The organism is Marinobacter sp. B-12 (genome assembly GCF_056857915.1).
The window spans coordinates 56405-113827 of sequence record NZ_JBSXOB010000048.1; the positions used below are offsets into that span (position 1 = coordinate 56405).

Annotated in this window: 46 protein-coding genes and 1 riboswitch (1 of these 47 running past the window's edge); of the genes, 27 read left to right on the plus strand and 19 right to left on the minus strand. The window is 57.9% G+C overall.

The window, feature by feature from the left end:
- Both AC13D2_RS08805 and AC13D2_RS08810 read right to left on the minus strand, forming a co-directional pair.
- On the minus strand, positions 1–1112 hold the 5' end (the start) of the coding sequence (locus AC13D2_RS08805; RefSeq protein ID WP_300499091.1) for an insulinase family protein. 1741 nt of this gene lie to the left of the window's left edge; only the first 1112 of its 2853 coding nucleotides appear in the window; the start codon lies at positions 1110–1112; the stop codon falls past the left edge of the window.
- A 24-nt stretch (positions 1113–1136) separates the two neighbouring features.
- Entirely contained in the window at positions 1137–1436 is a 300-nt protein-coding gene (locus AC13D2_RS08810) for a hypothetical protein (RefSeq protein WP_300499094.1), read from the minus strand.
- 409 nt (positions 1437–1845) lie between these two features.
- On the opposite strand from AC13D2_RS08810, the gene AC13D2_RS08815 reads away from it, so the two are divergent.
- Positions 1846–3831, plus strand: coding sequence for an SDR family oxidoreductase (locus tag AC13D2_RS08815; RefSeq protein WP_007151677.1), 1986 nt, complete (start codon positions 1846–1848; stop codon positions 3829–3831).
- A 58-nt stretch (positions 3832–3889) separates the two neighbouring features.
- On the opposite strand, the gene rnt is transcribed toward AC13D2_RS08815, so the two are convergent.
- Complete coding sequence (gene rnt / locus AC13D2_RS08820; protein ID WP_007151676.1) at positions 3890–4525, minus strand: ribonuclease T; 636 nt, start codon at positions 4523–4525, stop codon at positions 3890–3892.
- A 124-nt stretch (positions 4526–4649) separates the two neighbouring features.
- Entirely contained in the window at positions 4650–5681 is a 1032-nt protein-coding gene (gene pyrC, locus AC13D2_RS08825) for a dihydroorotase (protein ID WP_300499102.1), read from the minus strand.
- Positions 5682–5847: 166 nt separating this feature from the next.
- Between pyrC and AC13D2_RS08830 the strand changes: the two genes are divergently transcribed.
- On the plus strand, positions 5848–6771 hold the full coding sequence (locus AC13D2_RS08830; protein ID WP_482938497.1) for a flagellar protein MotY: 924 nt from the start codon (positions 5848–5850) through the stop codon (positions 6769–6771).
- A 17-nt stretch (positions 6772–6788) separates the two neighbouring features.
- Here AC13D2_RS08830 and AC13D2_RS08835 read toward each other — a convergent pair whose 3' ends face one another.
- Positions 6789–7715: a histone deacetylase family protein gene (locus tag AC13D2_RS08835; RefSeq protein WP_300499108.1), complete on the minus strand. Its 927-nt coding sequence runs from the start codon at positions 7713–7715 to the stop codon at positions 6789–6791.
- A gap of 172 nt (positions 7716–7887) precedes the next feature.
- On the opposite strand from AC13D2_RS08835, the gene AC13D2_RS08840 reads away from it, so the two are divergent.
- Complete coding sequence (locus tag AC13D2_RS08840) at positions 7888–10632, plus strand: bifunctional acetate--CoA ligase family protein/GNAT family N-acetyltransferase (protein ID WP_482938498.1); 2745 nt, start codon at positions 7888–7890, stop codon at positions 10630–10632.
- Between the two features lie 10 nt (positions 10633–10642).
- Here the strand turns inward: AC13D2_RS08840 and rdgC are convergent, their stop codons facing one another.
- From rdgC to AC13D2_RS08880, 8 genes are all read right to left on the minus strand, one after another.
- The gene (gene rdgC, locus AC13D2_RS08845; RefSeq protein WP_292046362.1) at positions 10643–11572 is read right to left on the minus strand and encodes a recombination-associated protein RdgC; all 930 of its coding nucleotides are present in this window, start codon (positions 11570–11572) and stop codon (positions 10643–10645) included.
- A 115-nt stretch (positions 11573–11687) separates the two neighbouring features.
- A complete protein-coding gene (locus AC13D2_RS08850; RefSeq protein ID WP_007151670.1) occupies positions 11688–11888 on the minus strand; it encodes a DUF2788 domain-containing protein in 201 nt (66 codons plus the stop codon).
- A 26-nt stretch (positions 11889–11914) separates the two neighbouring features.
- Positions 11915–12685 (minus strand): peroxide stress protein YaaA, encoded by a 771-nt coding sequence (gene yaaA, locus AC13D2_RS08855; RefSeq protein ID WP_292046361.1) that lies wholly within the window; start codon positions 12683–12685, stop codon positions 11915–11917.
- A gap of 12 nt (positions 12686–12697) precedes the next feature.
- Positions 12698–12931, minus strand: coding sequence for a glutaredoxin family protein (locus AC13D2_RS08860; RefSeq protein WP_292046360.1), 234 nt, complete (start codon positions 12929–12931; stop codon positions 12698–12700).
- The gene (locus tag AC13D2_RS08865; protein WP_292046358.1) at positions 12931–13680 is read right to left on the minus strand and encodes a YciK family oxidoreductase; all 750 of its coding nucleotides are present in this window, start codon (positions 13678–13680) and stop codon (positions 12931–12933) included. Before AC13D2_RS08865 ends, AC13D2_RS08860 begins: the two co-directional genes overlap by 1 nt.
- A 46-nt stretch (positions 13681–13726) precedes the next feature.
- On the minus strand, positions 13727–14413 hold the full coding sequence (locus tag AC13D2_RS08870) for an HAD family hydrolase (protein WP_420390926.1): 687 nt from the start codon (positions 14411–14413) through the stop codon (positions 13727–13729).
- Positions 14410–15138, minus strand: a complete 729-nt coding sequence (gene ubiG, locus AC13D2_RS08875) for a bifunctional 2-polyprenyl-6-hydroxyphenol methylase/3-demethylubiquinol 3-O-methyltransferase UbiG (protein ID WP_420390927.1) — start codon at positions 15136–15138, stop codon at positions 14410–14412. Before ubiG ends, AC13D2_RS08870 begins: the two co-directional genes overlap by 4 nt.
- 34 nt (positions 15139–15172) lie before the next feature.
- Positions 15173–16513 carry a TRZ/ATZ family hydrolase gene (locus AC13D2_RS08880; protein ID WP_300499128.1) on the minus strand — a complete coding sequence of 447 codons (1341 nt, stop codon included), beginning with the start codon at positions 16511–16513 and terminating at the stop codon, positions 15173–15175.
- A 159-nt stretch (positions 16514–16672) separates the two neighbouring features.
- Here AC13D2_RS08880 and mtnA point away from each other — a divergent pair, with 159 nt between their 5' ends.
- Positions 16673–17737, plus strand: a complete 1065-nt coding sequence (gene mtnA / locus AC13D2_RS08885; RefSeq protein ID WP_292046353.1) for an S-methyl-5-thioribose-1-phosphate isomerase — start codon at positions 16673–16675, stop codon at positions 17735–17737.
- Between the two features lie 6 nt (positions 17738–17743).
- On the opposite strand, the gene AC13D2_RS08890 is transcribed toward mtnA, so the two are convergent.
- The 3 genes from AC13D2_RS08890 to AC13D2_RS08900 all read right to left on the minus strand — a co-directional run bounded on the left by AC13D2_RS08890 (position 17744) and on the right by AC13D2_RS08900 (position 23610).
- Positions 17744–19936 carry a carboxy terminal-processing peptidase gene (locus tag AC13D2_RS08890; RefSeq protein WP_482938499.1) on the minus strand — a complete coding sequence of 731 codons (2193 nt, stop codon included), beginning with the start codon at positions 19934–19936 and terminating at the stop codon, positions 17744–17746.
- A 282-nt stretch (positions 19937–20218) separates the two neighbouring features.
- The gene (locus AC13D2_RS08895) at positions 20219–22369 is read right to left on the minus strand and encodes a 3-hydroxyacyl-CoA dehydrogenase NAD-binding domain-containing protein (RefSeq protein WP_292046352.1); all 2151 of its coding nucleotides are present in this window, start codon (positions 22367–22369) and stop codon (positions 20219–20221) included.
- Positions 22370–22401: 32 nt separating this feature from the next.
- Complete coding sequence (locus AC13D2_RS08900; RefSeq protein ID WP_292046351.1) at positions 22402–23610, minus strand: acetyl-CoA C-acetyltransferase; 1209 nt, start codon at positions 23608–23610, stop codon at positions 22402–22404.
- Between the two features lie 188 nt (positions 23611–23798).
- Between AC13D2_RS08900 and AC13D2_RS08905 the strand changes: the two genes are divergently transcribed.
- Positions 23799–24062, plus strand: coding sequence for a late competence development ComFB family protein (locus AC13D2_RS08905; RefSeq protein WP_292046350.1), 264 nt, complete (start codon positions 23799–23801; stop codon positions 24060–24062).
- A 79-nt stretch (positions 24063–24141) separates the two neighbouring features.
- Here AC13D2_RS08905 and AC13D2_RS08910 read toward each other — a convergent pair whose 3' ends face one another.
- Positions 24142–26607 carry a DUF349 domain-containing protein gene (locus AC13D2_RS08910; protein WP_482938500.1) on the minus strand — a complete coding sequence of 822 codons (2466 nt, stop codon included), beginning with the start codon at positions 26605–26607 and terminating at the stop codon, positions 24142–24144.
- A 185-nt stretch (positions 26608–26792) separates the two neighbouring features.
- Here AC13D2_RS08910 and AC13D2_RS08915 point away from each other — a divergent pair, with 185 nt between their 5' ends.
- A complete protein-coding gene (locus AC13D2_RS08915; protein ID WP_292046348.1) occupies positions 26793–27260 on the plus strand; it encodes a regulatory protein RecX in 468 nt (155 codons plus the stop codon).
- On the opposite strand, the gene mltF is transcribed toward AC13D2_RS08915, so the two are convergent.
- Complete coding sequence (gene mltF, locus AC13D2_RS08920) at positions 27255–28649, minus strand: membrane-bound lytic murein transglycosylase MltF (protein WP_482938501.1); 1395 nt, start codon at positions 28647–28649, stop codon at positions 27255–27257. The two genes, AC13D2_RS08915 and mltF, sit on opposite strands and share 6 nt — an antisense overlap.
- A 536-nt stretch (positions 28650–29185) precedes the next feature.
- Between mltF and purL the strand changes: the two genes are divergently transcribed.
- Positions 29186–33091, plus strand: coding sequence for a phosphoribosylformylglycinamidine synthase (gene purL, locus AC13D2_RS08925; RefSeq protein ID WP_292046347.1), 3906 nt, complete (start codon positions 29186–29188; stop codon positions 33089–33091).
- A gap of 466 nt (positions 33092–33557) precedes the next feature.
- On the plus strand, positions 33558–33869 hold the full coding sequence (locus AC13D2_RS08930) for a YqfO family protein (protein WP_292046346.1): 312 nt from the start codon (positions 33558–33560) through the stop codon (positions 33867–33869).
- A gap of 20 nt (positions 33870–33889) precedes the next feature.
- On the opposite strand, the gene AC13D2_RS08935 is transcribed toward AC13D2_RS08930, so the two are convergent.
- Entirely contained in the window at positions 33890–34438 is a 549-nt protein-coding gene (locus AC13D2_RS08935) for an NUDIX hydrolase (RefSeq protein WP_036206490.1), read from the minus strand.
- Positions 34439–34540: 102 nt separating this feature from the next.
- Here AC13D2_RS08935 and AC13D2_RS08940 point away from each other — a divergent pair, with 102 nt between their 5' ends.
- From AC13D2_RS08940 to purT, 19 genes are all read left to right on the plus strand, one after another.
- A complete protein-coding gene (locus tag AC13D2_RS08940) occupies positions 34541–35128 on the plus strand; it encodes an NUDIX hydrolase (protein WP_007151652.1) in 588 nt (195 codons plus the stop codon).
- A gap of 211 nt (positions 35129–35339) precedes the next feature.
- Entirely contained in the window at positions 35340–36032 is a 693-nt protein-coding gene (locus AC13D2_RS08945) for a GntR family transcriptional regulator (protein WP_292046344.1), read from the plus strand.
- 15 nt (positions 36033–36047) lie between these two features.
- Complete coding sequence (locus AC13D2_RS08950) at positions 36048–36473, plus strand: cobalamin B12-binding domain-containing protein (RefSeq protein ID WP_292046343.1); 426 nt, start codon at positions 36048–36050, stop codon at positions 36471–36473.
- Between the two features lie 60 nt (positions 36474–36533).
- The gene (locus AC13D2_RS08955) at positions 36534–37955 is read left to right on the plus strand and encodes a phenylacetate--CoA ligase family protein (RefSeq protein WP_292046342.1); all 1422 of its coding nucleotides are present in this window, start codon (positions 36534–36536) and stop codon (positions 37953–37955) included.
- The gene (gene meaB / locus AC13D2_RS08960) at positions 37956–38936 is read left to right on the plus strand and encodes a methylmalonyl Co-A mutase-associated GTPase MeaB (RefSeq protein WP_292046341.1); all 981 of its coding nucleotides are present in this window, start codon (positions 37956–37958) and stop codon (positions 38934–38936) included.
- Complete coding sequence (locus AC13D2_RS08965) at positions 38923–40620, plus strand: methylmalonyl-CoA mutase family protein (RefSeq protein ID WP_482938502.1); 1698 nt, start codon at positions 38923–38925, stop codon at positions 40618–40620. Before meaB ends, AC13D2_RS08965 begins: the two co-directional genes overlap by 14 nt.
- A gap of 42 nt (positions 40621–40662) precedes the next feature.
- Complete coding sequence (locus AC13D2_RS08970) at positions 40663–41220, plus strand: cob(I)yrinic acid a,c-diamide adenosyltransferase (RefSeq protein ID WP_420390937.1); 558 nt, start codon at positions 40663–40665, stop codon at positions 41218–41220.
- Between the two features lie 28 nt (positions 41221–41248).
- Positions 41249–42268, plus strand: coding sequence for a threonine-phosphate decarboxylase CobD (cobD, locus tag AC13D2_RS08975; RefSeq protein WP_482938503.1), 1020 nt, complete (start codon positions 41249–41251; stop codon positions 42266–42268).
- A 47-nt stretch (positions 42269–42315) separates the two neighbouring features.
- Positions 42316–42517: riboswitch (cobalamin riboswitch) on the plus strand.
- 155 nt (positions 42518–42672) lie between these two features.
- Complete coding sequence (locus AC13D2_RS08980; protein WP_482938504.1) at positions 42673–44484, plus strand: TonB-dependent receptor plug domain-containing protein; 1812 nt, start codon at positions 42673–42675, stop codon at positions 44482–44484.
- Positions 44485–44508: 24 nt separating this feature from the next.
- The gene (locus AC13D2_RS08985; RefSeq protein WP_482938505.1) at positions 44509–48720 is read left to right on the plus strand and encodes a cobaltochelatase subunit CobN; all 4212 of its coding nucleotides are present in this window, start codon (positions 44509–44511) and stop codon (positions 48718–48720) included.
- Positions 48714–49610, plus strand: coding sequence for a cobalamin-binding protein (locus tag AC13D2_RS08990; protein WP_292046334.1), 897 nt, complete (start codon positions 48714–48716; stop codon positions 49608–49610). The genes AC13D2_RS08985 and AC13D2_RS08990 overlap by 7 nt, the downstream gene beginning before the upstream one ends.
- 33 nt (positions 49611–49643) lie before the next feature.
- Positions 49644–50597, plus strand: a complete 954-nt coding sequence (locus AC13D2_RS08995; protein ID WP_420391206.1) for a FecCD family ABC transporter permease — start codon at positions 49644–49646, stop codon at positions 50595–50597.
- Positions 50597–51370, plus strand: a complete 774-nt coding sequence (locus AC13D2_RS09000; RefSeq protein ID WP_482938506.1) for an ABC transporter ATP-binding protein — start codon at positions 50597–50599, stop codon at positions 51368–51370. Before AC13D2_RS08995 ends, AC13D2_RS09000 begins: the two co-directional genes overlap by 1 nt.
- Before the next feature lie 150 nt (positions 51371–51520).
- Positions 51521–52849, plus strand: coding sequence for a cobyrinic acid a,c-diamide synthase CobB (locus AC13D2_RS09005; protein ID WP_482938507.1), 1329 nt, complete (start codon positions 51521–51523; stop codon positions 52847–52849).
- On the plus strand, positions 52842–53453 hold the full coding sequence (cobO, locus tag AC13D2_RS09010) for a cob(I)yrinic acid a,c-diamide adenosyltransferase (protein WP_292046330.1): 612 nt from the start codon (positions 52842–52844) through the stop codon (positions 53451–53453). Before AC13D2_RS09005 ends, cobO begins: the two co-directional genes overlap by 8 nt.
- A gap of 15 nt (positions 53454–53468) precedes the next feature.
- Positions 53469–54935 (plus strand): cobyric acid synthase, encoded by a 1467-nt coding sequence (locus AC13D2_RS09015; protein WP_482938508.1) that lies wholly within the window; start codon positions 53469–53471, stop codon positions 54933–54935.
- A 9-nt stretch (positions 54936–54944) separates the two neighbouring features.
- Positions 54945–55667, plus strand: a complete 723-nt coding sequence (gene bluB / locus AC13D2_RS09020; RefSeq protein WP_482938509.1) for a 5,6-dimethylbenzimidazole synthase — start codon at positions 54945–54947, stop codon at positions 55665–55667.
- Between the two features lie 33 nt (positions 55668–55700).
- Positions 55701–55883, plus strand: a complete 183-nt coding sequence (locus AC13D2_RS09025; RefSeq protein WP_292046325.1) for a DUF1289 domain-containing protein — start codon at positions 55701–55703, stop codon at positions 55881–55883.
- A gap of 38 nt (positions 55884–55921) precedes the next feature.
- Positions 55922–57112 carry a formate-dependent phosphoribosylglycinamide formyltransferase gene (purT, locus tag AC13D2_RS09030; RefSeq protein ID WP_482938510.1) on the plus strand — a complete coding sequence of 397 codons (1191 nt, stop codon included), beginning with the start codon at positions 55922–55924 and terminating at the stop codon, positions 57110–57112.
- Positions 57113–57423: the final 311 nt, after the last annotated feature.

The following is a 57423-nucleotide window of genomic DNA, read 5'->3' on the forward strand; positions in this document are numbered from 1 at the left end:
AGAATGGTTTCCTGCTTTTCGAGGCCCTCCGGAGTCAGCGCCATGTTCAGTTCCAGGGTGGCTTCCTGGCCGGTATCCATGCCGCTACCTGCGGACAGGCTTTCCACCAGGCCAGCCTTTTTCAGCACGTCAAACAGGCTGCCCGGGCCTTCGTGGCCGAGCAGGCTGGCGACGTAGTTGGCCGGCTTGTCGCGGTAGTGGTCTTCCTGAGACGGGATGGGGAAGGTGAGCGTCAGGTTGCGGATATCCTTCAGCGCATCGGCGTGCACGCGGGCGGGCAGGGTGTCCGGACTAAACAGCGGCTCATCGTGAACCTTTGCGTTCAGGTTGCGGTTTTCGATGCGGTCGAAGCGGCTTCGTACCATGGCTTCGAGCTGATCCAGCGATTGCGGGCCGTAGACGGCAAGCGTCATCAGATTGGAGGAGTAGTGGGTCTTCCAGAAGTCGATCAGGTCCGGGCGCAGGGGGCGCTTGTCGGTGTTCTCCAGAGTGGTCAGGTTACCGACGGCAAACTGGTGGAACGCGTGGTCGGGATTGCTGACGGCCTTCTTGACGGAGTAGAAGCGGCGGCTATCGTCCTTTTGTTTGGCGCTGAACTCCGAATGTACGGCGCGGCGTTCGCGATCCACCAGTTCCGGAGTGAACAGGGGTGCTGAAAACTGCTCCGCGAAGCGATCGAGAGCATCGTCAAGGTGCTCCGCCTGTACGTCGAAGAAGTAGTTGGTGTCCTGGAAGGCGGTAAATGCGTTGTGGCTGCCGCCATGGCTTTTTATGAACTGCTGGTATTCGCCGGGGTCGGGGTATTTTTCCGTGCCCAGGAACAGCATATGTTCGAGGAAGTGAGAGAGGCCTTCTCGGTTGGCAGGGTCGTCGCCACTGCCGACGGCGACGTTCATGGATGCTGCGGCTTTATCGGAGCCCGGCGCGGAAATCAGTAGCACCCGAAGCTGGTTGTCCAACTGCACATAACGGTACAGGTTGTCGTCATTCGGGCTTTTGAGGGGCGACTGGCTCGCCAGGGTAACCGAACTGAAGGCCAATACCAGCGCCAGTAGAAATCCTTGCTTCAGGCCAAGGAAACCTTGGGCAAATCCATGGATGCCAGGGTGCATACAGTCTCTCTTTGCGTTGAAACGTTAATGAATCAGGGCGTTACGGGTACTTTCCGGTTGTTGGTCCAGGGTTTTCTTCGCCAGGCTGACGGCTGCGTCCGCATCGAGTTGGCCGGAGGCAATGCGCTCAAGAACCGTCCCCATCACCGCAACGGACTGGCGATAATCCGCGAATTCGGCCTGGAAGGCGTGGTCAATGGCCTGATACACCGCCTGGATTTTCTGTTCCCGGGTGCCGGCGTCGGCGGCGGTGTCGTTGATGGCCTTCAGGCAGGCACGTGCAATGGCAATGTAGCGTTCAGCGTTGGGATCGTCTTTGTGCATGTTCCAGGTTCCGAAATGCGGGAAATGTAGAGAGTATAGAGACAGAAACTGCCGTTGAAGGTTCCGATTATGTCACTGCAACCGTCAGGTTTCATTTCCTTCCGGTAATGCAAGTTTGCCAGACGGGACACTAGGATTTGCGGGCAGCCGGCCCACCTTGTGCTAGTCTCAATTTCAGCATGTCGGTTAACCGAACAGGTTCCGGCGTGTATTGCATGCATGAGCTAGAGTAAATGCTCTAATTAAATCAGGGGCTTACAGAGTAAATGCTCTAAAAAAGTTCGATACATGAGTGTTGCATTTAAGTACAATGCCGGCGTGCATCGGCGGTATAAGACTTTGGTCTAATATTGTCGATGGTAACAAAGGAAAAAGACAACAACTGAGCAACAAGCAGGGTGGACTATCAATGAATTACTTTCTGACGGGTGGCACCGGATTTATCGGCCGTTTTCTCGTTGAAAAACTGCTGGCTCGCGGTGGCACAGTACATGTACTGGTGCGCGAGCAATCACAGGAAAAGCTGGACAAGTTGAGGGAGCGCTGGGGCGCGGATGAGTCCAGGGTGAAAGCAGTGATCGGCGACCTTACCAGCCCGAACCTGGGCATCGATGCCAAGACGATGAAATCGCTCAAGGGTAACATTGACCATTTCTTCCACCTTGCCGCTGTTTACGACATGGGGGCGGACGAAAAGTCCCAGCAGGCGACCAACATCGAGGGCACCCACAGTGCCGTCAATGCGGCAGCAGCCATGGAAGCCGGGTGCTTCCACCACGTGTCCTCCATTGCGGCGGCCGGCCTGTTCAAGGGCACCTTCCGCGAGGACATGTTCGAGGAGGCGGAAAAGCTCGACCATCCCTACCTGCTGACCAAGCACGAATCCGAAAAGGTGGTTCGCGAGAGCTGCAAGGTTCCGTTCCGGATCTACCGTCCGGGTATGGTGGTTGGCCATTCCAAGACGGGTGAAATGGACAAGGTCGACGGGCCTTATTACTTCTTCAAGATGATCCAGAAAATTCGCCACGCACTGCCACAGTGGGTGCCGACGATCGGCATCGAGGGCGGGCGACTGAACATTGTGCCGGTGGATTTCGTGGTGAATGCGATGGATCACATCGCGCACCTGAAAGGCGAGGACGGGAACTGCTTCCACCTGGTGGATTCCGACCCCTACAAAGTGGGTGAGATTCTCAATATTTTCTCCGAAGCCGGTCATGCTCCCCGTATGGCGATGCGTATCGACTCGCGCATGTTCGGGTTTGTGCCGCCGTTCATCCGCCAGAGCCTGAAGAATCTGCCGCCCGTTAAGCGTCTGACCACCGCATTGCTGGACGATATGGGCATTCCGCCTTCGGTGTTGTCGTTCATCAACTATCCCACACGGTTTGACGCCCGAGAGACAGAGCGAGTCCTTAAGGATACCGGTATCGTCGTGCCGCGCCTGGAAAGCTATGCAGCTGTTCTGTGGGACTTCTGGGAGCGTAACCTGGACCCTGACCTGTTCAAGGACCGCACCCTGCGAGGCACGGTGGAAGGAAAGGTCTGTGTGATCACCGGCGGTACTTCTGGTATTGGCCTGGCGACGGCGCAGAAACTGGCGGATGCTGGTGCCATTCTGGTGATTGGCGCTCGCAAGAAAGAACGCCTGATGGAAGTGGCTGCGGAACTGGAAGCTCGTGGAGGCAACGTTCATGCCTACCAGTGCGACTTTGCCGACATGGATGACTGCGATCGGTTCGTAAAAACGGTGCTGGACAATCACGGCCATGTGGACGTGTTGGTCAATAACGCTGGCCGTTCCATTCGTCGCTCATTGGCGCTGTCGTTCGACCGTTTCCACGATTTTGAGCGTACCATGCAGCTGAACTACTTCGGCTCTGTTCGCCTGATCATGGGTTTTGCACCGGCTATGTTGGAGCGTCGTCGCGGCCACGTGGTCAATATTTCGTCCATCGGTGTGTTGACCAACGCGCCCCGTTTCTCGGCGTACGTCGCGTCCAAGTCAGCGCTGGATACCTTTAGCCGTTGTGCGGCGGCGGAATGGTCGGATCGCAACGTGACCTTCACTACCATCAATATGCCGCTGGTGAAAACGCCGATGATCGCGCCCACCAAAATCTACGACTCGGTGCCCACACTGACTCCGGACGAAGCGGCGGAAATGGTGGCAGACGCCATCGTGTACCGTCCCAAGCGCATCGCCACGCGTCTGGGCATTTTTGCCCAGGTCATGCAGGCGCTGGCGCCGAAGATGGGCGAGATCGTGATGAACACCGGTTACCGCATGTTCCCGGACTCTCCGGCCGCTGCCGGCAGCCGTTCCGGTGCAAAGCCGAAGGTGTCCTCCGAGCAGGTGGCCTTTGCGGCGATCATGCGGGGTATTTACTGGTAGTATTGCCCCCTGAAGACCAGAAAACCCCGCTTCGTGCGGGGTTTTTTGTGGCTGTCTATCAAGGCGCCTCTTCTGTGTCGTCGGGTACCGGCGGCGGTGGAAAGCCACCGATTTCGCGCCAGCGATTGACGATGCCACAGAACAGGTCGGCCGTTTTCTCAGCGTCATAGGCGGCCGAGTGCGCGTCCTTGTTGCTGAACGGAATGCCCGCCAGCTTGCAGGCCTGGGCCAATACGGTATGGCCATAGGCCAGGCCGGCTAGCGTTGCCGTGTCGAATGTGGAGAACGGATGAAACGGGTTGCGGCGGATGTCTGAACGCAGGGCGGCGGCGAACACAAAGTTGTGATCGAAGGTGGCGTTGTGGCCAACGAGCACGGCCCGTTTGCAATCGTGGGCTTTGACCGCCTTGCGGATGGGCCCGAAAATCTCGCTCATACCTTCCCGCTCCGGAACCGCTTCCCGCTCCGGGTTCCACGGGTCGATACCGGTGAAGTCCAGCGCAGATTGCTCCAGGTTGGCGCCCTCGAACGGGTCGATCTGCTGCACGTGGGTTTCAGCCCGCTTCAACCAGCCGTCGTCGTCCATTGTCAGTATGACCGCAGCAATTTCCAGCAGGGCATCCTTCTCAGGATTGAAACCACCGGTTTCCACATCCACCACAACCGGCAGGAAACCACGGAAGCGGCGGGACATGGGATGCGGTTCTTTATGTTCTTCAGTCACTTAAACTCCTGGAGTCTCTGGCCAGGGTTGCAGGCCTGGTAAAGGAATGGTTGGTAAGGAACGATTAACCGGGAACGGTTGGTCTGGATGATGTTCAGACAAGACGCCATTTCAGGCTTTCGCCTGCCTTCAAAGGCACGATGGTACCCTTAGCCAGAGGCAGCTCGTCCGGCATGTCCCAGGATTCTTTCACCAGCGTGATGGTATCGCTGTTTCTGGGCAGGCCATAGAAGTCAGCGCCATTGAAGCTGGCAAAGGCTTCCAGTTTGTCCAGGACGCCCAGGTCTTCGAAAATCTCCGCATACAGGGGCATGGCACTGAACGCCGAGTAGCAGCCGGCGCAGCCACAGGCAGTTTCCTTTTTGTCTTTCGAGTGCGGCGCAGAATCCGTTCCCAGGAAGAAACGACGGTCCCCGCTGACCACTGCATCCCGCAACGCCTGTTGGTGCCGATTGCGTTTGAGGATCGGCAGGCAGTACAGATGAGGACGAATGCCGCCGACCAGCATGTGGTTGCGGTTGTACATCAGGTGTTGCGGCGTGATGGTGGCACCCAGGTTGTCACCGTCATGGTCACGCACGAATTCGGCCGAATCGGCGGTGGTGATGTGCTCCAGAACCACCCGCAAATCCGGAAACGCCTCCATGGTCGGCGCCAGTACGCGCTTGAGGAAGATCTTTTCCCGGTCGAAGATGTCGATGTCTACGTCGGTGACTTCGCCGTGGACCAGCAACAGCATTCCGCAGTCACTCATGGCCTCCAGCACCGGATAGATGTTGCGAATGTCGGTCACGCCGGACGCAGAGTTGGTGGTGGCGCCGGCCGGATACAGTTTGGCGGCAACCACGCCTGCAGCCTTGGCATCCCTGATTTGCGCGGGCGTAGTGGTTTCTGTGAGGTACAGCGTCATCAGCGGATCAAACCCGGTGTCACCAGCTGCAGCCAGTATCCGGCTACGGTAGGCCATGGCCTGTTCGGCCTCAGTCACCGGCGGCGCCAGGTTCGGCATGATGATGGCGCGGCCAAAGCAGCGGGCGGTGGCAGGTACTACGTCCTTGAGAATGTCGCCATCCCGCACGTGAAGGTGCCAGTCGTCAGGACGGGTGATGATCAGTTGTTCGGTCATTTACGGTTCCGGGATGTGCTGGGGCCCGTCAAACATGAACCCCTGAAAGAAAAATTCTGGCGAAATTATATCAGAAGCCGACAGTGATTGTTTTGGCGGGTGTCCTAAAGAAAGACTGGCTTTGGCCGTTACAAGGGTTGTGATTCTTTTCTGACGGATGGATGGTATGGCACGAATTTCCGCCTTCCTGCGTGGTGCAGTGTTTTCCGGTGTGTGTTGCACACTGATATCAGGTCCTGCTTTGACGCAAGCCGCCACCTTTGGTGCTGGTATTGAGAACAGCCAGTGGTACCTGTCGGAGTCCGTGTTCGAGTGTGCTCTGGTGCATCAGGTTCCGGGCTACGGCCGCGCCGTATTCCGCCACAAGGCGGGCGAGTCGCTGTCCTTCTTTTTGGAGTCGGAAACGCCGCTCATGCGTCCAGGACAGGCTCAGTTGGTGATGGAAGCGCCGTCCTGGCGCCCGGGGACTGCCCCCCGTCCCCTTGGTCGGGTTAACGTAGACGACAGTCCTCGGCCGTTGATGCTTGAGTCACGCCTGGCCATGGTGCTTGTCCAGAGCCTGCTGGAGGGGATGGACCCAACGGTTACGCGTGAGTCCTGGTACGACGGCAGCCCGGTACGGGTGAAAGTATCCAACATTAACTTTGCGGGTCAGTTCTCTGGTTATCGAAGCTGCACGGCCGGCCTGTTGCCGGTCAACTACGATCAGATCAAGCGGTCCCGCATTTCCTTTGCGTCAGGCAGCACCAGTCTGTCCGAAGCTGACCGTCGGTTTCTCGACAATATTGTGATGTATATACAGGCGGATTCCACGGTGGAACGGGTGTTCGTGGATGGGCACACCGACAGCAGTGGTAGCCGTATCGACAATCGCGCGCTGTCCGAAGAGCGGGCCAATGCCGTGGCGGATTACCTGATCGGGCAGGGCATCGAGGCTGATCTGGTGACCACCAGGGCCCATGCGGACCAATACCCGGTATCTCGCCGCCCGGCAGACAACCGGCGCACCACAATTCGCCTCCAGCGGGAAGGCGAACGGCCTGAGCTTCAACAAGCCAATGGCTACGAGGCCGCGACGCCAAATACCTGACATTGCACTCGGCAATCTCAGTGGATGGCGTCGAGCACCTCGAGGTGAGCGTTGACACTCTCGGCCAGTGCCCTCAAATGATAGCCACCCTCCAGGGTCGAGATGACACGGTCGTTGGCGTGGTCGCTGGCCACGCTGGTGATCATTTCCGTCAACCAGCGGTAATCCTCTACTTCCAGGTTCAACTCCGCCATCGGGTCCAGCCGGTGCCCGTCAAAGCCGGCGGAGACTAGCACCAGTTGCGGGCGGAAGTCCTGTAGCCGTTTCAGCCACGCCGCTTCCACGATCTTTCGGTACTCGGCCGCCGGTGTGCCCGCCTGAATGGGCGTATTGATGATGTTTTCCGCCTGGCGATGCACGTGGGAATGTGGATAGAACGGATGCTGGAAACTGGAACACATCAGGATGCGTTCATCACCGCCCACAATGTCGACCGTGCCGTTGCCCTGGTGAACGTCGAAATCAATAATCGCTACCCGCTCCAACTGGTGAAAGTTCAGGGCCCGCATGGCGGCCAGCGCGATGTTGTTGTAGAAGCAGAAACCCATGGATTTACTGCGTTCGGCATGGTGCCCGGGTGGCCTGGCGCAGACAAACGCGTTGGTAAGCTGGCTACTGAGCACCATATCGACCGCTTCAATGCTGGCGCCAGCGGCAAGGCGGGCGGCTCTCAGGGTGTCCGGCATCATGGCTGTGTCGGGGTCGGTATACACGCGTCCCCGGGTGGGCTGCATCAGATCAAGTTGGTTCAGGTAGCGTTCGGGGTGCACGGTCTGCAACTGGTCCCGAGTGGCTTCGTCGGGCCGCACCCAGTCGAGGTGTTGTCCCAGGCCGGTGTCGGCCAGATAACTGGTGATGGCTGCCAGTCGCTCCGGGCACTCAGGGTGCTCCGCCCCCATATTGTGTTTCATGCAGTCGTCGTGAGAGAAGAATCCCGTTGTCATACTGGTCCCGAACGCGTTGGCTGTGCTTGTATTTTGTCCAATATTATCAGGGATAGGGCCGGCTTTCTGCGTTTCTTTGGTCTTATGGCGGTGATAGCCGTTTTACATCGCCAGGCAAGCGCCTAAGATAAGATGTACACACGGCCTGTCGACCCGAATCAAGGAGTGAAACTTGAGCACCCGTTATCTGGAAAGCCTCTTCAACCCGTCGTCTATTGTGGTGATCGGCGCCTCGGAACGGGCAGATAACCTGGGTGGCATGGTTCTGCGGAACCTGCTTGGGGGTGGTTATCCCGGCCAGTTGATGGTGGTGAACCAGAACGATTACGACAACGTTCATGGTGTACCCTGCGTCAAGAAGGTGTCCCGCATGGGGTTCAGCCCCGATCTGGCGATTATCTGTACGCCTCCGGATACCGTACCCAAGATGATCAAGCGACTGGGCGAGGCGGGTGTACGCACGGCTATTGTGATGACCGGCGGCATGTCCCGGAGCCACAGCAAAACCGGCCAGCCCCTGATGTATTCGGTTCGCGATGCCGCCCGGGAAACCGGCATTCGGGTGCTTGGTCCCAATACCATTGGTTTGATGGTGCCCGCTCGTAGCTTGAACGCCACCTATGCGCATATGGGGGCTATTCCCGGAAAGGTGGCGTTTGTGGGCCAATCCGGCACCATCGCCAGTTCAGTCATTGATTGGGCGTTCGCCCGGGGTGTGGGGTTTTCCTACTTTCTGACGCTGGGCGATGGGATGGATATTGATCATGACGATCTGATCGACTATCTGGCCCAGGACAGCCAGACCCGCGCAATATTGCTGCACATCGAGAATATTCCCAATCCCCGCCGCTTTATGTCCGCCGTACGCGTGGCCTCTCGCACCAAACCAGTCATTGCGGTGAAAAGCGGCCGTGTACCGGAGTCCGAGTGGTTCCCTCACGAGCTGCCTGCAGGGCTGACACAGAGTGATCCTATATACGATGCCATGCTCCAGCGTGCCGGTGTGTTGCGTGTGGATGGATTGGGGCAGATGTTCGATGCGCTGGAAACTCTGACGCGAATGAGACCCCTGAGGCGGGAAACCCTGGCTATTATGGCCAACGGCGTTGGCCCTGGCGTACTGGCGGTAGACCGGTTGGCGTATCTGGGGGGTGAACTGGCAAAGCTGTCGGGCAAGTCGATTGATTCACTGGCGGAACTCCTGCCACCGTACTGGACCCGAAAGAACCCTATTGACCTCGGTTATGCCGCCTCGCCGGAGCTCTACGCTCAGGCCATCAAAATTCTTGCCAAAGACCCGGAAGTGGCCAACGTTCTGGTGATGTATGCTCCCAGTTTGACTGAGGACAGCCTGCGGATTGCCGATGCCGTGGTACAGGCGGCCAAGGGTACGCGTCTTAATGTGTTCACCTGCTGGCTGGGGCAAAGTACGGTGCTGGATGCCCGCGATGAGTTTTATCGGGCGGGCGTACCCTCGTTCTTCAACCCCGAGAAGGCCGTTATGGCGTTCATGCAGCATGTGCGACACCAGCGTGTGCAACGGCTGCTGACGGAAACACCGGAGTCTTTTACCGACCATCTGGCCGACCACACCCAGACACGGCGTATCGTAGTGAATGCCATTCGCTCCGGTCGGGCGCATTTGTCCAATCAGGAAGCCCGCGACGTGATCCGCAATTACGGCATTAACGCCGTGGAGACCATGTATTGCGACGATATGGAGGAAGTGCTGGAAGTCTTCGCCGTGGAGCGTCGGCCGGTGGACATCACGCTGATTCATGAGCAAGCCTGTCATCCGCTCGTTGAGCTCAGCCCTGGACAACGCCGTTACAAGGGCACGATTCAGAAACTGAACAGTGAGGGGGCGATTATGGATTCCTGTCGCTTCCTGATGGACGAATACCAGAAACATTACCCTGACAGCGGTTTTCTGGGTTTTGCGGTGCAACGTTCCTACCAGCACGTCGGTGGCATCGAGTTCAGTGTGGGGATCACCCGGGACAAGTTGTTTGGGCCGCTGGTGGTCTGCGGTGCCTCTGGCGCGCATATCAACGTTATGACGGATCGCCAGATTGCCTTGCCACCGTTGAATATGGTGCTGGCCCGGGAGCTATTGCGGCGCACCTACATGTACAAGTTGCTGAAAGAACACAGCCTGAAGCCCGAGGAGGACATACGCGCGGTCTCGGAAACCCTGGTGACACTGTCCCAGATTGTGATCGATATTCCGGAGATTCGCGGGCTGGAGATCTCACCGCTGTTGTTCAATGACCAGGGCACGGTTGCGGTGAACGTGGCGATTGACCTGGCTGATAAACCGGGGCGGCCGATTATCCAACCGTACCCCAGGGAGCTGGAGGAGTGGATCGTGCTGCCGAAGTCCGGGCGCCGTGTCATCATTCGCCCGGTACTGGCGGAAGACGAACCGGCGCACCGTGCCTTCCATGAGCTTCAGTCCCCGGAGTCCATCCGCTACCGTTTTTTCCAGTACCGCAAGCACTTCTCCCGTGAAGACGTGGCCCAGATGGTGCAGATCGATTACGACCGGGAAATGGTCTTTATAGCCAACGCGCCAAGGGAAGACGGCGAGGGCGAGGAAACCCTGGGAACGGTGCGAACCTGGACAGACGCCGACAACCTGCGCTGTGAGTTTGCGGTGATGGTGCACGACAGGATGAAAGGCGAGGGTCTGGGCGTGGCCCTGATGCAGAAGATGATCGACTATTGCCGTGCCAAGGGCACGGTGGAGATGGTGGGTGATGTGTTACCGGACAATCGTCCCATGCTGCAACTGGCGGAGCATTTGGGCTTCGAGATCCACTACAACACGGAAGAGGAAGTGATGGATCTGACGCTGGTACTGAACGAGCCGGAAAAGGACTGGCAGCGGGAACGTCTGGAACAGACGTCCCACTGAATCGTTAAGTTCAGCCTTCTTCCACGATGGCGGACCGGTCCTCGCCACCCAGGGCTTCCAACAGGCCCGGAATCAGCCTGGCCAATTCCAGGGTCATCAGTGAAAATGCGGCATCGAAGCGTGCTGTTGCGTCATCCGCATCCACATCGTCCAGCTTTTCTTGCAGGGTGTCGCCGAATTTCAGGCGACGGATGCCCAGTTCTTCGTCCAGCACGAACGACAGGTTGTCGTCCCAGGTGACAGACAGCTTGGTCACCTGCATGCCGGCGTCCAGATGACTGCGGATTTCATCGCCCTGAAGGTCCAGGCCTTTGCAACGCACCACACCACCGTCTTCGGACGTGTCTTTCAGTTCGCACTCAGTGCCCAGCTCGATGCTTGCGGGTAGATCGATGGACTCGTTCAGCCAGCCGGTGAAGGTGAAGGCTGGCGCCTGCTCCACGGCTGGCGGGCGAACGGGAAGTGAACCCAGACTCTTGCGAAGCGTGGAGGCCAGGTCTTCCGCCTGTTTGGAGGAGCCTGCGTCAACAATCAGTACGCCGTCTGCCGGTGCCAGATACGCGTAGCAGCGACGGTTCTTGGAAAATGCCCGGGGCAGCATTTCCAGCGTCACTTCTTCTTTCAGTTCGTCCTTTTCCTTGCGCCGCACCTTTCGATGCTGTTCCGCTTCAATCATTTCAGCCTTCTCGTCCACCAGTTCCTTGATAACGGAGGCGGGCAGCAGCTTCTCTTCCTTGCGCAAGGCGATCAGGTGATAGCCGCCGGCGCTATGAACCAGCAGGTCGCTGTGCTTACCCATGGGCGGTACCCAGCCCTGGCGTGAGGTTTCCTGGGGACCACAGGGCTTGAAGGCGTCTTCCTGGAGTTTTTCTTCCAGGGCTTCGGCGGTTATTTCGAATGGCTTGGTAAAACGGAATACGCGGGCATTACGAAACCACATGGTCCGGGTCCTTGTTGGTTATTCAGTGATGGTGAGAGTCTGAAAAGGGTGGGGATGATACGGCCACGGGTCCGTGGCCGTAAAGTGACAATGCTGAAAACCTCATTCTGGGAAGCTAGAGCTGCATAATCTCCACCATCACGGTCTTGATGATGAACCCCACCACGCCGGCACCGAGTATGGTGAATAAAATGATGGTGCCAAACCGGCCGGCCTGGGATTTCTTGGCCAGGTCCCACACGATGAATCCCATCCAGACGATCAGGCCAGTGAGAAACACCAGCATGGCGAGCTGGGAGAAAACGGCTTCACTCATTCATGTCTCCGGATTCAGTGAAAAGGTTACTGTTTATCCCGCAGGAAAACCCAGTTGTCAGCATCTGACTGCTCTTCGCTGAAGCGGTAACCTTCCAGATCAAAGCCTTTCAGATCGCTGGCCTGGGTGATGTTGTTCTGGATGGCGTAACGACACATCAGGCCCCGCGCCTTTTTGGCGTAAAAACTGATCATCTTGTACTGGCCGTTTTTCCAGTCCTTGAACTGAGGGGTAACCAGGCGGCCTTCGAGATCCTTTTTGCGAACGCTCTTGAAGTATTCGTTGGAGGCCAGATTTACCAGCACACCATCACCAGCCTTCAGCAAGCGGTTCAGCTCATCGGTTACCTTACTGCCCCAGAAAGCGTACAGATCCTTGCCCCGGCGGTTCTCAAATTTAGTGCCCATTTCCAGACGATAGGGTTGCATCAGGTCCAGCGGCTTGAGTACGCCGTAGAGGCCGGACAGAATTCTCAATCGCTTCTGGGCGATCTCGAACTCTTTCTCGCTGAAGCTTTCCGCATCCAGGCCGGTGTAAACATCGCCTTTGAAGGCAAGCACCGCCTGGCGGGCGTTATCCGGTGTGAAGGGGGTGTGCCAGGTGCGAAAGCGTTCAGCATTGAGCTGGCCGAGCTTGTCGCTGATCCCCATCAGGTTACTGATGTCGTGGGGCTCAAGGTCTTTAAGCTGGTCCACCAGTTCGCAGGCATCGTCGAGAAAGTCCGGCTGGGTTGTCTTTTGGGTCGCCAGCGGGCTTTCGTAGTCCAGTGTCTTGGCGGGGGATATCACCATCAACATGTCAGGCTGTCCTCATCGGAGAAAATTCATTAACTGGTCGCTGGTGAACGGCCAGTCCAGTTCCTCACCGGTATCGTTACGGCGCAACACCGGAATCCGGGTGCCATAGCGTTCAACCAGTTTTTCGGACTGGGCAATGTCCACGGCGTCCACGGGTACCGGTTCTGGCATGGGCGTTCTGATCAATAGGGCTTCTGCCAGTTCGCACAGGTGGCATTGGGACGTGGTGTAGAAAATCAGTTCCATTATTTCGGCTGTGCGTCTATCTGTTGGCCATTCACGTCGTGGCTGTCCTTTCCCATCAGATACAGGTACACCGGCATCAGTTCCTCCGGCGCTGGATTCTGGCCCGGGTTTTCAGCCGGGTACGCGGTGGCTCTCATATTGGTACGGGTGGCGCCGGGGTTGAGACTGTTCACGCGGACGTTATGGCGGTCGTCGTCCAGTTCCTCCGCCAGCATCTGGCTCAGGCCTTCAATGGCGAATTTGGAGACCGCGTAGGCGCCCCAGTAGGGTTTGGCCCGGCGTCCGACGCCGGAGGCGGTGAAAATCACCGATGCATCGTCGGATTTGCGCAGTAACGGAATCATCGCCCGGCTTAGCAGGAAGGGCGCGGTGGCATTGACGTGCATGACCTTGTTCCAGATTTCCGGGTCGTACAGTTCGATTGGGCTGCGAGTGCCGAGAATGGCGGCGTTGTGGAGAAGACCGTCGATCCGGTCGAAGTTGTCTTCAATGGTCATGGCCAGCTCTTCGTATTCCTTCACGGCGGCGCCTTCAAAATTCAGCGGTACGATGGCTGGCTTGGGATGACCCGCTGCTTCGATTTCATCGTAGACGGATTCCAGCTTTGAGACGGTGCGGCCGACGAGAATGACGGTAGCGCCGTGAGCAGCATAGGCCTTTGCTGCAGCCCTTCCTATCCCGCTGCCGGCACCGGTCACCATGATGATGCGTTCTTTCAGTAGGTCGGCCGGTGCTTGATAGTCCTGCATTCTGAGTCTCCATTTGGGAAATGCTGAAATAGTGCTGCCATCGTCGCTATTGTAACAGTTTTGCCAGGTCGCTGACGGTGTCCGCAATAAGGTCGGCTTGCCACAGATCAACGGTTTCAGGCTGCTCGATATAACCGTAACGAACGGCAATGGTTGTCATCCCTGCGTTGCGACCGGCCTCGATATCGCGCTCATGGTCGCCCACGTAAATACCCGCTGTCGGTTCGACGCCCACTTCCTTGCAGGCCAGGAACAGAGCTTCTGGATGGGGCTTGCGGTGGGTAACATGGTCGGGGCAGATCACCGCTGCACAGCGGTTTGCAAGTCCCAGGGCTTCCACCAACGGAACGGCGAAGCGAACCGGCTTGTTGGTGACAATGCCCCAGGGGATACCGCGAGCTTCGAGGCTTTTCAAGAGGTTGTCCATGCCCTCGAACAGAGTGGTTTCCACGGCGACGCCGGCCTCGTAAAGGTCAAGAAACGCGGTGTGCTTTTCCAGGTAGTCGGGATGGTCCGGCTCTAGCCCGAAGCCAACCTTGATCATGGCTCGGGCCCCGTTGGAGACAGAGCGCCGTATATGCGGTGCCGGCAGCGCTGGCAAGCCGTGAGAGAGCCGCAGTTCGTTCAGACATCGAATAAAGTCCGGCGCGGTATCAATCAACGTACCGTCAAGGTCGAACAGGACTGTCGAAGGGCGTGCTGGCACGGCAGGTTCTGGGGGGGTAACGTTCACGACGGCGTACTGTCCTCTCGCGTGTCCATGGCGTGCATCATGTAGTTCACGTCCACATCCCGGCCCAGTCGGTAGGTTTTGGTAATCGGGTTGTAGGTCATGCCCGTCAGGTCGCGGATGTCCAGGCTGGCATGGCGGAGATGGTCGGACATCTCGGACGGCCGGATAAACTTGCGCCACTCATGGGTACCCTTGGGCAGTAGGCGGAGCATATATTCCGCACCCACGATGGCGAACAGGAACGACTTGGGGTTGCGGTTGATGGTGGACACGAACAGATGCCCGCCGGGTTTGAGCATGGTGGCGCAGGCGCTGATCACCGACGCCGGGTCGGGCACATGCTCAAGCATTTCCAGGCAGGTCACCACATCGTACTGGCCTGCGTGTTCCGGGTCTTGCGCCAGTTCTTCCACGGTGATCTGACGGTAGTCCACTTCAATGCCGCTTTCCATACCATGGAGTCTTGCGACGGATAGCGGCGCTTCCCCCATATCAATGCCGGTGACATGGGCACCTCGCAGAGCCATACCCTCGGAGAGCAGGCCGCCACCGCAACCGACATCCAGCGCCCGCCTGCCGGCCAGGGGCGCACGTTCATCAATGTAATTGAGTCGCAGGGGGTTGATGTCGTGCAGGGGCCGGAATTCGCTGGTGGGGTCCCACCAGCGGCTGGCCAGTGCCTCAAACTTGGCGATTTCGTTCTGGTCTACGTTGTGGTTAGTCATGTGCCGTTCTGCCTGGTCGCTGAAAGTGTGAGCGTCAACTGGTTTGCTGTTCGCGAATACGGTCCGCCCAGCCCTGGACGCGTAGCATCAGGTCTGGAACGTCAATGCGGGTGAGTTTGCCCTCCTGTACCTGGGGTACGCCGTTGATCCAGCTATGGCTTACCTGGCGGCCATGGTTGCTGTAAACCAGATGAGAGGCGGGATCATACACCGGCTGCAGGAATGGATCGCCGAGATCCACCGCGATGATGTCCGCCAGTTTGCCGGCGGCCAGCGTTCCCAGTTCATGATCGCGCCCAAGCGCCTTTGCTCCCTGGATGGTAGCCATAGCCAGTGCCTCATGCGCGGACAGCGCCGCGGCGTCGTCTGCGACCACCTTGGCCAGCATCGCAGCGGTGTTGAGTTCGCCGAACAGGTCCAGGTCATTGTTGCTGGCCGCGCCATCCGTGCCTATGGCGACATTGACGCCGGCCTTGCGGAATGTTTGCACCGGGCTCAGGCCACTGGCCAGTTTCAGGTTGGATTCCGGGCAGTGGATAACGTGGGCACCGGTCGACTGGAGCAGCGCTACGTCTGACTCATCGATTTGCGTCATGTGCACGCACTGGGTGTTGGCGCCGAGTACCTTCAGCTCCGCCAGGCGCGCAGTAGGGCGCTTGCCGGACTTTTCCAGGGCATCCGCAACTTCGAAGGCGGTTTCATGCAGATGAATCTGAATGGGGGCGCCCGTTGCCTGCGATAGCGCCACGGCTTTACTCAGTGGCTCGTCGGATACGGTGTAGGGCGCATGAGGGCCAATGGCCGGCATGATGAAGGTGTTGTCCTGCCACTGCTTTATGAACGCTTCGCCTTTGGACAGGTATTCATCCGGCCCGCTGCCCCATGGAGTGGGGAAGTCCAGCAACGGAAAACAGACCTGTGCGCGCATACCGGCGTCGTGTGCCAATTGGGCAACGATTTCCGGAAAGAAGTACATATCGGAAAACGTGGTGGTACCGGTGCGCAGCATTTCCGCCATGGCAAGCTGAGTGCCATCGGCGATGAACGCTTCACTGACAAACGCGCCTTCGGCAGGCCAGATATGGTCGTTGAGCCAGGTCATCAGGGGGAGGTCATCGGCCATGCCACGGAAAAGTGACATGGCAGCGTGGCCGTGCATATTGATGAGGCCGGGCAGTACCACATGGCTGGGAAGGTCGATGACTTCCTTGGCACGGAAGCGGGCGTCCGCCTCGTCTTGCGATACGACGGCGGCAATCCTGTCACCCTGGACGAGAACCGCCTGATGTTCCAGAACCACATCGGTGGGCTCGATGGGAATAAGCCAGCGTGCGTTGATGCGAATGTCCGCTGCGGTAATGGTGTCTGCCGTCATTAACCCTGCCTTTGTACGTGCAGCCTGGAACGGGGCCACGCTGTCTTGAAATGTAGCCCGAAAGTATAGCGACCGGCCCGGTTGAGAACTACCCTGGGGGCTGAGTTTACCGTATTAACACAGGTATACTGCCGTTTTGTAATCCTCAGGAGTTAATGAATGAGTCGCGCCCCTGTTTCATCCAGTGATCGTGCTATCGGCACCGTAGCCATTCGCTGGCATGGTGGAAGTCTTGAATTGTTGGATCAGCGGCTGCTGCCGGATCGGGAACACTGGATTACGCTGGAGGGCTCCGCCGGGGTGGCTCAGAGTATCCGCGATATGGTGGTACGTGGGGCACCGGCGATCGGAATCAGTGCTGCGTACGGTGTTGCCCTCGCGGCCCGGCACGCGGGTGGCGGTGACTGGAAAGCGGAGATCAAGCAGGCCATTCGCGAACTGGCGGCCTCCCGGCCAACGGCGGTGAACCTGTTCTGGGCGCTGCAGAAAATGGAACAGGTGTTTTCTGAGTGTCATTCCCTGGAGGAGGCGGTAAAGCGCCTCTCCGAAACGGCAGTTCAAATCCATAAGGACGACCTGTCCGCCAATCTGGCTATGGCGGATTATGCACTGGCCCACATGGATGCCAGCAAACCGTTTTCGGTTCTGACCCACTGCAATACCGGGGCACTTGCCACCGGCGGCTACGGCACAGCGCTGGGAGTGATCCGGCGGCTGCATGAGAAAAAGCTGTTGAAGGATGTGTTTGCCGATGAGACCCGGCCTTGGCTTCAGGGTAGCCGACTGACCGCCTGGGAACTGGCAAGGGATGGAATTCCGGTGACGCTCAATGCGGATGGGGCGGCGGCCTCGATACTTGCGGCGGGTCATGTGCGTTGGGTGATTGTCGGCGCGGACCGAATTACGGCCAATGGCGATGTCGCCAACAAGATTGGTACCTATAGCCTGGCGGTCCTGGCCCGGCATCATAAAGTCGGTTTTATGGTTGTGGCACCGTCCAGTACAGTAGACATGGCCCTCGCGTCGGGCAAGGACATCCCGATTGAAGAACGCGAGGGGGAGGAGCTCAGGCAGGTTCGGGGCGTTCAGGTCGCTCCCACCGGCGTGAAGGCCTTCAACCCGGTGTTTGATGTGACGCCGGCCAGTCTGATCGACGTCATCGTCACTGAGAAGGGCGTTGTCAGTACGCCGAATCTGACCGGCATGGCGGGACTGTTTAGCTGAGACCCGTTACTGGCCTGACTTGCCGCTCAGCGTGTCCGCCTGGGCGGTGATCTGCTTCGGGGTCAGTATGGACGCCGTGCGCTGGTCCAGCTCAAGCATATCCGCCATGATGTTTCCGCCTTCGCGGATAATGAAATCCAGTTCGTCATCTGCACTGTCTGGTTCCGCCGCCTGTTCGTCCTGCCAGTCGTCCAGTGCGTCCAGGCTTTCGAATGCTTCTTCACCGCGTATGTCACGGCGTGCATTGGCGATGGTCAAACGAGTGTTCTCGATCTGTGATTGATATGCCTTGCGCTTTTCGAGGTTCAGGCTGACGTATTCCTGTTCACGTTGCTGCTTCAGGAATTCGATTTCCTTTTGCAGCAAGCTGAACTCCGGGTTCTCTTCAAACCGGGTATCGTGACGCTTCCGGAGTTCATCGATAATACCGCTGAAGTCGAAGTAGCGCGCATGTGGCACGGCTTCAATCTGGTCCCAGGGCAGCGCGTGATCCAGCGCATCCTCGCCGATACGGGTCTTGTCCACGCGCGACGGGATTTCAATGTCTGGAATCACTCCTTTGTGTTGGGTTGATCCACCGGACACTCGGTAGAACTTGCTCTGGGTGATTTTCAGCTGACCGTGATTGAGCGGGCGAACGGCCTGTACCGTGCCTTTTCCGAAGGTTTGGGATCCAACCACAAGGCCCCGACCATAGTCCTGGATGGCGCCGGCAAAAATCTCCGATGCGGAAGCGCTCATTCGATTGACCAGCACCACCATCGGCCCGTCATAGGCAACGGACGGGTCTTCGTCATTGAGTACCTGTACGTCGTTGTTGGAGTTACGAATCTGCACAGTGGGGCCTTCCTCAATGAACAGGCCAACCAGGTCGTTGGCTTCATGAAGTGCACCGCCGCCGTTGTTGCGGAGGTCCATCACCACGCCATCGACGCCATCCGCCTTCAGCTCGTCGATCAGTTTGCGAACATCCCGGGTGGTGCTTTTGTAGTTGGGATCGCCATCCTGCATCGCCTTGAAGTCGGCGTAGAAGGTGGGAATGTTAATGACGCCGATGCTGTAAGTGCTATTGCCGCGTTCGAACTCAATGACTTCCTTGCTGGCACTTTGTTCCTCCAGCTTCACTTTGTCCCGCTCAATGGCGATGGTTTCTGTGACGGTTTCATCCGCGGCGTCGGCGGGAATAACCTCCAGGGTCACCGTGGATTCGCGGGGGCCGCGAATCAGATCCACGACCTCGTCGAGGCGCCAGCCAATGACGTTGACGGGCTTTTCCTCATTGTCCTGCTTGACCGACACGATACGGTCTGCCGGCTCAAGCTGGCCTTGCTTTGAGGCGGGCCCACCCGGCACCAGGCGTACCACCTTGGTGTATTCATTGTCCGACTGCAGCACCGCGCCGATGCCCTCGAGGGACAGGCTCATATTGATGTTGAAGTTCTCGGAGGTGCGCGGTGAAAAGTAGGAGGTGTGTGGGTCCCACATCCCCGCGAAGGCGTTCATGTAGGCCTGGAACGCATCCTCGCTGCGAGCCTGGTAGGCGCGCTTCAACTGGCCTTCATAGCGACGATGTAGCGCCTCCTTGATGGATTCGTCATCGGAGTCGTTGAGGCGTTGGGCCAGGACTGTGTTCTTGATCCTTTGTACCCAAAGATCGTCCAGTGCCTCCCTGTCGGCGGCCCAATCGGCGTCGGACCGGTCCAGCAGGATGCGTTCGTCGGCACTGAAGTCGAGCTTGTCGATACCGTTGTCGATCAGGTTGAGAGCGAATTCGAGGCGCTCAATGATGCGTTGCTGAACGAGGTTGTAGATATCAAAGCCCGGTTGCAGTTGACCTGTTTTGAGCGCCGAGCCAAGCCCCAGCCGAATCGCACTGAACTTGTCGATGTCTTTCTGCGTCAGGTAGACGCGCTGGCCATCCAGGTAATCTAGGTAAGCGTCAAACACATCGCCAGACAGCGAGTCGTTAATGCTCAAATCGCGGAAATGGGTGAACTGCAGCTGACGGGCAATCAATATGTTGGCGCGGGCCTGCTCCACCGTTGGGGACACCGGCTGGTAGACCTTTTCGGTGTCCAGCTTGGCCGATACAGGCACCGCAAGTGCGAGCGTGAGAGCCAGGGCAAAGGTTTTTTTGCCGGGCATGACCCCACCCATGGTCGTGCTGTAACGGGTGACAAATCGTTCCGCGATGCTCATAAGCTTTGTTACCTGACGGTGTGGACGATACCGGGCGCTGCGGAGAGGGGCCCATGATGAGCGGCCGCTGGCAGTTGATTACGCGTTTTCCGGGTATCGCTGGATTGGCTCATGGTTTTATTGTAGGCAAGCACAGAACCGGTTGCCATAGCGGGGAAGTTTCGATACGTGACAATCTGTCCATGAAGTCGTCAGATTTGTGAACGCGGGGGCCAGCGTGAAACCTGTAGTGAACCCCTGCCGGAGCGCGCAGATGAAGCTCCGGCAGGAGACGCGGGTTGGTTACTCGAAGACGGCGTTGCGTTCTGCCTTGTCCAACAACAGGCGAGGCGGGTTGAATCGTTCACCAAAGCGCTCGGCCAGAACCTTTGCCCGTTCCGCAAAAGCCCTTACACCGTATTGGTTGATGAACTGAATCGCACCACCGGTCCAGGGGGCAAAGCCAATACCAAAAATGCTGCCAATGTTGGCGTCTTCAACGGTCCGGAGCACCCCTTCTTCCAGGCAGCGTACGGTTTCGATGGCCTGGATGAACAGGATGCGGTCTTTCAGCTCCTGGAGGTCAGTATTCCGGGCTTTTTCCTGGTCCACAAACAACGTGTCCAGCTCCGGCCAGAGGTGTTTTTTTCCGGATTGCGGGTACTCATAGAAGCCGGCACCGGCGGCCTTGCCCCTGCGGCCGTGGCTGCCGACCATCTGGTCGATGACGGCTTCCGCCGGGTGCGCGCTCCAGGTTTGACCGGCCGCTTCCGTGTCTTTTTTGCTCTGGTCGCGGATATGTTGCATAAGGGTCATGCTGACTTCATCAGAAATCGCCAGCGGGCCCACCGGCATGCCGGCCAGTACGCCTGCGTTTTCGATGCTGGACGGATGGATGCCTTCACCCAGCATGGCGATGCCCTCATTGACGAAGGTGCCAAACACGCGTGAGGTGAAAAATCCGCGACTGTCGTTGACCACAATGGGGATCTTGCCGATCTGCTGGACGTAATCAAAGGCGCGGGCGAGGGTGTCGTCAGACGTTTTCTCACCCACGATGATTTCCACCAGCTGCATTTTGTCCACCGGCGAAAAGAAGTGCAGCCCGATGAATTTTTCGGGCCGAGCCGAGGCTTTGGCCAACTGGGTAATGGGGATGGTGGAGGTGTTGGAGGCAAAGAGGCCGTTCTCAGCGAGTTTTGCTTCTGCTTCCTGGGTCACTTTTGCTTTCAGGTTGCTGTCTTCAAAGACCGCTTCGATGACCAGGTCGCAGCCTTCAAGGTCGTCGGCGGAATCGGTGGCCGTTATGCGGTCCAGTACCTCCGCTTTCTGAACTTCCGTCATGCGCCCGCGGCTGACTTTTTTCGCCAGCAGTTTCTCGGAATAAGCCTTGCCTTTTTCGGCGTTTTCCGCGGATACATCCTTGAGGACCACATCCACGCCCCGGTTTGCGGTGGAGTAGGCGATGCCGGCGCCCATCATCCCGGCACCCAGAACACCCACTTTGCGGAAGGTTTCTTTCTCCACGCCTGCGGGGCGGCTTTCACCCGCGTTGACGGCGTTGAGCTGAAACCAGAAGGTGCCTGTCATGTTCTTGGCGACCTGACCAATAACCAGCTCTGCGAAATAACGGGTTTCAATCAGGCTGCCGTTGTCGAAGTCCACCTGGGCGCCTTCCACGGCGGCTGACAGGATACGCTCTGGAGCCGGGTAGCAGCCCTTGGTTTTCTGCTTCAGCATTGCCGGGGCAATGGCCAGCTTCTGGGCCATGGCGGGGTGGTGGGGAGCGCCACCAGGGAATTTGAAGGCTTTTTGATCCCAAGGCTGCTGGCTCTTTGGATTGGCGTCGATAAAGGCCCGGGCCTTGGCCATCATGTCGTCGATGGACGAGGCCAGTTCGTCAACAATGCCGGCCTTGAGTGCCGCTTTCGGGTTTACCTTCTTGCCTTCCATCAGGAAAGGGAAGGCCGCTTCCAGACCGATCATACGGGGCAGGCGTTGAGTACCGCCTCCACCGGGTAGCAATCCAAGGGTGACTTCCGGAAGGCCAAGCTGGATTTTGTCGTCGTCCAGCACCACCCGGTGATGGCACGCCAGGCAGATTTCCAGACCACCACCGAGGGCAGAGCCATTGATGGCTGCCACGATGGGTTTGCCGCTGGTTTCGAGGACACGCATTTCGGCTTTCATGCCGTTGACCATGTCTTCAAAGGCACTGGCGTCCTCCCGGGTTACCTTGTGCAGCTCTTTCAGGTCTCCGCCGGCAAAGAAGGTTTTCTTGGCGGAGGTGACAATAATTCCGCGGATAGTGTCGAGATCGCTTTTAACCTTGCCCACAGTCTCTGTCAGTGCCGCTCGGAAATCGGCGTTCATGGTGTTGGCGGACTGGCCGGGCATATCGATGGTCAAGGTCAGAATCTGGTCCGAACCCAGGTTGTAGTGAATGGCGCTCATATTCGGTTCTCCTCTCAGAATCAGTCGTCGGCTCAGACGCGCTCAATGATGGTGGCAATACCCATTCCGCCACCCACACACAGGGTGGCCAGGCCGTAGCGCAGTTCTCTCCGCTCCAGTTCGTCGAGCAGGGTACCCAGGATCATGGCGCCCGTGGCTCCCAATGGGTGGCCCATGGCAATGGCGCCGCCGTTCACGTTCACTTTTTCGTCCGGAACCGACAACTCTTTCTGGAAGCGCATCACCACGGAGGCAAACGCTTCGTTTACTTCGAACAAATCGATCTGGTCCGATGTCATGCCGGCTTTTTCCAGCGCCTTGCGAGCCGCTGGGGCAGGCCCGGTCAGCATAATGGTGGGGTCGGTGCTGGTGACCGCTGAGGCCAGGATGCGTGCTCGGGGTTTGAGCCCCATGGCCTTGCCCTTGGCTTCGCTGCCAATAAGGAGCGCCGTGGCGCCATCCACAATCCCGGAGGAGTTACCGGCATGGTGCACGTGATTGATCTTCTCCACGTAGTGGTACTTTTCCCGGGCGACGCCGTCGAAGCCCATTTCACCCATCATCTGGAATGAGGGTTTGAGGCGGGACAGGGATTCCAGGGTGGTGTTGCCGCGAACATGTTCGTCGCGGTCGAGGATCATCACGCCATTCTGGTCGGTAACCGGGACGATGGATTTTGCAAAATAGCCCTTTTCCCAGGCGTTGGCGGCCTTTTGCTGTGATTTCACGGCGAATCCATCTACATCCTCTCGGCTGAAGCCAGCAAGTGTCGCAATCAGGTCCGCACCGATGCCTTGTGGCATGAAGCCGGTGTGCAGGTTGGTGGCGGGGTCCGTGGCCCAGGCACCGCCATCGGAACCCATGGGTACGCGAGACATGCCTTCAACACCGCCGGCAACCACCAGGTCTTCCCATCCGGAACGGACCTTCATCGCCGCCAGGTTGACGGCCTCAAGGCCAGACGCACAGAAGCGGTTCAGGGTGACACCGGCTACCACTTCGTCCCAGTCCGCAGCCAGGGCGGCGGTTTTGGCAATATCCGCACCCTGATCGCCAACGGCGGTCACGCAGCCCATAACGATGTCGTCCACCTGGGCGGTGTCCAGGCTGTTTCTTTCCTGTAGCGCTTTAAGAACGGTGGTCAGCAGGGTAATGGGTTTAACGCTGTGCAGGGCGCCGTCTTTCTTCCCGCGCCCCCGGGGCGTACGAACCGCATCGAAGATATAGGCTTCGGTGGTCATTTCCTGTCCTCTGTTGGTCGTTGACTCAGTAATAGCGTTGCAAAGGGTAACCATAGCGGGTCGTGCCGGGTGCGCGTAATGACGAGCACTGCCAATCGAATTGGCGAAACTGCTCACTCCGGTCATGACAATTTCAGGTGGGAGCGATATGGTGTAGACAGGTTCCCATCACAAGCAGGAGTTAGGCGATGTCCCTGAGAGATACCATCGATAATTTCTACGAGCCGCTGGTTGCGGAGGCCATTGATGAAACGAAAAAGGATGGTGATAGCCAGGACTACCTGACCGACGTGATGTGTGTGGCCCTGAATCGGCTACCAGCCAAATACTATCGACACAGCATCGATATGATGTTCTACCTCGCCGACGGCGAACTCGACACCATGAAAAAACAGGCCCTGACCGCCGTTCGGGAGGCCAGGGAGTTTGTGAAGAGCCATCAGCGTGAATAAAGAGCCGTCAGCGAGAATGAAGAGCCATCAGCGGGAGTGAAGAACCACCAGCGCGCATAAAGACTCATCAACAGGCCGATTAGCTCTCGCGCAGCACAGCCTCCAACGCCTTGCCAAGCCGTTCAGCCAGGGCCTCACTGACAACATCCACTGGCTGAACCACACACCAGTTGGCAACCAGCATTTCCAGTTGCCTTGATTTGTCGCTGTCCGAAGACGTGTTGCCCATGCCTTCGGCAAGTCGCTGTACCTGAATTTCCATGCGACGGCCCTGATCTTCCGCCGGTGACGGCACTTCCGCCAGTATCTCCGCCCGAATCACCAGTTCTACCGGGTCTGGCTGACCTACTTCGGCAGCCAGACCGGCCCAATGCTGCGGCAGTAGTTCGCTGTCCAGGGCGCTCGAACTCCGGGAATTGATCCAACTTTTCCAGGTATCTATCTGTTCCTGTAGCTGGCGGGTCGAAACCAGCCCCGAAAGGCGACTGCGTTCCTGACCGACCCGATCTCTGCTGTCCGCAGACAAAGGCTCATTCCTGAGGGAGTCAAGTTCAGACAGTGTCGCTTTGAGCCCGTCGAGGCTGCTGTCGGCGCTCGCCGATTGGCAGGCATCAAGTATCGGTCCCGCTTTTTCATCCGCCTCACGGGAAAGCTGTTCCTGTTCGTCCCTGCGGGCATCCCGCCGTGCGAAGATCTGGTCGCAGGCCTTGCGGAACGCCTGCCACAGTTTTCGGTCTTCGCGGTGTCGGGTAATACCAATGCTCGTCCACTCCGTTTGCAGCGCTTTCGCCTGATTCATGGCATCGCCCAGAGGCTCGTGTTCAATCAGGGCTTCCGCTCGCTCAACGATGCTTTGTTTAAGGGCTTCGTTTTTCTTGCGCTCGGTATCCAACGGCGCCTCAAGCTGTTTCAGCAAGTCGTCGAATCGTTTCTGAGCCGGGCGATTATCCCGAAATTCCACGGGCCAGGCCGCTTTCCACTCTTCACGTGCGGTCTGATGTATGCGTTCAGCCGCTTTCCAGTCAATACTGCTCCAATCAGCGTTGTCGAGGAACGTACCCAACTGATCGCAAATCGCCTTTCGGGTTTCCAGGTTTGCCTGTTTTAGCCCGGACTTGGCAGAGAAATAGGCCTTGCAGGGTTCATAGGCCTGATCAGAGGCCTGCTTGAACCGTGACCACAGGTCACGATCGGAAGAGCCGCCCAAGCCCCGCCACTCGTTCTGCAGTTCCTTGATGCGCTCGGCCTTGGCTTCCGGTTCCATGGGCTGATTGGCCAGGTATTCCATCTGTTCGCACAGCGACTCCTGTTTCGGGCGCGTTGCAAAGCCCTGCCAGTCGGTCAGCTCGCGAAGCTGGCCGCCGAGCAGGTGCATTCTTGGTTGCAGTGATTTGCCATGGCGATGATCGAGGCCTTTTGCGAGTTGTTGTGCTGCCTTGAAGTGTTGACGGGACTCCTTCAACTGCTTGGCGTCGAGAGCTTCCTCCAACTTATCCAGCACTTGCCGAAGCGAATAAGCCATGGCTTTGTGTTCTTCAGAGTCTGGTTTGTCGGTTTTTGCAGGGCGGGGTTTTCCTGCAATGCGGTTCAGAGCATCCAGCACAGTGGGGCGCCGGAAATCGCGGGGCCAGTCGACACTTTCCAGTATCGCACTGGCTTGATCGGTCAGCTTGCTATCATCGGTGTCACTGCTGTCGGTGGCCTGCAATGCAGCGATCTCGTCGCGGTGCTGGCCCAGGCGCTTGACTGCGGATATATAACTCCGCAGCGACTGCATCAGGTTCTCATAGGTTTTCTGTTCCTGTTTCTCCACCTGGGCGTCCCGGGTGGCTTCCAGCCAGCGGTTTTCCTGGGTTTTCTGCAAGGCATCCAGGGAGGCCAGAGAGGGTTCCAGGTCCGGATCCTGATGTTTCAGTTCGTCAAGGGTGTCTTCCAGTAAGGACAGCGTTTCCGCCCGTTGGCTTTTTTGCTCTTGCTGATGCCTGAGCTGATCCTTTTCGGCCTGCATCTCGCGCAGCCGTTCGCGGCATTTGTGAACAGCCTGTAGGAACTCTGTGGTTTGTTGCTGTGAGGCCTGAGCTTCCACATCAGCCCATTTCTGAAGGAGGGCGTCCAGGCGCGCCTCAAATAATTTCGTGTCGTCGCTACGGGCCTGCTCAACCGCGTGGCGCACGATGGTTTGAATGGTTTCGGCCAGTTTTCGTTGTCGATCTTCGTCGTCGCGAATACGTTGCAGCTTCTGGCGAACGATTTGATAGACACCTTTGTCCTTGCCTTTGGCAAGCTTCTGGACGCGCTGCAGGGTGGTTTTTTCAGTCAGTGCTTCCGCGGCCTCGCTGCGTATACCCGCTGTCAGGCCGCCAATGGCCAGTTCCTCGAGCTCGCCTTCGGTCGGGTTGGCTTTTAGTGCTTTTGCCTGCAGCTCTCGCTGGTCATCCTGCCTGGTTGTCCTGTCGGCCTCTTCTTTCGTGGCTTCCTTGCGAGCGGTAACGGCAGTCGCGGTTGCCTTGCGATTTCCAAACAGTTTCTGGATGAATGCGGCCATGGGGTTATCCTTTGATATTGAAACCAGTTCCCGGTGTCGGCAAAGTAAGCAGGCACCAGCCATCGGCGTTCTCCGGAGCTCCGGGTGCCGGGTACGTCAGCTGATCGATCCATGAAATTGAATGGTCAGCTGTATTAGGTGGGGGCTAGTCTAGCGTTTTGTCGGCATTTTCGGGAAGAGTCTGAATGGGAAAAGCATCAAATCCGGAAGATCAGGACCACAAGGCGCGTTCTGCCGCGCTGCGTCTGCTCGCCCGACGGGAACACAGCCGTTTGGAGCTCGCTCTGAAGCTCAAGCAGAGGAAGATCGAATCGGATGTGATTGAACAGGTTCTGGACGACTATGAAGCCGAAGGTTGGTTGTGTGATGAGCGATTCGCGGAGGTCTACGCCCGGCAGCGGATGGATCTGGGCTATGGACCGCTAAGAATACAGGCTGAACTCCAGCAAAGGGGCATCCAGGAGACGCCGCTCTGCGTCAGGGCGATGAATGACACGGACTGGTCCGATCGGGCGACGTCGCTTCGGGAAAAACGATTCGGGCTCTGCGATATTCGCGATGACTGGGATGAAAAGGCCCGTCAGGCTCGCTTTCTTGCCCGTCGGGGGTTTTCCTCGGAACACGTGGAAAACGCGCTTGATCAGAGGCTATAGCGTTGGTGGAACGAAACCGAGTTCCTCTGGCAGCGACGCCCTGATGTCGCTGTTGTTTCCCTCTCCATTGTCGGGCCCGACGATCTTCTCCATACCCTCCAGCTCTTTAAACCAGGGCTTTTCCTCCGATTCCGCTACCTCTGTGGGTTCCGTGAGCCAGGCCAGGAAATCGTAGTAGCGGCGTATATTCTGAACGTAGATTACCGGCTCGTGCCCCCTGGCATAGCCAAACCGCGTCTTGGAATACCATTCCTTCTGGGCCAGCAGTGGCAGGAATTCCTTGACGTCCATCCAGCGGTCAGGATTTCTGCCGGCACCCTCGGTCAGCCTGCGGGCATCTTCCACATGGCCCCAGCCAACGTTGTAGGAGGCGAGGGCAAACCAGGTTCGGTCCGGTTCCGGAATGCGATCTGGGACCCGGCTGTGTACGATCGTGAAATATTTGGCGCCACCCTGGATGCTTTCCTCGGCATCGAGACGATTGTTGATACCAATATGGCTGGCTGTGTTCCGCGTTAACATCATCAGTCCGCGAACACCGGTAGGAGAGACAGCATTGGGGCGCCAGTGGGATTCCTGGTAGCCCATTGCGGCCAACAGTCGCCAATCCAGGTCGTAGGTCGTGGCGTAATCGCGGAACAGGCTTTCGTATTTAGGCAGTCGGTTTTCGACGTGATGGACAAAGGTTCGCGCGCCAACGTAGTCCAGGCGGTCGAGATGACCATAAAACCGCTCGGAAATATGTGCCAGAGTGCCGTCTTCCCGCAGCTTGTGAATAAACTGTTCGGCGGCATTTGCCAGGCTCTGGTCCTGCTCATTGGGAAAGAGCCACAGTAATGGCTCAGCCTCTCCGAGGCTGAACGCGCTCTTCACCATCGGGAAGAATACATGGTTCAACTCGAGCTCATTGGAAGACACGATGGCCAGCGGGAACTCGCCGGATTCCACCCGTGAGAGGATGCCAGCGGCGTCCAGACCGGCGTGCATGGTCCACTGAAGGCCGCTGTTGTTGGCACTGAACTGTTCCAGTTGATGTTCGTGATTGCTGTCCGCCACCAGGTGGATAGTCTGTCCCTCCAGATCTTCCAGGGAGTCCGGGCGGTCAACTTCGCGGTTATAGACCACGACGGATTCGGCTTCGATGCCGTTGGCAACCTTTTGGTAACGCTGCTGAAAATCAGGGCGCGAGGAAAGTCCTGCCAGACCGATGTGGGCATAGTCCTGATCAAGTATCGACAGCACGCTGGTGTTGTCCTTCGCGACGCGAACCTTGAGTTCAACGCCCAGATCCTCTGCGAACAGGCGCGCCAGTTCGTAGTCATATCCGGTGGGGCCGTCACGGCCTTCAAAATAAACCGAGGGGGCATTCCGGGTAATAATGTGAAGCACTCCCTCAGAACGGATTTCCTGAAGAGTGCTTGGCCTTGAACATCCTGCAACTGTCAGGATTATTGACAGTAGGCAGGTGTATTTCGCGATGGCCGTGTACGGCTGACGACGGTTTTTAGGCAAATTCCTGAACTCCCTTGATGCAGGACGCTGAGTGTTACGGTAGATCCCCTGATGTCCGATCACTCCCTGCTACCTCGCTCGCACTTCTTGCGTTACCAAATAAGCAGCAAGTGGCATGCCAGCGCAGCTTTGGTGAGTTTAACCGATGTTCACTCAATACGGAGCCTCCCTGGCTCATCTGTAATGATCCCCGGTCACCCCGGGGTGGTCAATGAAGCTGCTCAATTAATGTGCAAAACAATGTAAATTATAGCGGTCGGTTTATAACCTTTTGACGCTGTATCCCGGTGTCTGTTTCAAGTATCATTGCGGCCTTTCAGATGGCCGGCCTTTTCCTGTTTACGTTGTACTCCGTCGGTACGGAACACAGGATGCTGCACCGGCTCCCAGTCTCGCGCGTACAGGTTTTGATCATGCTTGAACTTCGCGGCGCTCCCGCGCTCTCGCCCTTTCGTTCCCGCAAGCTGCATACCCGCATCCAGGACGTCGTGCCTGCGGTGGAACATGTGTATGCCGAGTTCATGCACTTTACGGATCTGGAGTTCCCACTGTCCGAATCCGATCAGGCGGTACTTGATCGCCTGCTGGCATACGGTCCCAGCGTTCCCGCCGAGGAGCCTGATGGCGTCCTTTTCCTGGTGGTTCCGCGTCCGGGTACCCTTTCACCCTGGTCAAGCAAGGCGACGGACATCGCCCGCAACTGTGGCTTGCGGCAGATTCGTCGGATTGAGCGGGGCATCGCCTATTACGTGAAAGCCAACCGCAAGCTGAGCCTCGAGCAGCGGGAGAAGATTGCGGGGTTGCTCCACGACCGCATGACCCAGAAAGTTTTCCACGAGATGGGCGGTGCGGAATTGTTGTTCCATACCGACGAGCCGCGCACCCTTAACCGGGTTCCCGTGCTTTCTGGCGGGCGGCAGGCACTGGTAGATGCCAATCGTTCACTGGGCCTGGCGCTGGCGGAAGACGAGATCGATTACCTGGTAAAGTCTTTCTCGGACCTGGAGCGTGATCCCACCGACGTCGAGTTGATGATGTTCGCGCAGGCCAACTCGGAACATTGCCGCCACAAGATTTTCAACGCCTCCTGGGATATTGACGGCGAAGGGCAGGAAAAATCCCTGTTTGCGATGATTCGCAATACCTTTGAGATGAACAGCGAGGGCGTGCTTTCCGCTTATAAGGACAATGCGTCGGTCATTGCCGGCAGCCGTGGGGGACGTTTCTTCCCCGAGCCGGAAACCGGTGTCTATCGCTATCATGAGGAAGATATTCATATCCTGATGAAAGTGGAAACTCACAACCATCCGACCGCGATAGCGCCGGCGGCCGGTGCTGCAACCGGTTCTGGTGGTGAGATCCGTGATGAAGGGGCAACCGGGCGTGGCTCCAAGCCAAAGGCGGGCCTTAGCGGGTTCACCGTGTCCAACCTTAATCTTCCGGATGATCCGCAGCCCTGGGAGATCGGTTACGGTAAGCCGGAACGAATTGCCTCTCCCCTGGATATCATGATTGAAGGTCCGATTGGTGGCGCTGCCTTCAACAATGAATTCGGCCGTCCCAATCTCGCCGGCTATTTCCGGACCTTCGAGGAAGCGGTGCCCGGTGCCGGTGGCGAAGAGGTGCGTGGCTATCACAAACCCATCATGATCGCCGGCGGCCTGGGTAATATCCGGGCGAGCCATGTGGAGAAAGGCAATATTCCGGTTGGTGCCAAGTTGATCGTCCTTGGCGGCCCGTCCATGTTGATTGGTCTGGGTGGCGGTGCTGCGTCGTCCATGGATTCCGGTTCCAGCAACGAGAACCTGGACTTTGCGTCAGTGCAACGGGATAACCCGGAAATGGAACGTCGCTGCCAGGAGGTGATTGACCGGTGCTGGCAAATGGGCGACGACAATCCCATATGCTTTATTCATGACGTGGGGGCAGGCGGTCTGTCCAACGCCATGCCGGAGCTGGTCAAGGACGGTGGCCGAGGCGGCCGTTTCGAACTGCGTGACATTCCCAGCGACGAGCCTGGCATGTCGCCCCTGGAAATCTGGTGCAACGAGTCCCAGGAACGTTACGTGATGGCCGTGGCGCCGGAAAACCTGGAACAGTTTGATGCGCTTTGCCGCCGTGAGCGCTGCCCTTATGCGGTGATTGGTGAAGCGACCGAAGCCCACCATCTCGAACTCGGGGATTCCTATTTCGACGACCGCCCGGTTGATCTGCCGATGGACGTTCTGTTCGGCAAACCGCCCCGCATGCACCGCAGCGTTTCGCGTTCTTCATTCACCAAACCCATGTTTGATTCCACCAGAATCGATCTCAACGACGCGGTAGATCGTGTGCTGAGACTGCCGTCCGTAGGCTCCAAGAGTTTCCTGATTACCATTGGTGACCGGACCATCACCGGGCTTGTCGCGAGGGACCAGATGGCGGGCCCATGGCAGGTGCCTGTCAGTGACGTGGCGGTTACCTCGTCGTCTTTTGATGTGAAGGCCGGCGAAGCCATGGCCATGGGGGAGCGCACGCCGGTTGCGGTTATCGATGCACCGGCATCCGGACGCATGGCAGTGGGTGAAGTGATTACCAACCTGGCGGCCGCCCCCGTCGCCAAACTGTCGGATATTCGGCTGTCCGCCAACTGGATGGCTGCGGCAGGGCATCCTGGTGAGGACGAGAACCTTTACGAAACCGTTCGCGCGGTTGGTATGGAGCTTTGTCCTGCACTGGGTATCACCATTCCGGTGGGCAAGGATTCCATGTCCATGAAGACGGTCTGGGAAGAGGATGGCGGCGAGCAAAAGAGTGTTACGGCACCCTTGTCGCTTATCATCAGCGGTTTCGCACCGGTGACGGACGTGGACAGGACATTGACCCCTCAACTGGCCACCGATGCCGGGGAGACGGATCTGATCCTGGTTGATCTTGCTGCGGGACAGAATCGCCTGGGTGGTTCCGCACTGGCGCAGGTTTACCGGCAGGTGGGTGCGGTGGCACCGGACCTGGACGACCCAGAGGACATCAAGGCGTTTTTCGCGGTTATTCAGGGTCTCAATGGCGACGGCAAGCTACTGGCGTACCATGATCGTTCGGATGGTGGCCTGTTCGTAACGCTGGCTGAGATGAGCTTTGCCGGCCACACCGGTATCGACATCAAACTGGATGGTCTTGCGGAAGAGACGTCCCAGTTCGCTCGTGAGCTCTTTAATGAGGAGCTTGGCGCCGTGATCCAGGTTCGTCGGGAGGATACCGGGTTTGTACTGCAGCAGTTTTCGGCCGCGGGTCTTGGTGACCATACTTCGGTGATCGGTACCGTCAACCAGGACGACCACATTCGCTATACCTTTGAGGGGCAGGCGGTTATATCCCGGCCGCGGGCGGATCTACAGCGTCTTTGGGCGGAAACCAGCTACCGCGTGCAGTCGCTCCGTGACAACGCTGATTGCGCTCAGGAGGAGTTCGACAACCTGCTGGACAGCAGTGATCCGGGGCTTCATGCGGAACTTACGTTCGACATCAATGACGATATATCCGCGCCATACATCAACAAAGGGGCCAAGCCCCGAGTGGCGGTGTTGCGGGAGCAGGGTGTTAATGGGCAGGTTGAAATGGCGGCCGCCTTTGACCGTGCCGGCTTCGAGTCTGTGGATGTTCACATGAGCGACCTGCTCTCTGGCCGTGTTTCCCTGGAAGGATTCAACAGCCTGGTAGCCTGTGGTGGCTTCTCTTACGGGGACGTCCTGGGTGCAGGTGAGGGCTGGGCCAAGTCTATCCTGTTCAATGATCGGGTTCGCGATCAGTTTGCAGCATTCTTCAACCGCCAGGACACCTTGGCGCTTGGCGTATGTAATGGTTGTCAGATGTTGTCCAACCTGCACGAACTGATTCCCGGCAGTGAAGACTGGCCACGCTTCGTACGAAACCAGTCGGAGCAGTTCGAAGCCCGATTGGTGATGGCGGAGGTGCCCCCTTCTCCGTCGGCTTTCATGGAGGGCATGGCCGGTTCCAGGATGCCGATAGCGGTTGCCCATGGTGAGGGCAGGGCTGAGTTCCCGGCCGGAACGTCTGCAGAGCAACTGAGTGATAGCGAACTGATTGCGCTACGCTACGTGGATAACCGCGGCGAGGTCACCACACGTTACCCATGGAACCCCAACGGATCCGAGGCGGGCATAACCGGAGTTACCACACGGGATGGACGGGTCACTATCCTCATGCCCCATCCCGAGCGTGTATTCAGAACCTCCCAGCTTTCGTGGCACCCTGCCGATTGGGGGGAAGACGCGCCATGGATTCGAATGTTCCGTAATGCGAGGCGTTGGTTCAGCTAGGCCATAGCCTGATCTAAAAAAGCCGGCCCGGGACGCACCATAAAGGTGACTCATCCAGGGCCGGCTTTTTTGTTTTTGGCGACGGGAGTTTCCAAGGATTTTCAAGGGAAATTTTTGTTTATAAGTGCGAAAATCCCCTTGACTCAAACGGTTTATGCACATTCCTGGTGCCACGCTGTGCGCAATGTGTACAAAGCACTGGGTTTAGGTTCATTTTTTGTTCGACAACTATAACTACATGAAATAAAAGGAATTAATTAAGTAGGTGAATTTGTCGCCAATTTAACGAAAGTGCAGTAATTCCGGGGGATGGGGACATGTTCCCAAAAACTTTCCCCAGAGTTATCCACAGATTCTGTGGGTAAGTGTCTAAATGCTTAATCTGTACAAAAATTATCCGTTGGAAGGGTGTCGGAGTGGCCTGATTCTGTTCTGACACAACGGTGTTCAAGGGAGGATCTGACGAATGTACAAGATGTGTTATTTCGTGCCTGAGAGTCATCTTGAAACGACCAAAAGCGCCCTGTTCGAGGTGGGTGCCGGGCGTATCGGCGATTACGACTGCTGTGCCTGGCAATGTAAAGGTCAGGGGCAGTTTCGTCCGCTTGATGGCAGCCAGCCTTTTCTGGGCCAGACCGGGGAAATTGAGCGGGTGGACGAATTCCGCGTTGAGCTGGTATGCAAGGACGACCTTATTCAGGCGGCACTTCAAGCGTTGAAACAGGCGCATCCATACGAAGAGCCCGCCTACGAGGTGTTTCGTATGGAAGCGCTGTAGCGGCGGCCAGGCGTGGATATTTAGGCGCGAGGCCCCATCCGGTATCGAATGTCGTCCACATGGACAGGGAAGTGCTCATTGCGTACGTCTTCCACATAAAGCTCGAGGGTGCGACGAACCGTGGGGAACGACAGTTCATCCCACGGAATGTCCTCCAGCGCAAACAGCTGGGTTTCCAGCGATTCCTCGCCGGCCCCGAAGTCTTCGCTGGTGAGGGTGGCGCGATAGAACATGTGCACCTGATCGATGTGTGGCACATGAATGATGGTGTAGAGGTTGTCCACCGTCACTTCCGCAAGCGCCTCTTCCCGGGTTTCCCTGGTGGCCGCTTCGAGGGTGGTTTCCGAGTTTTCCATGAAGCCTGCAGGCAGCGTCCAGTAACCATAGCGCGGCTCGATAGCCCGGCGGCATAGCAAAACCCTTCCTTTCCAGACAGGAACCGTACCGGCGACGATGCGGGGATTCTGGTAATGTATGGTTTCACAACTGATGCACACGTAGCGGTGGCGATTGTCGCCCTGGGGGATGCGCTGTTCGACAGGATGGCCGCATGTGCTGCAGTATTTCATCTGTTTCACCATATACTGGACAAATGTGTGTTGGTAGCAAGTGTAACTATCTGCGCTGCCGGTGTCTCATTCAACAGTCAGAAGTCTTAACGGAGCCGTGTTTTGCGCGATCTTCTCACCAAACGCCTGTCAGGCTATGTACCCCGTTTGTTGACATTGGATTACCCCGAAGCAGCCGTGCTCGTCCCGGTCACCAATGACCATGGAAACCCTGAAATCGTGTTTACCCTGAGGTCAGAAAACCTGAGTACTCACCGGGGGCAGGTGTCTTTTCCCGGCGGGCGGCGGGACCCGGAAGACCATTCCCTGGCCGACACCGCGCTGCGCGAGACTCACGAGGAAATCGGACTGCCACCCGACCAGGTGGAACTGATTGCGCCGCTGAGCCAGGTAATGTCGCTGCATCAGATTCTGGTAACACCTTACGTTGGGGTGATACCCGGCGATCACCCCCTGCAAGCTAACCCGGCGGAAATCGATAGTATCTTCCGGGTGCCCGTTGAATTTTTCCTGGACGACAATCGAGAGCGCACAGACCCGCTCAACTTCCTCAACAATACCTTTTATGTGCCCTGTTATCGTTGGGAACGCTATCAGATATGGGGCCTGTCTGCGGTCGTTCTGGTGGATTTCCTCAATGCGGTCTATGACGCCGGTATTGATTTGCTGGAGCCGCCTCCTAAGCGCTGATTAGCGTCCCCCGAACACTCCGTTCCAGTTCTCATCCCCTCTTTTTTCGCTTTTGTCAGCTGGCCTATTGCTGGGGGCCGCTGATGTTTCGTGCGCCTATGGATGCTCAAATATTAGACCAAGGTCTAATATGTTTATAAAACGATCAGGTATTACATGGTGAATACTGTATGCAAACGACAAAAAGGAGTTACGTCGTGAGGTGTGACCAATGAAAAAAATTCAAACCGAGAAGAACCTGCCGGAGCTGATTTACGACTCTGTGGTCAATGCCATTGTCGAAGGCTTGCTTAAGCCGGGTGAGCGCGTCACACAGGAGACACTGGCCGAGAGACTCGATGTTTCGCGGTTGCCGGTAAGCCAGGCTATGCAGCGTCTGCGTGACGACGGGTTTCTGTCAGCGGTAGGGCGTCGGGGCCTGATGGTGTCGGTGCTTGATGAAAGTTTTGTGTCGCAGCTGTACGAGTTCCGGTGTGGGATCGATCTGGTGAGTGCCGGGCTTGCGGCCCAGCGAGTGGATGCCGGGGCGCGAAAGCGAGGTGAGGACATCATTGCCGAAGGTTTCGCGGCAGGGAAAGCACACGACCTCCCTGCTTTGATCGATGCTGACATGCGCTTTCACGGTTTCATCTACGAGCTGGCGGGCAACACCTTCATCCTTGATTCAATGGAGGCGCACTGGAACCACGTAAGGCGCGTCATGAGTGACATTCTCATTGTCGAAAAAAACCAGAAACAGATCTGGGAAGAGCACGAGGCAATACTGAACGCGGTATTGGCTGGTGATGCACGGACTGCCGAAGCACTTGCCAGAGAGCATGTGGAAACCGCATCAAAATGGCTTCAGAAAGAAATTCAAGTTTGCCGTGAACCCCTGAAAAGAAGTGGGAGCACGAATATTTAATCCAAGGAGAATGCGATGCAAAACAATGACAAAAACGCAGCTGTGATTCGGGTAATGTTGGCGAAGATCGGTCTCGACGGTCACGATCGCGGCATTAAAGTGGTCGCGCGTGCACTACGTGATGCCGGCATGGACGTGGTCTACACCGGACTGCATCGCACACCGGAGGAGGTCGTGGACGCTGCCATTCAGGAAGACGTGGATATCCTCGGCATCAGCCTGCTGTCCGGTGCGCACATGCACATTTTCCCCAAGGTACTGGAGCTTCTGAAAGACAAGGAAGCCGAAGACATGATCGTTGCCGGTGGCGGTGTCATCCCCGACGACGATGTCAAAGAACTCTACCAGATGGGCGTCCACAAGATTCTCCTTCAGGACACTCCGCCACAAGAAATCATTGATTCGTTCCGGCAGATGGTCGCAGATCGAGGTTCCCGATAGTCAGGGCCGTGGCCGCAGATTTCCTCAGACGACAACCAATAACAAGATCAGGAGTCTCCGATGGAAGAGTGGAATTTTCCCCCCAATTATCGCAACGACTATTTTCCGGACGCGAACAGCCCCTACTGGTTCCGGGACCGGGAGACGATGGACCCGGAAAAACGCGATGAATTGATTGTTGCGCGCATCCGCGAGGTGATGGCCTATGCCTACGACCACTCGCCGTTCTATCAGCGCAAATGGGACGAGGCCGGTATAAAAGCCAATGACATTCGTACCCTCGCAGACTTTGAGGAAGTGCCTGTCGTCACCAAACAGGAGTTGCGAGATTCCCAGGCGAAAAATCCGCCTTTCGGCGATTACCTCTGCTGCCCCGAAAGCGACATCCACCATATTCACGGTACTTCCGGTACCACCGGCCGACCTACCGCCTTTGGCATTTCCCGACGTGACTGGGAAACCATTGCCAACAATCATGCCCGGATTATGTGGGGTATGGGGTTGCGCCCCGGTGACACGGTGTTTGTGGCAGCGATCCTGAGCCTTTACATGGGGTCATGGGGGGCGTTGATGGGGGCTGAAAGACTGGGGTGCAAAGCTTTTCCCTTCGGCGCTGGTGCGCCCGGGATGACCGCTCGAGCGGTAACCTGGCTCGGAATGATGAAACCTGCCGGGCTGTATTCAACACCGTCATACGCGTTAAGGCTGGCAGAAGTGGCCCGCGAGGAAGGGGTGGATCCGAGAGAATTCGGTATCAAGGTGCTGTTTTTCTCTGGTGAACCGGGTGGCTCTATTCCGTCGATCCGGGACAAGATTCAGGGTATCTACGGTGCCAAGGTAGTTGACTGCGGAACCATGGCGGAGCTGACGCCCTGGATGCACGCCTCTGGCAGCGCAGAGACCGAGGGCATGCTGCTTTGGCAGGACATGGTCTACACCGAAGTGGCGGACCCCAACACCCTTCGCCGGGTGCCATACGGCGATCAGGGAACGCCGATCTACACCCATCTCGAGAGAACGTCCCAGCCGATGATCCGGATGGTGTCCGGCGATCTGACTCATTGGGTGATGGAAGACAATCCTTGTGGTCGTACCTATCCCAGACTGCCGAAAGGCATCTACGGCCGGATCGATGACATGTTCCAGATACGCGGTGAAAACGTGTATCCCAGCGCCATTGCGGAAGTTCTGGAAGGCCTTTCCGGTTATGGCGGTGAGCACCGGATCATCATTTCACGGGGCGGCTCTATGGATGAGTTGGCTGTCAAAGCGGAGTTTAACCAGGAGGTCGCTGGCAGGGGGCCGGAAGCGGTCAGATCCCTGGGTGAGAAGGCGGAGGCTGAACTGAGCCGAGTGCTGGGTGTGCGGGCACGGGTTGTCATGGTTGACCCAGAAACCTTCCCTCGTACTGACTTCAAAGCCCAGCGTGTCGTTGACGACCGGGACCTTTACCAGAGCCTCAACCAGAAGCAAGGGGGTTAAATGATTAACCGCATACCCTCGATGAAGCTCGCTGAACGCGTGCGGGAAGGACATCTTCGCGCTATCGCCCGGTTGATTACCCGTGTTGAAAACGGCGGTGACGCTGAGGTGCGCGAAGCCCTGGCGGAGCTTTACAAAGCGACTGGCAACGCCCATGTGGTGGGCATTACCGGTGTGCCGGGAGCAGGGAAATCCACCCTTGTCACGCAACTGGTCCAGGAGTACCGGGCCAGCGGCCGCAAGGTTGGCGTGGTTGCTATTGATCCTTCCAGCCCGTATTCCGGCGGTGCGATCCTCGGTGACCGTATTCGCATGGGCGACCTTGTGTCCGACCCAGGTGTTTTCATCCGCAGCATGGCTACCCGGGGAACCCTGGGCGGTCTTGCCAGGCCAGCCCTGGATGCGGTTGACCTTCTGGATGCCGGCGGCTTTGACGTGGTCCTGATCGAGACGGTCGGGGTGGGGCAGGACGAGGTCGATATTGTCCGCGCCGCCCACACGACCGTGGTCGTCAACGCGCCCGGGCTGGGCGACGACATTCAGGCCATCAAGGCTGGCGTTCTGGAAATCGCCGATGTCCATGTGGTGAGCAAGGCCGACCGGCCGGATGCCAACAAAACCATTCAGGAACTCAAGGCCATGCTGATGATGAGCCTGGAGCCGGGCGAGGGAATCTGGCGGGTGCCGGTGGTGCCGACCAGTTCCGAAAAGCATAGCGGCTTTAAAGAGTTGATGGCCGCCATTGATCGCCACGCGGAACACCTGGAAAAAAGTGGCGAGATCACCCAACGGCGGCACCAGATTGCGTTAACGCGGGTGGTGAAGGTTGCGGAAGAGATTGTCCGGGATAATTTTGCACGTGACAGCAGGTCGCAGACCGAAGAGCTGCTCAAGAAGGTTACCCAGCGCGAACTGGACCCCCATGGAGCCGCGGTGACCTTGTTAAAAGCCATGAAGGAGACTATTCATGAAGCGCACTGACCAGTATGACCCAGCTGCACTGAAGCACATTGAGAAAGAGTTTGATCAGTGGGAACAGAACGAAGTGTCGTCCTTTATCAAGCGGGCGCCGGAGAGCAAACCGGAGTACGTCACTGCGTCTGGAATGCCGACGAAACGCACCTACACACCATTGGATGTCAAAAACACCCCCTTCGAGGACATTGGTTTTCCCGGGCAGTATCCCTTTACCCGGGGGCCGTACCCCACCATGTATCGGGGCAGGAACTGGACCATGCGCCAGATTGCCGGCTTCGGTACGGCTAGAGAAACCAACGGTCGCTTCAAGTACCTGATCGCCCAAGGGCAGACCGGCCTGTCGATCGACTTCGATATGCCGACCCTGATGGGCTACGACTCCAGCCATGCCATGAGCCAGGGTGAGGTAGGTCGTGAAGGCGTTGCCATTGACACCCTTGCTGACATGGAGGAATTGTTCGACGACATCGATCTGACCAAGATCTCGGTATCCATGACCATCAATCCGTCAGCCTGGATTCTCTACGCCATGTACATCGCCCTGGCGCAGAAGCGGGGATACGATCTCAATGACCTGTCGGGCACCATCCAGAACGACATTCTCAAGGAGTACATCGCCCAGAAGGAATGGATATTCCCGGTGCGGCCGTCGGTTCGCCTGGTGCGAGACTGCATTCAGTACGGCTCCGAAAACATGAAGCGGTACAACCCCATCAACATCTCCGGCTATCACATTTCTGAGGCCGGTTCGACGGCGGTCCAGGAAGTGGCGTATACCATGGCGACCACCATGGAGTATGTCAGGACCGCCATAGACGCGGGTGTGGATGTGAACGACTTCGGGCCGCGGCTGTCCTTTTTCTTCGTCAGCCAGGCGGATTTCTTCGAGGAGATTGCCAAGTTCCGCGCAGCCCGTCGCGTGTACGCCAAAATCATGCGAGAAAAGTTTGGCGCCACGAAACCGGAAGCCAGCCGGCTTCGTTTTCACGCCCAGACTGCCGCGGCAACCCTGACCAAACCGCAGTACACCATCAACCCGATCCGTACCGCGCTTCAGGCACTTTCTGCGGTACTGGGTGGCGCCCAATCCCTGCACACCAACGGCATGGATGAAGCCTTCGCCATTCCAACGGAAGAGGCGATGCGTATCGCCCTGCGGACCCAGCAGATCATCGCTTACGAGACCAACATCACCCAGGTGGTGGACCCGTTGGGTGGCTCCTACTACGTCGAGAATCTTACCGATGAGATCGAGAAGGAAGTCTGGAAGATTATCGATGAAGTTGAGGAACTCGGAGGCACGCTTCAGTGCATCGATGATGGTTACTTTCAGAGAGGCATCTCCGATTCCGCCTACGATTTTGCCTTGCGTAAGGCCAGTGGTGAGCGGCCGGTTATCGGTGTCAACATGTTCGTGCAGGACGAAGAGGATGTCGAGATCGAAACCCATCCCCACGATCCGGAAACAGAACGCCGGCAGATTGAACGCGTGAACCGGGTCAAGGACAATCGCGACGAGGAAAAAGTCCAGAGTATGCTCAGGCAACTGAAAGAGCAGGCCGAGGATGAGTCGGCCAATCTCATGCCCATCACCATTGAGTTGGTGAAAGAGGGCGCCTCGATGGGCGATATTGTTGAAACCCTGAAAGGGATATGGGGAACCTATCGCGAAAAACCTGTAATCTGACCGGCTTCGGATACTGACAGAACCGGTTCACGGGAGAGATGAATGGTCAGGCTCACCAAGATCTATACGAAAACCGGAGACAAGGGCGATACCGGTCTTGGCGACGGTAGTCGCGTCGCCAAGCATGACCTGCGTGTGGAGGCCTACGGCACAGTGGATGAGGCCAACGCAGTGATTGGTCTCGCGCGGCTGCATGTGGACGGCGAACTGGACGTTATACTGGCACGCATCCAGAACGATCTGTTCGATGTCGGGGCGGATCTGTGCACCCCGATCGTCGAAAACCCGAAATACCCGCCACTGAGGCTTGCCGAGGGCAAGACCGTTGAGCTTGAGCAGGAGATCGACCGGTTCAATGCGGATATTCCGTCGCTTCGCTCCTTTATCCTGCCCGCGGGCAATGCAGCCGCAACGCACCTACACCATGCGCGTACCGTGACGCGGCGGGCTGAGCGAATCATTGCGCACCTGCAGGAGGAGCAGAACATCAGCCGGTTGGTTCTGGAATACATGAACCGGCTGTCCGATTTACTCTTCGTCCTTGCCAGGCACGCGAATAACCAGGGTAAGGACGATGTGCTTTGGGTGCCGGGTAAATAATGCTAGCCCACGAGCAGGGCACTGAAGCGTGAGTTTGTCGACGCCTGAGCATGGTGGCCGACTACGCGCCGCTGCGAAGACGCGGGGAATCCCGTTGGGTCAATGGCTGGACCTGTCCACCGGTATCAATCCGCATGGGTGGCCTGTTCCGGCGATCCCGGACGAGGTCTGGCGTCGCCTGCCGGAGCCTGATGATGGCCTGGAGCACCTTGTCAGGCAGTGGGTGGGTGCGCCGAAGCTTGCCGCATGTATGGCCCTGGCCGGCAGCCAGGCGGCAATTATGCATTTGCCCCGTCTACGACAGCCTTGCCGGGTTGGTGTGCCGTCGCCAGGTTATCAGGAGCATGGTCACAACTGGGCCGTTGCCGGCCATCGCGTGATCGAGATTGGCAACGATCTGCGAGAGGACGATGACGAAAGCTGGCTGGATGAACTGGACGTGCTGGTGTGGATCAATCCAAACAATCCCACTGGCCAGGCTGTTGAGCCGGGCCGATTGCTGGGCTGGCATCAGCGGCTTCAGCGTCGTGGCGGGTGGCTGATTGTGGACGAAGCGTTCGTCGATGCCACCCCGGAGCTCAGTGTGGGGAATGCGACCGACTTACCCGGTCTTGTCGTCCTGAGATCCCTGGGGAAGTTTTTCGGCCTGGCGGGCTTGCGGGCCGGAGCTGCGGTGGGAGACCCGGATATTATTCGCCGATTGCGCGCAATGATCGGGCCCTGGTCAATCAGCGGCCCCGCGCGATCAGTCATGGGCCAGGCGCTGGCGGACACCCAATGGCAAGCTGCGACGATAGAGCGACTGCACAGTGAAAGCCAGCGGTTGGCGGACTGCCTGTCGAAGCATGGCTTTGAAGGAGCTTCTGGAACGGCGCTTTTTAGGTACGTTCGGCATGACCGGGCGGCGGACATTGCAGACGAGCTCGCACGGCGGGGAATCCTCGTTCGGGAGTTTGAGAATCCTGCAGCGCTGCGTTTTGGATTGCCCGGTTCGGAACCGGAATGGACCCGGTTAGACCAGGCGCTGTATTTAAGCCATCTGTATTGATTTAGCACATAAGGGCTGCTAGTTTGGCGCCCGATTCGATGAACACCGTGTTCAGGTAACGCTTTTTTGCGGTATCCCCGCCGGAAAGCGTAAAACGGGAAGTCGGTTAAAGTCCGACGCTGCCCCCGCAACGGTAAGCGAGCTAAAGGCAATCGAAAAAAGCCACTGTGCGTCATGCATGGGAAGGTGATTGCCCCGGACCGGCCCATCGGCTGATCCACTCGCAAGCCCGGAGACCGGCCTGAATACACACCGGAAGTTGCGGAGGGCGACGGCGGTGGGAGAGTTGCGTCGGTCTCACACCCGTACCCTGACTCGTATCCTGCCTCCCCAATCTCATACTCAAACTCCGCAACACAATAACCATCACGCGGGTGCGCGTGGTTTGCCAGCGAGTGTTGATTATGAGTGATCTGAAATCCGTGCCGGTTCTGTTGTTCGGCCTACCCTTCGTTTTCCTGCCAGTTTCCGACGCACTGGCCGATGAGGAGTATACCGTTGCTGCCCTTGATCCCATTGTTGTAACGGCTACGCTCGGCCCGAAGACCCGGGGCGAGAGTGACTCCTCTGTCACTGTAATTGATGACGAAGATATCCAGCGCCTGCAGCCCCAGACATTTGAGGAGCTGCTGGTGGGCCAGCCTGGTCTGGACATTACCAGCAATGGTTCTTTTGGTAAGAACATCAGCGTTTTCACCCGGGGTACCGGCAGTGAATCCACTGTATTCCTGGTGGATGGTGTGCGCCTTCGCTCCGCCACTACCGGCAGTACCGCCTGGCAATATTTTCCACCACAGATGGTGGAGCGGGTAGAAATTGTTCGTGGCTCCCGCAGTAATCTCTACGGGGCCGATGCCGTAGGCGGTGTTATCCAGGCCTTCACTCATAGTGCAGAAACGGGGAATGAAGGCTGGGTTCAGGCTGGCGGTGGCAACTTTAACACCCAGGAGTATGTGGCCGGTGCGGCCGGTACGGAAGGCCGGATGAAATACAGCCTGAGCGCGAGCCATCTGGAAACCGACGGTACGGCCGTCGTGGAAGGGGGTGAAGACAAAGGCTATAGAAACACGTCTGCGCTTGCGTCCGTTGCTCACCAGTTCGACTCCGGTGGGGAAGCCGGCGTTGTCCTCATGCGTGCCCAGGGCAACACTGAATTTGAGGGGGGTGACACCGATTTTACCATCCAGACCCTCGGTTTCCGCCTGGACACACCCATCAGCGACTATTGGCGCAGCCGCATCCTGCTGGCGGAATCCCTCGACGAATCCGACAACCGCGATACCTTCGGCAACAGCACCTTCGATACTAAAACTCGCAGCGCGCGCTGGGAGAATCAGATCAGTATTGGGCGTCACGAATACATCGTTGGTGGCGAACTGCTGGTAGATGAAGTTGACAGTACCACCGAATATGACGAATCCAGCCGCACCAATGCCGCCGTTTTCGGTCAGGCTCTGTTGAATTTCGGACCGACCGACTTTCAACTGAGCTTGCGGGCGGACGACAACGAAGCTTTCGGACGTGAAGAAACCGGCGCCGTTGCCATGGGGGTTGATCTGGACCGGAATCATCGGGCTCGGGTCAGTTACAGTACGTCTTTCCGGGCGCCCACCTTCAATGACCTCTACTTCCCCAATTTTGGTAATGCGGATCTGCAACCGGAAACCGCCGGTAGCGTCGAGTTCGGTATTGGAGGGAACTACACACGTTGGTTCTGGGATGCCGCGATTTATCAGACCGACGCTGATGATCTGATTGTATTTACCTTCAAGGACGGACGGTTTGCACCGTTCAACGTAAACGAAGCACGTATTCGGGGGATAGAGCTGAGTGCTGGTCTGGAATTGGAGGAGTGGACGGTTCAGGCAGCTGCCTCGGTCACCGACCCTCGCAACCGTGAAACCGACAATCGAATTCGTCGCCGTAGCGCAAAACAGTTCCGGGTGGATCTGGATCGGGACTTCGGCCGTGTGTCGCTGGGGACCACTGTGAAAGGCCAGGGGTATCGCTACGACGACGCCGATAATGAAGAGCGCATCGCGGGCTTTGTCACTTGGGACCTGCGGGCTAAGTGGGAAATTGACAGGCACTGGACCACGAACCTGACAGTCGACAATGTGCTGGATAGAGAATACTCCACGGCGCAGCGCTTCGACGGACGTGCATACATAGCCGCTGGCCGCACCGCAATGTTGACGATTCGCTACGACCTATGATCAGCCATGGTGAAAGGTAGGGACATGATTGAGCGCCTGTATCGGTCTCTGTGCCGCCCGTTGTTCGGCTGCCTTTCCGGGCTTCTGTTGATGCTGTCCCAACCAGTGTCCGGGGCCACGGTATTTGGGGTAGTGTCTGAGCGTTCCGCTGCAGAGATGGCTGCTGGTGCGGAACGCTTTCTGGCGGCCCAGCCAGATCACCGCATTGTTCTGCGGACACCGGAGCAATTGGCAAACCTGGACAACAGCGCTCTCGACGATCTGGTGAGCCAGGCCGATGCCTTATTGATGGCGGCGGTTTTCGGAGAGCAGGTGGGCCGGATTGAGCGTGCTGTGGGCGAGCAGGCCGCCGTTCGCGAGTTTCCGGTTCTGGGGGTGAATGGCGACAGGGCGCTGAGCGTGTTGTCGCGGTTCCAGGGGCGCAAGCCCCTGGAGGGGCTGGATGCCACCACTCTGAACAACCTGATGAAAGCGCCGGACCCGGGCACAGACTTGAAAGCCCATCTGGCAGAGCGTATGGCACGTTTCCCCGAACAGGAACCCTGGCTTGAAGGCCGGGCCCTTTACCAGGGACGTACCCCGCAACACCTGGATGCCTTATTGCGTTGGTTGCTTGTTCAGGCGGGCGAGGCGTTTGACGTGCCGGATCTGCCGCCCCGGGCGCTGATCCGCTATTACCGTAATGGTGAAGCCACGGATAACGCGGCGAACCTTAACCTGCAATCCGGCCCTGTGGTCGCGCTTCTGGACCTGGACAGTGGTGATCGCCCCGGCGATGGGGCACTGCTGGACGCAACCTGTGCAGCCCTGGAATCCAGAGGGATGCAATGCTTTGCGGTCCTGTCCCGATGGGGCGGTGCCAGCCTGGAGGCTGTTCGTGCCCTGCATGAGACCGTAGGCCCGGCGACCCTGTCCAGTATTGTCAGTTTGCAGGACTTTATTATCGGCGGCGGTGAAGGTCGGCGCCAGGTCACGGAGGCGCTGGTCCAGCTGAATGTGCCGGTGATTAAGGGCTTGCGCCTGGCCTCCCGCACCGCCAATCAGTGGCAATTGTCGATCGATGGTGTTCCGTCTGACAAGGTTCACTACAAACTGGCGATGCCCGAGCTCCAGGGTGTCAGTCAGCCCATGGTGCTGGCTACCGCGGAGCCGGAAGTGATTGACCAAAACACCGGTGTGGCGCTGACGCTGACCCAGCCGGTGCCGAGGCGGGTGGACGCCGTCGCGGATCGCCTGAAACGCTGGCAGGCGCTGCAAGTCAAGGACAACGCCGACAAGCGCGTGGCCATCATCTACTACAACCACCCACCGGGCCGGCAGAATATTGGGGCGGACAATCTCGATGTGCCAGCTTCCCTTTATGAAATGCTGTCTTGGCTCAAAGCCGAGGGCTACGAGACCGGCCCACTGCCGGAGAGCCCGGAAGTCCTGACAGACTTGCTCCAGCAAAGAGGCGTGAGTCTGCCGGATGATCCTCGCGCGCTGAGGGAAATGGCCGGTGATGTCGCCTCGATGGCGGGCAGTACCTATCGTCAGTATCTTGAAACCTTGCCCGAAGTTGTCCAGCAGGAGATTGTCCATGGCCCCCTGGGTTATTTGCACGAGCGACTGGAGCAGGCACATGGGTTGGGCGAGAAAGAATTGGCGACCGGCCTGTTGAATAGGGGTATTCGTGACTTGCGGCATTTGATTGAACACCTCCAGCACCCGAACCGAAAGGCCGCGCTAAGCCAACTGGACGAGTACGAAACGATCTGGCAAGCGCGTCTCGATGAAGGTGGTCACAGTGCGGAACTGGATGACAGCCGGGTTGCCTTGGCCGATACGGGCATTCCCGGACTAAAGGGGTGGGGAGAAGCGCCAGGCCAGTCCATGGTGGTTGATAACAAGCTGATTTTTCCGGGGCTTCGATTCGGTAATATTTATATCGGTCCGCAACCGCCCCGAGGCTGGGAAGTGGACGAAGAATTGTTGCACGCCAACACCACCTTTCCCCCGACCCATCAATACGTGGGCTTCTACCACTGGATACGGGATCACTACCAGGCTGATGCACTGGTTTACGTTGGTCGCCACTCAACCAGGGAATTCCTGCCACGCCGCCGCGCTGGTTTGACGGGGGATGACTACCCGGATCTGCTGGGGGGCGACTTGCCATTGATCTACCCTTATATCGTCGACGGTGTGGGCGAGGGCATCCAGGCCAAGCGCCGGGCGCTGGGCGTAATGATCAGTCATTTGACGCCGCCGCTGGCCGCGACGGAGCTTTACGACGAATTGCTGGAGCTCCGACAACTCGTGGAAACCTGGGAGTCCGCCAATGAACCTGACAGCCCTACCAGGGAGCGGGCGCTAAAGATGCTGAGGGAGAAAATCCAGGTGCTGGATATCTCCGACGATCTTGAACAGGAAATCGCCGGCGAGATGGGGTTGTCGGTGGAAGAGGTTTCCCTCGATGAACTCTCACCCGACCTGCTGGTGCACGAAGCCGGCCACTATGTCACTGATATGCAGGAACACTTTATGCCCCTGGGGCTGCACGTGTTTGGCAGGGACTGGAGCACAGACATGGTGGACACCATGATTGACTCCATGGTGGGTAAGGCGGGCACGCCCGAACCAGCGTGGCGCACCGACCTTGAGGCGTCTCCTGCTTCCGAGCGCACCAGCTTTCTCAACGCGTTGAATGGCCGGTTTGTTGCTCCGGGGCAGGGTAACGATCCGTTGCGAACGCCGGCGGTATTGCCAACGGGGCGCAATTTTCACGCCTTGTCGGATGATCTGATTCCAACCCGTGTGGCCTGGTCGCTGGCTGAAGAACTGGTCGAGGAGGCCAGGACAACCAAAGACAGCACTTCAGAACAAAGCGATGCATTGGTGCTCTGGGCTTCGGATACGGTGCGGGACGAAGGGGTCATGATTGCGTTTGGCATGAAGCTGTTGGGTGTGCGCCCGGTGTGGAACAGCCGGGGCATCGTGAAGGGCTTGGAGCGTTTGCCCGCCGGCCCGGGGACCGATACGCTCAGTCGTCGCAACGTCGTTTTCACCACGTCCGGCTTGTTCCGGGATCTTTATGAAAGCCAACTGGAATGGCTGGATATGGCATCGCGTTACGCCTTGGCGGGCGCAGCCGGATCCATCAGAGCTGAGTACCCGGAGCTGGAAGAGGCACTGGACCAGGCGTTATCGGTTCTGCCGGTCGACATGCGTAAGCCTGGCGAGGAATCCCTGTCCACCAACGGTGTTGCTGCCCACTGGGTCGCTGATACACGGGTATTGCTGGCCGCAGGTGCGTCGGCTCGGGATGCGGGTGCAAAGGCTGCTTACCGGGTCTTCGGTACGGCTCCGGGCGCATACGGTGCGGGGGTTAACCGGCTTGCCACCCGGACGGGCGCCTGGCAGGACCGGGAACAACTGGGTGATGCCTATCGCCGGCGTATGGGGCACGTCTATGGCAAGGGGAGTCAGGGTGAACCGGCTCACGACGCTTTTGACCGCCAATTGCAGACGGTAAACCATACCTACCTCGGGCGGGCCAGCCACCTCTATGGTCTGCTGGACAACGATGACGGTTTTGATTTCCAGGGCGGGCTGTCCAACGCTGTGGAACACTTGCGCGGCGAGCCCCCGCAGAACCGGGTGCTCCAGTACGCAGATCCGCGGAATCCCCGGGTGGATTCGCTTCAGCGAGCGCTGCAGGTAGAACTAAGAGCCCGTAACCTGAACCCACAATGGTTGGCACCGCTGATGGAGCACGGTTACGCCGGTGCTCGCACCATGGGCAGTGATTTTCTCGACAACCTCTGGGGCTGGCAAATCACAAGTCCCCAGGTGCTTCGTTCCAGTGTCTGGAACGAGGTCAATGAAGTGTACTTTCAGGATCGCCACGGCCTTGGCCTGGACGACTTCCTGGCAGAGGGGCACAACGTACATGTCAAAACCCACATGCAGGCGATTGCGCTCCTGGCCGCGAAACGGGGATTCTGGGAGGCGGATGTCTTCACCCGCCAGGCCCTGGCACGTGACTTCGCGGGAAATATCATCGACCATGGCCTGCCCGGCAGTGGCCACACCCGTCCGGATCATCCCCTGATGGATTGGGTCGCGGACCAGTTGGAACCCAATCAGCGGGAAGCCTTCGAATCCGCGCGAAAAGGTGGGTCGGCTGATTACCCCGCGATGCCCGCTGCCAACGATGATTGTCAAAACTCCGGAAACCAGAGGGCGTCATGTTGAAATCGCTCCGGCATACCGTTGCGCTGATGTCGCTACTTGTGGCCATGCCACTGTGGGCGGCGGCTGGCACTGAGCGGTGTGCAACCGACGATACCGGCCAGGAAGTCTGCCTTGAACAACCGGCCAGCCGGATCGCGGCCTTGTCTCCAGGAGCGACCGAACTTGTCTGGGCCGCAGGCGCTGGTGATCAGGTGATTGCGGTGGTTTCGTACAGTGATTACCCCGAGCAGGCGAAGCAGGTTACCTCTGTGGGTAGCCATACTCGCATGGACCTTGAGCGCCTGATGGCACTGAAACCCGATCTGGTGATTGGTTGGGTGACAGGCAACCCGCCGGAGCAGATTGCGGCCCTGAAGGACCTGGGGTTGCCGGTATTCTCCATTGAGCCCCGAAGTTTTGAGGGCGTTTCACGCACCGTCGAGCGTCTGTCGATTCTGGCGGGTACTGAAGATGAGGGCTTTGCCGAAGCAGATCGTTTCCGCAAGGGAATGGCGGCATTGGAAAAGCGATATCAGGATGTGGAGCCGGTCTCGGTGTTCTATCAGGTGTGGGATGAGCCCCTGATGACCGTGAACGATGAGCACCTGATTGGTAAGGTGATAACGCTTTGTGGGGGCGTGAACGTGTTTGGTGATCTTGATCGCCTGGTGCCGAGGATCAGTGCCGAGTCTGTTATCGGCGCCAACCCTGAGGCCATTCTGGCTGGTGGCATGGGTGAAGAGAACCGGCACTGGCTGACCCGCTGGGAGGCTTTCCCGAGTATCGATGCCACCGCGAAGGAGAACCTGTATTTCGTTCCACCGTCGCTGATCCAACGCCCGACGCCGCGTATTCTGAAAGGTTCACAACTGTTTTGCGAGAAACTGGATGATGCCCGTGCCAAACGTTAGTGGGAGGCGGATCCTTTGAGCAGGCCCCTGACCATGCCGCTTGTGTTGTTGGCTCTTGCCAGCCTGGCCGCCATGATGTTGTCGGTGGGTGTTGGCAGTGTCAGCGTGGCGCCGGGAGACATTGGCGCAGTCATTTTGGGCGAGGGCAGCAACCTGCAGCGGACCCTGGTGCTGGAATTGCGGCTGCCACGGACACTGTCCGCTTTCGCAACTGGCGGTTTGCTGGCCGTGGCCGGGGCTCTGATGCAGGTGCTGTTACGCAATCCGTTGGCGGACCCCTACGTTCTGGGGTTGTCTGGCGGTGCGGCCGTCGGGGCCTTGTTTGCGATGCTGGCGGGCCTGGGCGGTTTGATGATTTCCGGATCGGCTTTTGCCGGAGCGTTATTGGCCACACTGATGGTGTTCGGCCTGGCCCATGGCACCGGAAGCTGGACGCCGTCGCGTTTGTTGCTCACCGGTGTGGTGGTCGCCGCTGGCTGGGGCGCCGTGATAACGCTGATGTTGGCCATCAGCCCGGCTCAGCGCTTGCCGGGAATGCTGTATTGGTTGATGGGCGATGTGTCCTACGCAAGAACGCCCTGGCCTGCACTGGCTTTCCTGGTGCTGGTGTGCCTTTTGGTGGTGCCCCTGGGGCGGAGTCTCAACGTATTGGCTCGCGGCCCCATGCAGGCGGCGGCTCTCGGTGTATCGGTGCGCCCGCTGGAGTGGACGATCTATATCCTCGCCAGCCTGCTCACCGCGACTGCGGTCACCATGGCTGGCAGTATTGGTTTTGTCGGCCTGGTGGTGCCCCACATGTTGCGGCTGGTCCTTGGTAACGACCAGCGCCTAATCCTCCCTGCCTGTGCACTGGCTGGCGGCACCCTGTTGGTGCTGGCGGATACCATGGCACGGGTGGTGATTGCGCCCGAGCAGTTACCGGTAGGCGTGATCACCGCCTTGCTGGGTGTACCTACCTTCCTTTACCTACTGTATCGGAGCCGCTGATGAATCCTCTTCAGGCTGAACAGTTGGTCATCGACATTCCCGGGAGAAGCGATGGGGAGGCGCTGAACTTTGCCGTGGAATCCGGTCAGATCTGGGGCGTTTTGGGACCAAACGGTGCCGGCAAGACGACGCTCTTGCACACACTGGCGGGGTTGCGATCACCACGTCGCGGATCGGTTTGCCTGGGAGAGCATCCTTTGGCAGACCTGAAGCGCAGGACAATATCGCAACAACTGGGTCTTGTGTTTCAGGAGCGGCAGGATGGTTTTCCCGCGACGGTACTGGAAACGGCGCTGATTGGGCGCCACCCCTGGTTGTCACCCTGGCAGATGGAGTCCGGAGCCGACGAACGTCTTGCGAGACTCGCTCTGGATCAACTGGATGTGGGCCATCTCAGTGATCGGTTGGTGAACACACTCTCTGGCGGTGAACGCCAGAGAGTGGCCATCGCCACCGTGCTGACCCAGGCACCTGATACCTGGCTTCTGGATGAACCCACCAACCACCTTGATCTGCACCATCAAGTGTCGGTACTCCAGTTACTGACCGAACAGGCGCGTAGTGGCCGTTCCGTCTTCATGTGTCTACACGATCTGAATCTTGCGGCACGGTGGTGTGACCATCTGCTGTTGCTGTACCCCGACGGCGAAGCGTGCTGGGGGCCAGCGGAACGAATGCTCGTGCCGGCCGCGCTTGAACGACTCTATGACCAGGAACTGCTGACAGTCGAGGTGGATGGTGCGCCACTATTTGTACCAAAGAAGGCCGTATAAAAGGCTCGGAGCAGTGGTGGGGCCATCCCGTCCGGGACACGCTGTAAATACATCCCTGTACGCTCGACAAAAACATCCATGTTTTTGACGGTCCCGGACGGGATGGCCCCACCACTGCGTACTCCCATATTTCCCGACAAGGTGGCATTAATGAAAGCAACCGTACCAGCCGCAATGATTACCGCACCAGGTTCTGGCCAGGGGAAATCCATGGTGACTGCAGCACTGGCGAGATTGCATAGAAATGCCGGACGAAAGGTACGGGTGTTCAAGCACGGCCCGGATTATCTGGATCCGATGGTGCTGGAAGTCGCATCCGGACAGCCGGTGTACCAGTTACATCCGTGGATGACTGGCGAGGACGAGTGTCGCTGGCGTCTGGTGGAAGCCGCGCAGGATGCCGACCTTATTCTGGTGGAAGGATCAATGGGATTGTTTGATGGTGACCCTTCCAGTGCGGACCTCGCCAAGCTGATGGGTATTCCCGCTCTGCCGGTCATTGATGCCCGCGGAATGGCTCAGACCTTTGGAGCGGTGGCTCTGGGGTTATCGAAATTCGACTCCGCGCTTCCGATTTATCAGGTGATTGCCAACCGCATCGGCAGCCCCCGCCATGGGGCTATGCTGCGGGAGAGCCTGCCTGAAGGCATCAGTCTGCGAGGGGCAATTCCCCGAAACGAGGCCATGAGTATCCCGAACCGGCATCTTGGGCTGGTTCAGGCCGGCGAATTGGCCGATCTGGAACAGCGCCTGGACGCAGCCGCTGGCGTCCTTGCCGAAGCTGGGCTGGACGGCCTGCCGCTTCCCGTGACGCTGGAAGCTGAACCCCCGGAGTCCCCGCCACCGTTGCTGGAGGGCGTTCGCATCGCCATTGCCCGGGACGCAGCGTTGAGTTTTATTTACCACGCCAATCTGGACCTGTTGCAGTCGATGGGAGCAAAACTGTCTTTTTTCTCCCCACTGACAGATTCAGCATTGCCAGACACCGACGCCCTCTGGTTACCAGGCGGGTACCCGGAACTGCATGGTGCCACTCTGGCCGGTAACCATTCGATGCTGGAGGCGATTCGCAATCACTACCATGCCGGTAAACCCATGCTGGCGGAGTGCGGCGGACTGATGGTTTGTGCGAATGAACTGATGGACCACGATGGCCAGATCCATAAACTGCTGGGACTTGTGCCGGGGCGGGCCAGTATGGCCGGCCGCCTGCAGGCGTTAGGTCTGCAGAGCCTTAATGCCGAGCAAGGGCAGTTACGGGGCCATACCTATCATCACTCGCGACTGGAAACCGACTGGCACCCGCTGGCCCGAACCCGCAAGGTTGCGGGTGCAGAGGCCGAGCCGGTGTATTGCCGGAACGGTCTGGTGGCCAGCTATTTCCACGGTTATTTTCCCTCCGCCCCGGAACTGGTGGCCGAAATTTTTCGCGGGCAAGTCATTCGCCCGCTTACTGACAAGGAGCCTGATCATGCGTGAACGCGCCAAAGACCCAGAACGCCATGCTCGCCGCATGGACGCAAAGCAGAAAATTATGCAGGAGCGCATCGCCCGAGCCCAGAAGGAGCAGGGTGTGTTGCTGGTGCTGACCGGCCCCGGCAAGGGCAAGAGCAGTTCCGGGTTTGGCATGGTGGCCCGGGCACTCGGCCATGGCATGAAGGTTGGCATTGTGCAATTCATCAAAGGCGCATTCAGCACCGGTGAAGAAGCGTTCTTCCGTGACTTGCCCAGCGTGAGTTACCACGTGATGGGCCAGGGTTATACCTGGGACACCAAGAACCGGGATCAGGACGTTGAGGCCGCTAGTGCCGCTTGGGACGTGGCTGCCAACATGTTGAAAGATAAAAGTTATGACCTGATCCTGCTGGACGAACTCAACATTGCTCTCAAGTACGATTACATTGATCTTGACCGGGTTCTGGACGACCTCCAGGGCCGGCCGGAAATGCAGCATGTGGTGGTGACCGGCCGTTCTGCACCGGCGGAACTGGTTGAGCTAGCAGACACGGTCACGGAAATGGGTGTCGTGAAGCATGCCTTCAAGGACTTGGGTGTGAAAGCTCAGAAAGGCGTCGAGCTCTAATAGAGGCCATTATCCATGACCACCTTGATGATACAGGGAACCACTTCCGATGCTGGTAAGACCACGGTCGTTGCCGCCCTGTGTCGGTGGCTGGCGCGGCAGGGTGTCTCCGTGGCGCCATTCAAACCCCAGAACATGGCCCTGAACAGTGCCGTTACCGTCGACGGCGGTGAAATCGGACGTTCCACGGCACTTCAGGCGCTGGCCTGCGGGCTAGCCCCCCATAGCGACATGAATCCGGTGCTGCTCAAGCCCCAGAGTGACTGCGGTGCCCAGGTGATCCTGCGAGGCAAGGTCCACGGCAATATGGACGCGTTGGATTACCATGCCTACAAAGCCGAGGCGATGGCTTCTGTGATGGCCGCATGGCGTGCGCTGAGTGCCCGCTATGACGTGATCATTGCCGAAGGGGCCGGTAGTCCCGCCGAGATTAACCTGCGTGCCAATGATATCGCCAACATGGGCTTCGCCGAAGCGGCTGATTGCCCGGTGCTCCTCGTTGGCGATATTGACAAGGGTGGTGTGTTTGCCCAACTGGTGGGCACGCTTGAGCTCATTTCCGAGAGCGAACGAGCACGTACGAAAGGCTTTGTTATCAACCGTTTTCGGGGTGATATTGCCTTGTTGAAGCCAGGCCTTGACTGGTTGGCCGAACGCACTGATAAAACCGTCGCTGGCGTATTGCCGTATTTGCATGGTCTGGTGATTGATGCAGAAGACAGCGTCGGCACCAGTGGCACCAGCGAGCCAGGTGCATTGAATGTCATCGTCCCGGTGTTACCTCGCATCAGCAACCACAATGACTTCGACCCCCTGCGTCTGCACCCGGGAGTCAACCTCCAATTCATAGGCCCCGATCAGCGGATTCCCCCGGCGGACCTGATCCTGTTACCGGGCAGCAAGAGCACCCGGCATGATCTGCAGTGGCTGAGATCCCAGGGTTGGCCCGAGGCCATTCAGAAACACCTCCGTTACGGTGGCAAAGTGTTGGGCATTTGCGGTGGCTTTCAGATGATGGGCCGGGAGGTATTGGACCCGGACGGTCTGGAAGGAGAGGCCGGCACCACACGGGGCCTTGAGTTATTCAACATGACCACTCGAATGGTTTCCGGCAAAACGCTGAAGGACGTTTCCGGAGAGCTAACGCTTGGCAGTGGAAGGGCTGGGTTCGCAGGTTATGAGATGCATAACGGTATTTCCTGTGGCACCGCGCTTGAGCGCCCCTTGGCGTCAATAAATGGCCAGCCTGAAGGCGCAGCGAGTGAGGACGGTCAGATGATTGGAACCTATGTTCATGGCATTTTCGATCAGCCTGAAGCGACCCGTGAGATACTCGAATGGGCGGGCTTGGGAGCCCAGCATCAGGCCGTAGACTACAAGGCGCATCGCCTGGAACAGCTGGATCGTCTGGCGGATCTCGTTGAGGAGTGTCTGGATACGGGGTTTTTGAAGCATCTGCTGGGACTCAACGAACGGCATTAGAGGAAGAGAATGACAGACGAGAGAACTCTCCAGCCAAACCAGAATCGCCCCTTTAGTGACGAAGAAACGAGCGGGCTTTATCGTGCTATCCATGAACGCCGGGATGTGCGCTCGCAGTTTCTTCCTGATCCGATTCCTCCGGAGGTCCTGACCCGATTGCTCGACGCAGCCCATCACGCGCCTTCCGTCGGTTTTATGCAGCCGTGGGATTTTCTCGTGATCGATAGCAGGACGGTGCGCCGTGCGGTACTTTCCATTTTCGAGGAAGAAAACCGGAAAGCCGCGGAAAATTATGAAGGCGAGCGCAATGCACAGTATAAAAGTCTGAAGCTCCAGGGCATCCTGGAAAGCCCGATTAATCTATGCATCACCTGTGACCGAAGTCGCGGTGGTAGCCATGTACTGGGACGTAACTCGATCGTCGAAACGGATCTTTTCAGTACCTGCCTGGCGGTACAGAACTTTTGGCTGGCAGCAAGAGCTGAGGGGATCGGTGTGGGCTGGGTCAGTATTCTGGATCAGGAAAAACTGGCGAAGACACTGAAGCTCCCCGAGCATGTATACCCGTTGGCTTATCTGTGCCTTGGCTTTGTCAGCGAGTTTCTTGAACAGCCCGAACTTGAGAAAAAGGGGTGGCGCTCGCGGTTGCCCCTGGCTGATCTCGTGCATGGAAGCACCTGGGGGGAGCCGCTGACGGAAGGGGCGTTAGAAGCAGAGATCAGGAAAGGTTAAAGTAGTGGCCAAGACGTCAGGTGAGGTTGCGGGATGAAAGTGGCTGATAAGGTGCGCTCGCCCTGTGTGAGTATTTGCGCCCTTGATGACAAAGACATGTGTGTTGGGTGCCATCGCAGTGGTGATGAAATCACTAGGTGGTCCCAGATGAGCAATGAAGAGCGCCGGGAAGTGCTGCGCAAAGTGGCCGAGCGTGAAAGCAAATTTTTGATCTAGGTCGTTAACCCCTGATACCAGGCGAGGCAGAAACTTTCATGACTGACACAGTTCGTATTGGTACTCCGCTGAAAGAAAATGCTTTCAGGGTTCTCTTCTGTGGCTCGGGAGAGCTGGGCAAGGAAGTTGTGATTGAACTCCAGCGCTTTGGTGTGGAGGTTATCGCAGTTGACCGTTACGCCAACGCTCCGGCCATGCAGGTTGCCCACCGGAGTCACGTTGTCGATATGCTGGATGGCGCTGCCTTACGCAGCATTATTGAGGCGGAAAAGCCAAATCTCATCGTGCCCGAAATTGAGGCGATTGCCACGCCGGAGTTGGTGAAGCTTGAGCAGGAAGGCTATCGGGTGATTCCCACTGCAAGAGCCGTCAATCTCACCATGAATCGGGAAGGTATCCGTCGTCTGGCAGCCGAAGAGCTTGGGCTTGCAACATCACCCTATCGATTTGCTGAGTCCAAAGAAGAGTATCTTGCGGCCGTCGAAGCCATCGGAATGCCTCTGGTGGTGAAGCCCGTAATGAGTTCCTCAGGAAAAGGGCAGAGCAGGGTTAAGTCCGCCGATGATATTGAGGCCGCTTGGGATTATGCCCAGACCGGTGGTCGAGCCGGCAAGGGAAGGGTGATTGTCGAAGGGTTTGTGGATTTTGACTACGAAATTACCTTGCTAACCGTGAAACACCGCGACGGTATTTCATTCTGTGATCCTATTGGGCACCATCAGGAAGACGGTGATTACCGTGAGTCCTGGCAGCCGCAACCAATGAGTGACAAGGCGCTGGCCCGTTCAAGGGAAATTGCGGAAGCGGTTGCCAGTAACCTGGGTGGCTATGGAGTGTATGGTGTGGAGCTGTTCGTGAAAGGCGACGACGTATGGTTTTCCGAAGTGTCGCCACGTCCTCACGACACGGGGTTGGTGACCCTGGTTTCCCAGGATCTGTCGGAGTTTGCCTTGCACGCGCGCGCCATCCTCGGGTTGCCGATACCAGCGATCCGTCAACAGGGCCCGTCAGCCTCCGCAGTGATATTGCCAGAGGGCGATTCGGATGCGGTTGCCTATTCAGGGCTTGAAAAAGCGTTGGCTCAACCTGACATATTTCTCAGGCTCTTTGGGAAACCTGAATTGAAGGGGCGGCGGAGAATGGGTGTCGCCCTTGCGTCCGGTAGCTCGATTGACGAGGCCAGGGATAAAGCAACACAGGCAGCGGCCGCCGTGAAAACCGAGCTTTGACGATAAATCGTCAGGTTTCCTGAAAAAGTTATAACGAACCGTTGACAGTCCGACTGAGCTCTGTAGAATACGCATCTCTTTCGAGGGGCACGCCACTGAGGCGGGCCAGAAATTGAAAGACAACCGTTTGAATTGATTGAAGATTTCGAGTTTAAAAATTCTTCAGAAAGCGGTTGACAAGGCAGCGATTCGATGTAGAATACGCCACCTTGATCGGGCAAGCCCCGAACGCTCTTTAAAAAGTTAACCAAGTAATTCGTGTGGGCGCTGGCCGAGGTATTTCGGATACGAAATATCAGGACAGTGACTCG

Excerpts from the sequence above, each read along its gene's own strand:
- cobO (WP_292046330.1), top strand. The coding sequence starts at position 52,842 with ATGCGTGAACGCGCCAAAGACCCAGAACGCCATGCTCGCCGCATGGAC.
- AC13D2_RS08930 (WP_292046346.1), top strand. The coding sequence starts at position 33,558 with ATGTACAAGATGTGTTATTTCGTGCCTGAGAGTCATCTTGAAACGACC.
- AC13D2_RS09015 (WP_482938508.1), top strand. The coding sequence starts at position 53,469 with ATGACCACCTTGATGATACAGGGAACCACTTCCGATGCTGGTAAGACC.
- AC13D2_RS08950 (WP_292046343.1), top strand. The coding sequence starts at position 36,048 with ATGCAAAACAATGACAAAAACGCAGCTGTGATTCGGGTAATGTTGGCG.
- AC13D2_RS09025 (WP_292046325.1), top strand. The coding sequence starts at position 55,701 with ATGAAAGTGGCTGATAAGGTGCGCTCGCCCTGTGTGAGTATTTGCGCC.
- AC13D2_RS08980 (WP_482938504.1), top strand. The coding sequence starts at position 42,673 with ATGAGTGATCTGAAATCCGTGCCGGTTCTGTTGTTCGGCCTACCCTTC.
- AC13D2_RS09000 (WP_482938506.1), top strand. The coding sequence starts at position 50,597 with ATGAATCCTCTTCAGGCTGAACAGTTGGTCATCGACATTCCCGGGAGA.
- meaB (WP_292046341.1), top strand. The coding sequence starts at position 37,956 with ATGATTAACCGCATACCCTCGATGAAGCTCGCTGAACGCGTGCGGGAA.
- AC13D2_RS08830 (WP_482938497.1), top strand. The coding sequence starts at position 5,848 with ATGGCACGAATTTCCGCCTTCCTGCGTGGTGCAGTGTTTTCCGGTGTG.
- AC13D2_RS08945 (WP_292046344.1), top strand. The coding sequence starts at position 35,340 with ATGAAAAAAATTCAAACCGAGAAGAACCTGCCGGAGCTGATTTACGAC.
- AC13D2_RS08905 (WP_292046350.1), top strand. The coding sequence starts at position 23,799 with ATGTCCCTGAGAGATACCATCGATAATTTCTACGAGCCGCTGGTTGCG.
- AC13D2_RS08995 (WP_420391206.1), top strand. The coding sequence starts at position 49,644 with ATGCCGCTTGTGTTGTTGGCTCTTGCCAGCCTGGCCGCCATGATGTTG.
- AC13D2_RS08835 (WP_300499108.1), bottom strand. The coding sequence starts at position 7,715 with ATGACAACGGGATTCTTCTCTCACGACGACTGCATGAAACACAATATG.
- AC13D2_RS08865 (WP_292046358.1), bottom strand. The coding sequence starts at position 13,680 with ATGCAGGACTATCAAGCACCGGCCGACCTACTGAAAGAACGCATCATC.
- AC13D2_RS08910 (WP_482938500.1), bottom strand. The coding sequence starts at position 26,607 with ATGGCCGCATTCATCCAGAAACTGTTTGGAAATCGCAAGGCAACCGCG.
- AC13D2_RS08915 (WP_292046348.1), top strand. The coding sequence starts at position 26,793 with ATGGGAAAAGCATCAAATCCGGAAGATCAGGACCACAAGGCGCGTTCT.
- AC13D2_RS08815 (WP_007151677.1), top strand. The coding sequence starts at position 1,846 with ATGAATTACTTTCTGACGGGTGGCACCGGATTTATCGGCCGTTTTCTC.
- AC13D2_RS08935 (WP_036206490.1), bottom strand. The coding sequence starts at position 34,438 with ATGAAATACTGCAGCACATGCGGCCATCCTGTCGAACAGCGCATCCCC.
- AC13D2_RS08985 (WP_482938505.1), top strand. The coding sequence starts at position 44,509 with ATGATTGAGCGCCTGTATCGGTCTCTGTGCCGCCCGTTGTTCGGCTGC.
- AC13D2_RS08880 (WP_300499128.1), bottom strand. The coding sequence starts at position 16,513 with ATGACGGCAGACACCATTACCGCAGCGGACATTCGCATCAACGCACGC.
- AC13D2_RS08990 (WP_292046334.1), top strand. The coding sequence starts at position 48,714 with ATGTTGAAATCGCTCCGGCATACCGTTGCGCTGATGTCGCTACTTGTG.
- pyrC (WP_300499102.1), bottom strand. The coding sequence starts at position 5,681 with ATGACCGAACAACTGATCATCACCCGTCCTGACGACTGGCACCTTCAC.
- AC13D2_RS08900 (WP_292046351.1), bottom strand. The coding sequence starts at position 23,610 with ATGACCACCGAAGCCTATATCTTCGATGCGGTTCGTACGCCCCGGGGG.
- AC13D2_RS08810 (WP_300499094.1), bottom strand. The coding sequence starts at position 1,436 with ATGCACAAAGACGATCCCAACGCTGAACGCTACATTGCCATTGCACGT.
- rnt (WP_007151676.1), bottom strand. The coding sequence starts at position 4,525 with ATGTCCCGCCGCTTCCGTGGTTTCCTGCCGGTTGTGGTGGATGTGGAA.
- AC13D2_RS08850 (WP_007151670.1), bottom strand. The coding sequence starts at position 11,888 with ATGAGTGAAGCCGTTTTCTCCCAGCTCGCCATGCTGGTGTTTCTCACT.
- purT (WP_482938510.1), top strand. The coding sequence starts at position 55,922 with ATGACTGACACAGTTCGTATTGGTACTCCGCTGAAAGAAAATGCTTTC.
- AC13D2_RS09005 (WP_482938507.1), top strand. The coding sequence starts at position 51,521 with ATGAAAGCAACCGTACCAGCCGCAATGATTACCGCACCAGGTTCTGGC.
- AC13D2_RS08965 (WP_482938502.1), top strand. The coding sequence starts at position 38,923 with ATGAAGCGCACTGACCAGTATGACCCAGCTGCACTGAAGCACATTGAG.
- AC13D2_RS08895 (WP_292046352.1), bottom strand. The coding sequence starts at position 22,369 with ATGAGCGCCATTCACTACAACCTGGGTTCGGACCAGATTCTGACCTTG.
- AC13D2_RS08955 (WP_292046342.1), top strand. The coding sequence starts at position 36,534 with ATGGAAGAGTGGAATTTTCCCCCCAATTATCGCAACGACTATTTTCCG.
- bluB (WP_482938509.1), top strand. The coding sequence starts at position 54,945 with ATGACAGACGAGAGAACTCTCCAGCCAAACCAGAATCGCCCCTTTAGT.
- purL (WP_292046347.1), top strand. The coding sequence starts at position 29,186 with ATGCTTGAACTTCGCGGCGCTCCCGCGCTCTCGCCCTTTCGTTCCCGC.
- yaaA (WP_292046361.1), bottom strand. The coding sequence starts at position 12,685 with ATGTTGATGGTGATATCCCCCGCCAAGACACTGGACTACGAAAGCCCG.
- AC13D2_RS08970 (WP_420390937.1), top strand. The coding sequence starts at position 40,663 with ATGGTCAGGCTCACCAAGATCTATACGAAAACCGGAGACAAGGGCGAT.
- AC13D2_RS08890 (WP_482938499.1), bottom strand. The coding sequence starts at position 19,936 with ATGAGCATCGCGGAACGATTTGTCACCCGTTACAGCACGACCATGGGT.
- ubiG (WP_420390927.1), bottom strand. The coding sequence starts at position 15,138 with ATGACTAACCACAACGTAGACCAGAACGAAATCGCCAAGTTTGAGGCA.
- AC13D2_RS08860 (WP_292046360.1), bottom strand. The coding sequence starts at position 12,931 with ATGGAACTGATTTTCTACACCACGTCCCAATGCCACCTGTGCGAACTG.
- rdgC (WP_292046362.1), bottom strand. The coding sequence starts at position 11,572 with ATGTGGTTTCGTAATGCCCGCGTATTCCGTTTTACCAAGCCATTCGAA.
- mtnA (WP_292046353.1), top strand. The coding sequence starts at position 16,673 with ATGAGTCGCGCCCCTGTTTCATCCAGTGATCGTGCTATCGGCACCGTA.